Raw genomic sequence first — 56,070 nt, forward strand, 5'->3', positions numbered from 1 at the left:
GGCCATCTTGGTGGCCAGGCTCAACTCGGCGTAATGCTTGTAGCCCAGCAACTCGGCCAGCTCTTGGCGCAGGTCGAGAATCTCGCTCATCACCGGGCCGTTGTCGAACTGGCCGGCATTCGGGCCTTGGTCCGAGGCGCGGGTGCAGTAGGCGGCGTAGAGCTCTTCACGCAGGGCGCGATCGGTGGCGTAGGTCATCACCGCGTAGTAGCTGGGGAATTCCAGGGTGATCAGCCAGCCGTCCAGGCCTTTGGCCTGGGCCGCGGCGGCCATCTGCGCCTTGGCCGAGTCGGTCAGGCCGTCGAGCTGCGCCTCGTCGCTGACATGCTTGGTCCAGGCCTGGGTAGCGTCGAGCAACTGGTTGGAGAAACGGCTGCCCAATTCGCTCAGGCGGCTTTGCACTTCGGCGTAGCGCTGTTGCTTCTCGGCCGGCAGGTCGATACCGGACAGGCGGAAGTCTCGCAGGGCATGGTCGATGATGGTTTTCTGGGCAGCGTCGAAGCCAGCGGCTTCCGGGCTATTGGCCAGGGCCTGGTAGGCTTCGAACAGCTCGCGGTTCTGCCCCAGCTCGGTGGAGTAGGCGCTCAAGGCCGGCAGGCACGACTCGTACGCTTCGCGCAGCTCCTTGCTGTTGCACACCGCATTGAGGTGGCTGACCGGGCTCCAGGCAGCGCCCAGGCGGTCGTTGAGTTCATCCATGGCCAGCACCAGGCCGGCCCAGGTCGGGTTCTTGCCTTGCTGTTCGAGGATCTTTGCAATGGCTTTGCGGTTGTCGGCCAGGATCTGCTCGATCGCCGGCAGCACATGTTCGGCACGGATCGCCGAGAAGGGCGGCAGATCGTAGGACTGCAGAAGCGGGTTGTTCGCACTCACGGTTTAGATACCTTGGCAGGAGGAAACACGGGACCATCTTAATTACAATCGACGCCGACCGCAGCAGGCAGCCCGCCTATCGGCATTCAAGAGGGGCGCTATCATGGCCATTCGAAGCTTTCAGCAACACACTCCCAAGCTTGGACCACGGGTTTTCGTCGACCGTTCGGCAGTGGTGCTGGGTGACGTCGAGATCGGCGAGGACAGCTCGGTCTGGCCGCTGACCGTGGTGCGCGGCGACATGCACCGTATTCGCATCGGGGCACGCACCAGTGTGCAGGATGGTAGCGTGCTGCATATCACCCACGCCGGGCCGTTCAATCCAGAGGGATTCCCGTTGCTGATCGGCGATGACGTGACCATCGGTCACAAAGTCATGTTGCACGGCTGTACACTGGGCAGCCGCATTCTGGTGGGCATGGGCAGCACCATCATGGATGGCGCGGTGGTCGAGGACGACGTGATCATCGGCGCCGGCAGCCTGGTACCGCCTGGCAAGCGCCTGGAAAGCGGCTACCTGTACGTAGGCAGCCCGGTGAAGCAGGCACGCCCGCTGACCGACAAGGAGCGTGCGTTTTTCCCCTACAGCGCCGCCAACTACGTCAAGCTCAAGGACCAGCACCTGGCCGAAGGCTACGACCGATAGCCCACCACGCACCGGTAGGAGCAGGCCTATCCCGCGATGAGGCAGGGCCCGATATCACCGTCGCCCTTGATCGCGGGGCAAGTCCGCTCCCACAAGGGATCAACGCTAGCCGCTGCCACACAGTGAAACGGCTCATAGATACCGAGAACACCATGCACCAGCAGAACATCCTCTTCGACCTCGACGGCACCCTGACCGACCCGCGCCTGGGCATCACCCGCTCGATCCAGTACGCCCTGGCCAAGCTGGGTATCGACGAGCCGGACCTGGCCCGCCTCGAGCACTTCATCGGCCCACCCTTGCTGCAGGCCTTCATGCAGTTCTACAACTTCGACGAGGCCAAGGCCTGGGATGCGGTGAACTTCTACCGCGAGCGCTTCAGCGTCACCGGCCTGTACGAGAATCTGGTATTCGACGGCGTACCGGAGCTGCTCGAGGCCCTGAACGGCCAAGGCCGTACGCTGTACATCGCCACCTCCAAACCCTGGGAGTTCGCGCGCGAGATCGCTCGGCACTTCGCCTTCGATCACCACTTCAAGGTGATCTATGGCAGCGAACTGGATGGCACCCGTACCAACAAGGTCGAGCTGATTCGCCATTTGCTGGACGAGGAAGGCCTGGACCCGGCGCAGACCCTGATGATCGGTGATCGCAAGCATGACCTGATCGGCGCGCACAGCAACGGTTTGCAGGCAGTGGCGGTGGGGTATGGCTTTGGCAGTCACGAAGAGCTGTCGGCCGAAGCGCCAGCGTTCCATTTCCAGACGCTGGCGCAGATGCATCAGGCATTCGCCAGCCGGTGATTGCGTGGGGCTGCGCTGTCGCACAAAGAACAAGCGGCTAGCGCAACCTCCCTCTGTGGGAGCGGCGGTGCGGCGGTCCGACTTGTCCCGCGATCAAGGGCGAAGCCCTTGCCAGGCGACGGTGATATCGGGCCCGGCCCAATCGCGGGACAAGCCCGCTCCCACAAAGACCTGCAAAATCAAATAGTTATGCGTTGTTCTGTGGGAGCGGGCTTGCCCCGCGATTTGGGCCGCAAAGCGGTCCCCTTCACCCCCGCCCGGCCAACCTCGCCAACTCAGCCTTGCGCGCCGAAGCCGGCAACCGTCCCAACGCCTCGACCCGCCCGTAGAACGCGCCCCAATCGCCATTCACGTCCTCGAACAACGCCGCAAACCCAGGCACCCATTGGTCATACAACCCGAACGGCAGCAGCTTGGCGTTGTTCATAGGCCCATACACCCACGCATCGTAACGCCCATCACCCTTCCAAGGCCCGTCACGCAACTGCCGATACGCGCGCCGCAAGCGCTCGAATTCCGCCTGCTTGGCGGCGCGCTTGCCAGCCTCGTTCAACGGCCCGACATAAATCGCCTGCAGGCGCGAACGGCTGTCCAGTACCAGCCGAACGAACTGCTCGCGCTGGCGCGCCGCGTCATCCCGAATCGCTGGAAGCCCGCGCGCCACACGCCATTGCCGCGATCCTTCCTGTTCCACGAAGGTGGCGAACGACTCATTGAACTCGGTGTCGTCCTTCACATAGACACGCTGGTGCGCCAGCTCGTGGAAAATCACCGCGGCCAAGCGTTCATCGCCCCAGGCAACCATCGAGGAAAGGATCGGGTCGTCGAACCAGCCCAGGGTCGAATAGGCCTCCACGCCCCCGACATACACGTCCATCCCTTCCTGGCGCATCAACGCCGCTGCGCCACGGGCAGCGCCTTGCTGGTAATAGCCGCGGTAGGCCACGCAACCGGCAATCGGAAAGCAATGGGTGACCGGCTGCAATGAGAGTTCAGGGGTGGCAAAGACATTCCACACCACGTACGGCCGCCCCAGGTCGGCATAAACCCGATAGCTGCGGTTGTCCGGCAGCTTCAACCGCTCGCTGGCGAATTGCCGGGCCTGCTCGGCATGGGCCAGGCGCTGGCGCAACGATGCGCTGGTGGAAGGGTCGCCCAGCACCTGCGCAACGGGCTGACGCGCCCGCAACAGCTGCCATTGCCCCTCGGCCAGTTGCCCGTAGTAGCCGACGCTGGAACAACCGCTCAGCAGGAAGACCGCCAATACGGGAACCAAACGCCTGAAAACGCGGTCGAGAGGCCCATGGCTTGAGCGCTGTAAAAGAAAAAGTCGAAACATCAGGGCTGTCTATCTCGCTCACGGCCAGTGCGGTCCAAGACTATCTCGCCTAGGGGGAGTTTCGCCATGCGTTCACTGATTGCCGTCGGCACGCTCGTGCTGTTGTCCGGTTGCTCCACGCTGCCCGACCCGGACCCCAACCAGGCCTGGGTCGATCTGGCGCCCTTCGACAACACCTCGCTGCATGCCGTGCAGGTAGACGAACGCGACTGGGCCGACAAGCGCTATTTCGAAGTCCAGCCCGGCAACCACGAGCTCACCGTGCGCTACCAGTTCGCCGTGGCGCCGAGCAATATCGGCCCGGTGGACGAACCGCTGTGGCGTGACTGCCAGCTCAACCTGACGTTCAAGGATTTCAGTGCCGGCCAGCGCTACCAGTTGCAGGCCGGCAGCATCGGTTTCCGCCCATGGGTCAAGCTCTACGACCAGCAGCAGAAGCTGGTGGGGCAGGGGATGCCAGCGGGTTGCCAACGCACCTGAAACACCACAGTTTCACGACAGCACGGGCCTGTCGGCGCTATGCTTATAGCCTGTAAACCGCGAGCGGGAGTTTCGCCATGCGCCAGCCCATGATGCTGATTGCCCTCAGTGCACTGGGGGCTTGCGCCAGCCCCTTGCCGCCCGTCGATCCCAAGCAGGCCTGGGTCGACCTCTACACCATCACGCCTGGCAGGACCATCATGGCCGATCGCCTGGATGGCCAGCGGCTGGAGGATGGCCGCTACTTCCAGGTCACGCCGGGCCGCCACGAGTTGGTGGTGCGCTTCGACTATGAAGTGTATTCGGGCGGCTTCAGCACCGACCCCACCGAACGCACCTGCTACCTCACCGTGCGCTACGACGGCTTCAAGGCCGGCGAACGTTACCGCCTGGAAGCACGCGCGCCAGTGATGCAGCCACAGGTGCTGTTGTTCGATGCCAGTCGCAAGGTGGTAGTGGACGAACCGAGCAAGGTGTTCTGCGTTCCGTAACCCTAGCCTCGCGGCACAATGCCGCGCCTACAGGCTGCGCCGTACCTGTAGGAGCGGCCTCGTGCCGCGATGGACTGCGCAACAGCCTTATGCCTGGAGGCTAGCGGTCGTTCTTCTGATAGATGATCTTCTTGGTACCACCATCACAGCTGCCGACGATCATGTTCTGATCGCGGACCTCGCTGTTGGGCACGATTTCCAGGGTATAGGACGTCACGCCCGCGGCCTGGATCTTCGCTTCGATCTCGGCCTTGAGTTCCTCGCAGGGCTTGGGCGCAGCCGATACAGCCGTGGACAGCAGGGAAACCAGCACGGCGGTTGCAACGCGAATCATGGGACGGCTCCTGAAAAGGCAGTCGGGCTGCCAACGCTGATTAGACTACAGGAAACCGCCCCCGTTGCGCCGCCTGCCCTAGCCGAGCAGGGTGGCGTCCAGGGTGATCGTCGCGTTCAGCACCTTGGAGACCGGGCAACCGGCCTTGGCCTTGTTGGCGATTTCCTGGAACTGCGTATCGCTCGCCCCAGGCACCTTGGCCTTGAGGGTCAGGTGCACGGCCGTGATGGCGAAGCCGTCCGGCTGCTTGTCCAGGCTGACTTCGGCAATGGTGTCGATGCGCTCGGGGGTCAGGCCCGCCTCGCCAAGCATCATCGACAGCGCCATGGAAAAACAGCCGGCATGGGCCGCGCCGATCAGCTCTTCCGGGTTGGTGCCTGGCGAGCCTTCGAAACGGGTGTTGAAGCCGTACGGGTTCTGCTTGAGGGCACCGCTTTCCGTGGAGATCGATCCCTTGCCATCCTTCAACCCGCCTTGCCAGATCGCCGATGCTGTCTTTTTCATGTTGCCTCCTGTCTCAGGGTGGGTACCTATGGGTTCTGAGGTTCAGGCTTACAGCAAGTTCAGCTGAATCTGACGCCTAGCATTGAAACCCCGGAAAGTGCCCATACAGAGAACCCAAGGCCCCCGGGCCAACCTTTCTGCGGAGGCACCCATGACGCACCTGCGTGACCTGAAGATATCCACCCTCGACCTGGTACCGGTACGCGCCGATGGCGGCCCTGCCCAGGCCCTGCGCAACTCCCTGGACCTGGCCCAACACGCCGAGCGGTTCGGCTACAACCGTTTCTGGGTGGCCGAACACCACAACATGGACGGCATCGCCAGCTCGGCCACGGCCGTGCTGATCGGTTACCTGGCAGGTGGCACCTCGCGCATCCGCATCGGCTCCGGCGGCGTGATGTTGCCCAACCATGCGCCCCTGGTGATCGCCGAGCAGTTCGGCACACTGGCGAGCCTTTACCCCGGGCGCATCGACCTGGGCCTGGGCCGTGCACCGGGCTCTGACCAGATGACGGCCCGCGCCTTGCGTCGCGAGCGCTCCGGCAGTGCCGACGACTTCCCGGACGACGTCGAAGAGCTGTCCCGCTACTTAGGGCCGCGCACGCCGGACCAGAAGGTCATCGCCGTGCCGGGCCACGACACCGATGTGCCGCTCTGGCTGCTCGGCTCCAGCCTGTTCAGCGCCCAATTGGCGGGCATGCGCGGGTTGCCCTATGCCTTCGCCTCGCATTTCGCCCCGCGCTACATGCATGAAGCGATCCGCATCTACCGCGATCACTTCAAGCCTTCCACGGTACTGGACAAGCCCTACGTGATGCTCGGCGTGCCCATGGTCGTGGCCGAAACCGACGAAAAGGCCGAATACCTGGCGACGTCCGTCTACCAGCGCATCCTGGCGCTGATTCGTGGCCAGAGCCTGATGCAGCGCCCCCCGGTGCCAAGCATGGACGGCCTGTGGCTACCCCACGAACGCGATGCGGTGGGCAGCTTCCTGGGCTTGGCGATGATCGGCAGCCCGCAGAAGGTGCGGGCCAAGGTCGAAGTGCTGCTGGAGCAGACCGGGGCCGATGAACTGATCTTTACCTGCGACTTGTACGAGCATGCGGACCGGGTGCGGTCGTATGAGCTGTTGGCGCAGGCCTTGAAGGCCGAGTGAGGCCAGGCGAGGGCTGCGCCCTCGTTTCGCGGCGCAAGGCCGCTCCTACAGAAAGGCGCAAGGTCGACCTGTGGGAACGGCGTTGCGGCTTGCCCGCGAACGGGTGGTGGGCACCCGCGATTACTCGCGGCGGTAGACGATCTCCTTGGTCCCGCCCTCGCAGCTGCCGATCACCTTGCCGCCTCCGGCCCCCTTGTCGACGATTTCCAGCACATAGCCGGTAACGCCTTTGGCCTGGAGCTTGGCATCGATCTCGGCCTTGAGCTCTTCGCACGGCTTGCCCGCCGCCAGCGCGCTGCCCGCCAGCGCCATCAGGCCCATCGCCCACAGCAGTTTCTTCATCGATCGCTTTCCTTGTTCAGATCAAAAAAGTACAGGGCGCCAATCCAGGACTGGCACCCACAAACCTTTACTCCATCTCGCCGGGCCAGGCCAGCCCGACCTTGTTTCAACTGTTGGCGATACGGAAACCGACCTTCAGCGTGACCTGGAAGTGCGCTGCCTTGTTGTCGCGGATATGCCCACGGGTATCGACCACCTCGAACCATTCCAGGTGCTTGATGCTCTTGCCGGCTTCGGCCAGGGCATTGTTGATCGCGTCCTCGATGCTGGTGGGCGAGGACCCGACCAGCTCGATCTTCTTGTAGGTGTGGTGATCGGACATGAGCGCTCTCCTTGGTTGGCGTGTGAGATTGAGCCTAGCAGTGCAGGCCCGGTTTACCTGCGAACCATCGCCCGGGGGCAAAGTTCGATCGCACTTTCGCTTCGCTGCACAGTCGCACCCCTTACAGCCCAACCACCGCGAAGGAGAGTCATCATGGCCTACAACTCGCTGCGTAAAGCGTCGCTGGAAAGCATGGAAGCGGAGATCGAAAGCCTGCTCAAAACCCTCGAACACCTCAAGCACGATGCCTCGGAAGAGTCGCAGAAATCCATGAAGGCGATCCGCAGCAACGCCGAGAATGCGCTCAAGCATTCGCGCACGCTGCTCGGCGATGCCTACGAGGAAGTGAAGACCCGCACCCGCCAGACCGGCATCGCCACCCGCGACTATGCCCAGGAACACCCCTGGACCACCGCCGGCGTGGCCATCGGCGCCCTCGGCCTGCTGGCCGCCTGGTTGATGTGCAAACGCAACTAAGCCGTTTGCAGTTCCAGTTCGTTGCGCAGCCACTGCGCCAACTGCTCGGCGCGCCCGTCCGCGGCGCGCCGGGGCACCCATAAGGCCAACGCCGCGCGGGTCGGTGAGAAGCCCCAGGGCGCGCTCAGGCGCCCGGCGCGCAGGTCGTCCGCCACCAGCGGCTGCGGTGCGATGGCCACGCCCAGGCCAGCCACCGCCGCCTCCAGCAAGTAATACAGATGTTCGAACGCCTGGCCGAAGGTCAACGCCGACGGCTCCAGCCCCTGCTGCGCGGCCCACGTGGGCCAGGCTTGCGGGCGCGAGGTGGTATGCAGCAAGGCCTCGTCGAGCAGGGCCTTGGCCGGCGCCTCACGCAGCCGCTCGAACCCAGGAAAGTGCGGGCTCAACACCGGGCCGATGCGCTCCTCGACCAGCACATGCACCTGCATGTCCGCAGGCCACGGCGGCTCGGCGTACACCAGCAATGCATCCAGCCCCGGACGACGCGGGTCCAGGTCGCCTTCGCCAGCCGACAGGTGCAAGCGCAGCGCCGGCAAATCCGCCTTCAATCGCCCTAGCCGAGGGATGAACCAGCGCGCCAGCAGGCTGCCAGAGCAGCCCAGGACGAACGGTGCCTCGCTGACGTCGCGGCTGAGCTCGGCGCAGACGCTGCGCAGGCGGTCGAACGCATCGGTGCTGGCCTCGCGCAGGCGTACGCCGGCATCTGTGAGTTTGATGCCGCGTCCATCCTTGATGAACAAGGCCACGCCAAGGTGCTCCTCGAGCACCTTCAACTGCCGGCTGACGGCCCCATGGGTAACGTGCAACTGTTCGGCCGCCTGGCTGACGCTGTTGAGCCGGGCGGTAGCCTCGAAGGCGCGCAAAGCGTTGAGGGGAGGGAGGTCGTGGGCCATATGACTTGTGAGATTTTCTGACAGGTTGTCGCAATCTTATCGGTTTTCAGCCGGACGCGCGCTGGTTAGAGTAGGCCCATCGATCGGCGTAAGCCTATCGCGGGGCAAGCCCGCTCCCATAGGTGCTTTGGTGGGAGCGGGCTTGCCCCGCGAAGCAGGCGGCACGGTCCCTCTATCGAATATGCCTATGGAGCGCCCCATGACCCAGACCCAATACCGCGCCGGTCCCGATGCCAACGGCCTGTTCGGCTCGTTCGGCGGCCGCTACGTGGCCGAAACCCTGATGCCGCTGGTCCTGGACCTGGCCCGTGAATACGAGGCGGCCAAGGCCGACCCGAAGTTCCTCGAAGAGCTGGCCTACTTCCAGCGCGATTACATCGGCCGCCCCAACCCACTGTACTTCGCCGAGCGACTGACCGAACACTGCGGCGGCGCCAAGATCTTCTTCAAGCGTGAAGAGCTCAACCACACCGGCGCGCACAAGGTGAACAACTGCATCGGCCAGGTCCTGCTGGCCAAGCGCATGGGCAAGAAGCGCCTGATCGCCGAGACCGGCGCCGGCATGCACGGCGTGGCCACCGCCACCGTCGCGGCGCGCTTCGGCTTGCCTTGCGTGATCTACATGGGCGCCACCGACATCGAGCGCCAGCAGGCCAACGTGTTCCGCATGAAGCTGCTGGGCGCCGAGATCGTCCCGGTCACCGCCGGCACCGGCACCCTCAAGGACGCCATGAACGAGGCCCTGCGCGACTGGGTCACCAATGTCGAAGACACCTTCTACCTGATTGGCACCGTGGCCGGCCCGCACCCGTATCCAGCGATGGTCCGCGACTTCCAGTCGATCATCGGCAAGGAAACCCGCGCCCAGCTGCAGGAAAAGGAAGGCCGCCTGCCCGATAGCCTGATCGCCTGCGTCGGCGGTGGCTCCAATGCCATGGGCCTGTTCCACGACTTCCTCGATGACCAGAGCGTCAAGATCATCGGCGTCGAGGCCGGTGGCCACGGCGTGCATACCGACAAGCACGCGGCCAGCCTCAACGGTGGCGTACCGGGCGTACTGCACGGCAACCGCACCTATCTGCTGCAAGACGAGGACGGCCAGATCACCGACGCCCACTCGATCTCCGCGGGCCTGGACTACCCGGGCATCGGGCCGGAGCACGCCTACCTGCACGAGGTGAAGCGCGTCGAATACGTCAGCATCACCGACGATGAAGCCCTCGAAGCCTTCCACACCAGCTGCCGCCTGGAAGGCATCATCCCGGCCTTGGAGAGCTCCCATGCCCTGGCCGAGGCGATCAAGCGCGCGCCGAACCTGCCCAAGGACCACTTGATGGTCGTGTGCCTGTCCGGCCGTGGCGACAAGGACATGCAAACCGTGATGAACCATATGGCCGCCCAGGAGAAACAGGCATGAGCCGTCTTGAACAACGCTTCGCCGAGCTGAAGGCCGAAGGCCGCTCGGCACTGGTCACCTTCATCACCGCGGGCGACCCGGGCTATGACGCCTCGCTGCAGATTCTCAAGGGCCTGCCGGCAGCCGGTGCCGATGTCATCGAGCTGGGCATGCCGTTCACCGACCCGATGGCAGACGGCGTGGCCATCCAGCTGGCGACCCTGCGCGCCCTGGATGCTGGCCAGACTCTGGCGAAAACCCTGCAGATGGTTCGCGAATTCCGTGTGGATAACCAGACCACGCCGATCGTGCTGATGGGCTACTACAACCCGATCCACCGCTTCGGCGTGGAGCAGTTTGTGGCACAGGCCAAGGCAGCGGGCGTCGATGGCCTGATCATCGTCGACCTGCCACCGGAGCATGATGGCGAGCTGGCCACCCCGGCGCAGGCTGCCGGCATCGATTTCATCCGCCTGACCACCCCGACTACCGACGACGCCCGCCTGCCGCGCGTACTCGAGCGCAGCTCCGGCTTCGTCTACTACGTCTCGGTGGCCGGTGTGACCGGCGCAGGTTCCGCCACCACCGAGCACGTGCAACAGGCCATCGCCCGCCTGCGCCGCCACACCGACCTGCCGATCAGTGTGGGCTTCGGCATTCGCACGCCGGAGCAGGCAGCCGCTATCGCCAAGCTTTCCGATGGCGTGGTGGTGGGCTCGGCGCTGGTCGACAAGATCGCCCAGGCCAAGGATGCCGAGCAGGCCGTGAGCGATGTGCTGAGCCTGTGCTCGGCACTGGCCGAAGGTGTACGTTCGGCGCGCAGCTGATTGCGAGGGCTACACCCTCGATCGCGGCACAAGGCCGCTCCTACAGGCGATCACCGCTCCCTGTAGGAGCGCCCTTGCGCCGCGAAAGGGCCGCAAAGCGGCCCCACTATCCCCCAAAGATCGACAGGTCCAAAGGCCGCACGGCCCCCATCCAGATCGCATGGTCCCGGTGATCCGCCAGCTCATCCCCTGTCAGCGGATGCAGGAATACCACCAACCCCTTGCGGTACAACGCCAGCCACGGCAACAGCACCCCCACCACCTCCGGCCCGAAGGCCAACTGACAGCTCCAGTCCGGGTGCGGCCCGACCGGCTTCTGATGCATGCGCCCCATGGTCACGGGAAACAACCGTACCGCTTCCTCGCACAGCTGCCGGGCCTGCGCCATGGTCGAGGCGTCGTAGTACACATGGGCGTGGTAACCCTTGATCCTTTGCACGATTACTCCTGGAAAAGGTCAAACGATCACTTGCCAGCAAAGGGAGTGATCCGGTGAAAAATGCCGAAACCCCAGTGTTCAAACTGGTCCTGTTCGGGATCGAAGGCAGCCTGGGCAGTGCCTTGGCCGTCGAGCTGCTGTCGCGCCAGCACGAAGTCACGGCCGTGGTCGACGACCTCAACCGCCACGCTCCACGCCCGGGCCTGCATTTCAAGATAGGTGGGCTGGGCAACACCTACCAGGCCGAACAGAGCACCGCCGGTGGTTCGGCGGTGATCGCCTTGCTGTCGGCGTTGGCCCCTGGCGACTTGCCGGCGCAACGGAAAATGGCCGAAGCCCTGGTGGCCGGCCTGCAGCGCACGACTATACGCCGGCTGATGCTGGTGGGCGATTTCAACGTATTGGATGAGCCGGCCCGGCACAGCGACGAAGAGCGCGAATGCATGGACCAGATCGTCGACCTGCTGCAACGCAGTGCGCTGCGCTGGACGCTGGTGAATGCGCCAGATGAAGTGCCGGGGCTGGGAATCGAGCATTTTCGCAACCTCGACGGAACCCTGGAGCCCGGGCTGGCCGGGCCTTTGCAACGATTGGCACGGGTTGCGGCGGGGATGGTGGATGCGTTGGAGCTGAACCTGCATCAGGGTGAACACCTTAACTTCGTACCCTAGCTTTTCCGGGCCCCTACGCGCCCCATCGCGGCCCGCGCAGCGCTCTTGCGGGCTGCGCTGTCGCGCAAAGAACAAGCGGCTAGCGCAGCGTCCCCCTGTGGGAGCGGGCTTGTCCCGCGATGGGCTGCAAAGCAGCCCCAGTCATGCGCCCCGCTCAGCCTCCAGCCAATCCACGAACCGCTGGATCAACGCCCCGCGCCGCTTGCGCGGCGGCAATACCACGTAATACCCACGCTCTGAGCGCAAGCTGCCCTCCAACGGCCGGCACAACAACCCTTGGTCCACCAATCCATCCACCAGGTGCCGCCAGCCGATCGCCACCCCTTGCCCAGCGATCGCCGCCTGGATCAGCAAGGTGTAGTTGTCGAACCGCAACTGCCCAGGCGGTGGCGGGCTGGTCACGCCCAGGCCACGGAACACCCCCGCCCAATCGAACCAGCGGCTGGCCTGCTCGCCACGCAGATGGAGCAGGGGTAATCGTTGCAAAGCCGCGGCTGACGTGGGTTTGCCATGAATCAGCTTGGGGCTGCAGACCGGAAAAACCTCCTCGTCGAACAGCCATCTGCTCTCGCCCTGATGGAAACGCCCATCGCCAAACAGCACCGCCACGTCGATATCCGGCCGCAACATGGCCTGGCTGCGCTCGCCCGTCACCAAGCTCACGTCCACTTGCGGGTAGGCCTGGTGAAACCGAGGCAAGCGCGGCATCAGCCAGAAGGCGGCGAAGGCAAAGTCGGTGGCCACCTGCAGCACCTCGCGCTGGGCACGCCCGCTGGCCTGCCCGATACCCTCGTCCATGGCTTGCAAGCCTTGATGGACCTGCTCGAACAGCAGCTGGCCCACCTCGGTCAACTCGATGCCCCGGTAGATCCGGTCGAACAACCGGGTACCCAGTTGCGCCTCCAGGCGCTTGACCTGCTGGCTCACCGCCGGCTGGGTGGTGCCCAGCTCCAGCGCAGCCGCGGTGAAGCTGCGCTGGCGCGCGGCGGCCTCGAAGACGCGCAGCGTGTCCAGGGACAGGTCGGCAAGGTGTTCAAACATAAGCGTGGCTAATCCGAATCATTGCCCGCCATGGGCTTTACCCATGTTATCCACAGTCGCATCCTGATTCGCAAGCGGTTCCCATAACCTTCAACGATGGAAGGCAACCATGAAGCGACCCAACATCCTGTTCATCATGGCCGACCAGATGGCCGCGCCCTTGCTGCCGATCTACAACCCGTCACCGATCAGGATGCCGAACCTGAGCCGCCTGGCCGAGCAGGCCGTGGTGTTCGATGCTGCCTATTGCAACAGCCCGCTGTGCGCGCCGTCGCGCTTCACCTTGGTCAGCGGCCAGTTGCCCAGCCGCATCGGTGCCTACGACAACGCGGCGGACTTCCCGGCCGACGTGCCGACCTACGCCCATTACCTGCGCCGCCTGGGCTATCGCACTGCGCTGTCGGGCAAGATGCACTTCTGCGGCCCGGACCAACTGCATGGCTACGAAGAACGCCTGACCAGCGATATCTACCCAGCCGACTATGGCTGGGCGGTGAACTGGGATGAGCCGGACGTACGCCCAAGCTGGTACCACAACATGTCCTCGGTGCTGCAGGCCGGCCCGTGCGTACGCACCAACCAGCTGGACTTCGACGAGGAGGTGGTGTTCAAGGCCCGCCAGTACCTGTACGACCATGTGCGTGAAGGCGATGGACGGCCGTTCTGCCTGACCGTGTCCATGTCCCACCCCCATGACCCCTACACCATTCCCAAGCCGTACTGGGATCTCTACGAGGGCGTGGATATTCCTCTGCCGGGCGACGTCCTGGCCCAGAATGAACAGGACCCTCACTCGCAACGCCTGCTCAAGGTCTACGACCTGTGGGACAAGCCACTGCCCGTGCACAAAGTGCGCGATGCCCGCCGCGCCTACTTCGGCGCCTGCAGCTATATCGACGACAACATTGGCAAGCTGCTGCAGACCCTCGAGGAGTGCGACCTGGCCGACGACACCCTGATCGTCTTCTCCGGCGACCATGGCGACATGCTTGGCGAGCGCGGGCTCTGGTACAAGATGCACTGGTTCGAGATGTCGGCGCGGGTGCCGCTGCTGGTCCATGCGCCCAAGCGCTTCGCTCCGGCACGGGTGAGCGCGGCCGTGTCCACCTGCGACCTGCTGCCCACCCTGGTGGAGCTGGCCGGCGGCGAAGTGGAAAAACACCTGCACCTCGATGGCCGTTCGCTGCTCGGTCACCTGCAAGGGCAGGGCGGGCACGACGAAGTGATCGGCGAATACATGGCCGAAGGCACGGTCGGCCCGCTGATGATGGTCCGCCGTGGCATGTACAAGTTTGTGTACAGCGAAGACGACCCCTGTTTACTCTATGACCTGAGCCGCGACCCGCACGAGCGGGAGAACCTCACCAGCAGCCCTGACCACCAGGCGCTGCTGCAGGCATTTGTCGATGAAGCCCGCCAACGCTGGGACATTCCCGCCCTGCGCGAGCGAGTGCTGGCCAGCCAGCGGCGCCGCCGCCTGGTGGCAGAGGCACTGGCCATCGGCAAACTGAAAAGCTGGGACCATCAACCCCTGGTCGATGCCAGCCAACAGTACATGCGCAACCACATCGATCTCGACGACCTCGAGCGCAAGGCACGTTATCCACAGCCCGCACCCCTGGATTGAGTAGAGAGGCCGCCATGAAGAAGTTCTCCACAACCGTGATCGCCCTGGCCCTTGGCCTGGCCGCAGCCACGGCCCACGCCGACAGCGATGCCCAATGCACCACCGTGAAGATGGCCGACCCTGGCTGGAGCGACATCGCCTCCACCAACGCCATCGCCCGCCTGCTCCTGGAAAGCCTCGGCTACCGGGTGAAGATCGACAACCTGGCCGTGCCGATCATCTACGGCGGCCTGAAGGACGGCCGGGTGGATGCCTTCCTCGGCAATTGGATGCCCGCCCAGCAAGGCTTCCATGACAAGTTCATCGCCAGTGGCGATGTGCAACGGCTGTCTCGCAACCTGCAAGGCACCGAGTTCACCTTGGCGGTGCCTGACTACGTCTGGAATGCCGGGGTGAAGGATTTCGCCGACCTGCAAAAACATGCCGACCAGTTCGACCAGAAGCTCTATGGCATCGGCTCCGGTGCCCCAGCCAACCTGTCGCTCAAGGACATCATCGACAAGAACGAATTCGGCCTGGGTGACTGGAAGCTGGTGGAGTCCAGCGAGCAGGCCATGCTCACCCAGGTGCAGCGGGCCACGCAGAAACAGCAGTTCATCACCTTCCTCGGCTGGACCCCGCACCCGATGAACGTGAAGCTGAAGATGCATTACCTGACCGGCGGGGAGAAATGGTTCGGCAGCAAGGGCGACGTGTACACGCTGGTGCGCAATGGTTATCCACAGGCCTGCCCGAATGCCGCCAAGCTGCTGGGCAACCTGAGCTTCAGCCTGGACATGGAAAATAGCATCATGGCCGAGGTGGTGGACAAGAAAATCAGCTTCGACGAGGCGGCCAAGGCATGGGTGAAGGCGCACCCAGATGTACTGGAAGGATGGTTGGCTGGGGTGACCACCAAGGCGGGTGGTAATGCCCTGGAGACTATAAAAGCTAAACTCTGATTCTTTGTAATACATATGACCCCCTGTGGGAGCGGGTTTACCCGCGAACATCGGCAAAGCCGGTGCCATACACCGCGGCAATCGCCTCGCGGGTAAACTTGTCTACACAGGGGCTGGTGAAAATCTTCAGGAATTGTATTCCCCATGCCCCGCCTGACCCTCCTGCTGCCCTTCCTCTCCTGGCTCCCCCGCCAAACGGGCCGCAGTGTTCGCCAAGACCTGCTGGTAGGCCTGAGCGGCGCCATCCTTGCCCTGCCGCAGTCCATCGCCTACGCCCTGATTGCCGGCCTGCCTGCCGAGTACGGCCTGTACGCCGCCATCGTGCCGGTGCTGGTCGCATGCCTGTGGGGCTCGTCCTGGCACCTGATCTGCGGCCCTACCGCTGCCATTTCCATCGTTCTCTACACCAGCGTCAGCTCACTGGCGGTGGCTGGTAGCAATGACTACATCACCTTGGTGTTGTTGCTGACCTTACTCGCCGGGGTGTTCCAGTGGCTGCTGGGGATGCTGCGCTTCGGCGCACTGGTCAATTTCGTTTCCCATTCCGTGGTGCTCGGCTTCACCCTCGGCGCCGCCGTGGTGATCGCCCTGGGCCAGTTGCCCAACCTGCTGGGCATGGACCTGCCCAGCCAGGCAACGGCCCTACGCACTCTGGAAGGCCTGCTCGGCCACGCCGGCGAAGTCGACCTGCCGTCACTGGCGCTGGGGCTGGCCACCTTGCTGGTTGGCGTGGCGCTCAAGCTCTGGCGGCCACGCTGGCCGAGCCTGCTGATAAGCCTGGTGCTGGTCAGCCTGGTCGCCTGGCTGCTGCCGGGTGCGTTCGGTCATGTGCAACGGGTGCCAGCGTTCACTGGTCAACTCCCGCCGCTGAGCCCCTTGCCGCTGCTGGACCTGGAGCTGATCCTGCGCCTACTGCCCAGTGCCGTGGCAGTGGGCATGCTCGGCCTGGTCACCAGCTTGTCGATCGCGCGCTCGCTGTCGGCACGTTCCGAACAATTGATCGATGCCGACCAGGAAATCCGCGCCCAGGGCCTGTCTAACATAGTCGGTGCGCTCTTCTCCGGCTCCCTGTCCGCAGGTTCTTTCACCCGCTCGGGCCTGAGCTACGATGCCGGCGCCCGCTCGCCATTGGCGGGTGTGTTTTCAGCGTTGTGGGTGGCCTTGTTCGCCGTGGCGGGTGCCGGGTTGATCGCGCACCTGCCGATCCCGGCCATGGCCGGCAGCATCTTGCTGATCTGCTGGGGGCTGGTGGATCACCGCGCCATCCGCTCGCTGTTCCGGGTCAGCCGCTCGGAGTTCCTGGTCATGGCCCTGACCGCCGCCGCCACGCTGTTGCTGGAATTGCAGACGGCGATCTATGCCGGGGTGCTGGCATCACTGTTCTTCTACCTCAAGCGCACGTCTCGACCACGGGTGCAGCAGAGCCGGGAAGGGGAGACAGATGTACTGAAGGTCGGCGGCTCGATCTTCTTCGGCGCCGCGCACTACCTGCAAGTGCGCTTGCAACGCTGCCAGGGGCCGAACGTGGTGGTCGATGCGCGGCAGATCAACTTCATCGACTATTCCGGGGTGGACATGCTGCACCGCGAGGCCCGGCGATTGAAGCGCAATGGCGGAAGTTTGACCTTGCATCGGGCCCGGCCGCAGGTGATCGAGGAATTGCAAAAACTGGAAGGCGCAGCCTTGTGCCCGATCCGGTTTGAAGAGTGAACCAATCACAGGACAAGCCCGCTCCCACAAGGGCCATCGCTATCCTTGTGGGAGCGGGCTTGTCCCGCGATTGGGCCGCAAAGCGGCCCCGACATAACGTCAATCAGCGCAAATCAGGAATGTTCGTAAAGCTCAGGCATTGACATCCTGGATACCCAGTGTGACGAAGTCGATATAGGTATGATCCTTGACCGTAATTGCCATACGCGTCAGACGCTGGCCCACTGGCGCTTTGAAGTCGATCCAGCGACGGCGGCCAGTTCCGGTGCCCAGCGTTCGGGTTTCCAGGCAAACATCGCCATTGTAGAAACCAATCGTGGCCTCGAAATGAAGTTCAGTCAGTGCGAAGCGGATGGAAGAAACGGTGCCATTCAGTTCAATATGTGTTTCTTGCAGATCCGCACTTTGGCTCTTGGCCAGGATCAGCGCCTGCCCTTCGGCCATCCCAGGTACTTGCACATTAGCCCGTTCAACGCCGATCTTTGCACCCTTTATACTGGAAATATGACGAACGGTGAAGTAATCCAGATCCAGTTCTTCACCAGCCGAAATATGGGTAGTTGGGGTGTTTTCGAAGTCGACGGTTACTTCATGGGTGAGAGTTGCATTCATATCAGAGGTCTCCTCAGTTAGATGAGGCCCTAGTCAATCATGATGCAAAGCCATGAACTACTCGCACAAATATTAGGCAACCAAGAGATTATAGAAAAACTTTGAAGACAATTGTATTCCACTCAGCATTTTTATACCCGAAACTTCATCGAAGGCTGCAGGGCAGCCCCCGCAAAGTTAGCCGCGCGCCAGCTGCCGGCGCAACTCATCCAATACCGGTCCGGTCTCCGGCCGCACACCACGCCAGATGAAGAACGCCTCGGCCGCCTGTTCAGCCAGCATGCCCAGGCCATCCAGCACCTTGGCCGCGCCCAGCTTGCTCGCCCATTGGCAGAACGGTGTCGGCTCCTTGCCGTACATCATGTCGTAGCACACGGTGCGCCCGGCCTCGACCAGGCTTTCGGCAATCGGCGGCAACTCGCCGGCCAGGCTCGCCGACGTGGCATTGATGATCACATCCACCGGCTCCTGCAACCAGGCGAAGCCACTGGCGACCACCGGCCCCAGTTCATCGAACTCACGCGCCAGCTGCTCGGCCTTCTCCACAGTACGGTTGGCGATCACCAACGATTGCGGCTTGTGCGCCAGGATCGGCTCCAGAACACCTCGTACAGCGCCACCGGCGCCAAGAATGAGAATACGCTTGCCGAGCAGCTCGACCCCGGCATTGACCGTCAGGTCGCGCACCAGGCCGGCGCCGTCGGTGTTGTCACCTTGCAAGGTGCCGTCGGCGAGCTTGGTCAGGGTGTTGACCGCGCCGGCACGCCGGGCCCGTGGCGTCAGGCTGTCGCACAGGCGATAGGCCTCTTCCTTGAACGGCACCGTCACGTTGGCGCCGCTGCCCTGCTTGAAGAACCCACGGGCGCAGTCGCTGAAATCATCCAGCGGCGCCAGCAGTGTGCTGTACTCCAGAGCCTGGCCGGTCTGATCGGCGAACAGGCGGTGGATCAACGGCGACTTGCTGTGGCCGATGGGGTTGCCGAATACGACATACTGGTCCATTGGGGACTCCTCGGGTTGGCAGGGCTTACTGGCCGAGCCAGTCACGGTCTTGCAGGAAGTACTCGGTCAGGCGCGCTTCCTCGCTGCCCGGCTCGGGTTTCCAATCGTAGCCCCAGCGCACCTGCGGTGGCAGCGACATCAGGATCGACTCGGTGCGGCCACCCGATTGCAGGCCGAACAGGGTGCCACGGTCGTAGACCAGGTTGAACTCCACATAGCGCCCACGGCGGAACTCCTGGAATTCACGCTGCTGGGCGGTGTAGGGCGTGTCCTTGCGGCGCTGGACGATCGGCAGGTAGGCGTCGATGTAGGCATCGCCGATGGCGCGGACGAAGGCGAAGCAGGTGTCGAAGTCCCACTCGTTCAGGTCGTCGAAGAACAACCCGCCAATGCCACGGGGTTCGCCACGGTGCTTGAGGTGGAAATAGCGATCGCACCAGGCCTTGTAGCGTGGGTAGACGTCGGCACCGAACGGCGCACAGGCCTGCTCGGCGATACGGTGCCAATGGATGCAGTCTTCCTCATTGCCGTAGTACGGGGTCAGGTCGAAGCCACCGCCGAACCACCACACCGGTTCCTCGCCTTCCTTCTCGGCGATGAAGAAGCGCACATTGGCGTGGGAGGTCGGCACGTGGGGGTTATGCGGGTGGATCACCAGCGACACGCCCAGGGCTTCGAACCCGCGGCCCGCCAGCTCCGGGCGGTGGGCACTGGCCGACGGCGGCAGGCCGGCGCCGAACACGTGGGAGAAGTTGACGCCGCCTTTCTCGATCACCTTGCCCTCGCCGATCACCCGCGTGCGGCCACCGCCACCGGCTTCGCGCACCCAGGCGTCCTCGACGAAGCGGGCGCCGCCGTCTTCGGTCTGGAGGGCGGAGCAGATGCGGTCTTGCAGGTCGAGCAGGTAGGCTTTCACGGCCTCGGTGCGGCTGGTCATCGGGTCACCTGGAAGGAGCGGAGGAAAATTCGCCGGCTAGCATACCACCGGCAGCCGCCACGCCGCAGTTGACGGCGATCAAGCAAAGGCGTCCGATAGAAGGCCTTTTCCGATCCCGATGATAACGGAGTGCGAGATGGCCAAGCGTATCCAGTTCAGCCAGCACGGCGGCCCGGAAGTCCTGCAACTGGTCGAGTTCGACCCAGCCCCACCCGGCCCAGGGCAGGTACGCGTGCGCAACCACGCGATCGGCCTGAACTTCATCGACACCTACTATCGCAGCGGGCTGTATCCGCCACCCTCGCTACCTTCTGGCCTGGGTACCGAAGGCGCCGGCGTGGTCGAGGCGGTCGGTGAAGGCGTCGGCCGGCTCAAGGTCGGCGACCGCGTCGCCTATGCCGGCGGCCCGCTGGGCGCCTACAGCGACGTGCACACCCTGCCCGAGGCCAACTTGGTCAAGCTGCCAGAGGCGCTCAGCTTCGAACAGGCCGCTGCGGTGATGCTCAAGGGCCTGACCACTCAGTACCTGCTCAAGCAGACCTACGCCGTGCAGCCCGGTGATTTCATCTTGTTCCACGCGGCCGCCGGTGGCGTAGGGTCGCTGGCCTGCCAATGGGCCAAGGCCCTCGGCGCCAGGCTGATCGGTACCGTGAGCTCGGCCGAAAAGGCCGAGCGAGCCAAGGCACTGGGCGCCTGGGCGACCATCGACTACAGCCACGAAGACGTGGCCAAGCGGGTGCTGGAGCTGACCGACGGCCAGAAGTGCGCGGTGGTGTATGACGGCGTGGGTGCCAACACCTGGCTGACCTCTCTGGACTGCCTGCGCCCGCGTGGGTTGATGGTGAGCTTCGGCAATGCCTCGGGTGCGGTGACCGGGGTGAACCTGGGCATCCTTTCGCAGAAGGGTTCGTTGTACGTCACCCGGCCTACGCTGGGGACGTATGCCAACAATGCCGAGAACACCCAGGCCATGGCCGACGATCTGTTCGGGATGATTGCCAGCGGCAAGGTGGTTGTGGATATCCAGCAGCGGTATCCGCTGGGCGAAGCGGCCAAGGCCCAGACCGAGCTGACGGCGCGGCATACAGTGGGCTCTACGGTTCTACTGCCCTGAACCCCGGGCCGCTGCGCGGCCCTTCGCGGTACAAGGCCGTTCCTACAGGTCATGTGCGCGCCCCTGTAGGAGCGGCCTTGTGCCGCGAAACGAGGGCAAAGCCCTCGCCAGACTCACCTCGTTACCCCGGCCGAACCACTTCGCCGGTAACCAGGTTACGAATCACGCTCGGGTTCTTCCGCCCGCCCAAAGCCCCGCCGAGCACCAGGTCCAGCTCGCCATGGAAATATTGCTCCACCCGCAACCGGCTCTTGGCCGCTGGGCGCCCGCCGGGGTTGGCGGACGTGGAGATCAGCGGCCCGACCAACGCACACAGCTCGCGAACCAAGGGGTGATCACTGACGCGCAAGGCCACGGTGTCGTGCTGGCCCGTCACCCACTCCGGCAACAGGTCCTGGTGCGGCACCAACCAGGTGTTCGGCCCAGGCCAGGTGCTGCCCATGCGGTCGATCCAGTCTTCGGGGAAGTCCTCGAACAGGAAGTCGAACTGGCGGATATTGTCGGCAATCAGGATCAATCCTTTATCCACAGGCCGCGACTTGAGCGCCAGCAGGCGATACACCGCGTCCTCGTTCCAAGGGTCGCAGCCCAGGCCCCAGACCGCTTCCGTCGGGTAGGCAATGACCGCACCCGCCCGAATTTCACGCGCGGCTTGTTGCACACGCCAACTGCTCACCATTTCGTCTCTCCGCATTAACGCCTGATGCGCAGTGTACTTAGCTGCACCTGGCAAACCAACGCCCGGCTTCGTTGCTGACCCGTCCTTCGAGTTCCAGTTCCGTGAGGCTGGCCAGCACCTGGGCCAATGGCTGGCCGCTGCTGCTGGCCAGGCCCTCGCTGGTCTGCGGTGCGGCATGGAGCAAGGCGAGCAGGGGATGGGCCGGTTTTTCCACAGGCGCCGGTGGCAGGTTCTGCCAGCCGCGCAGGCTTTCAAGAATCTGCTCGACGCTTTCGACGAGCAAAGCGCCGTCGCGGATCAGTTGGTGGCAACCCTTGGCGCCAGGGTGGTGGATCGACCCCGGCACCGCATACACCTCGCGGCCTTGCTCGGCCGCCAGTCGAGCAGTGATCAACGAACCGCTGGCCAGACTGGCCTCCACCACCAGCACGCCCAACGACATACCACTGATGATCCGGTTGCGCCGGGGGAAGTTCGCAGGCTGGGGCGCGGCGTCCAAGGGGAATTCGGATACCAGCGCGCTGCCACCTTCGATCATGGCCTTCGCCAATTCGCGGTGGCGCTGTGGATAAAGTTTCTGCAAGCCCGTCCCGAGCACGCCAATGGTGTGCCCGCCAGCCTCCAACGCCGCCCGATGAGCGGCACCGTCGATCCCCAGCGCGAGCCCGCTGGTGATGGTGAAACCGGCCTGGGCAAGGCAACGGGAGAAGGCCCTGGCCGTGTCCAGCGCCGGCGGTGAAGCACGTCGACTGCCCACCACGGCGAGCTGAGGACGCTCCAGCAAGGCAGGGTTTCCCGCCACGAAAAGCAGCGGCGGGGCATCGTCCGTTTCGCCAAGCAAGGCGGGGTAGCCAGGTGCGTCCCACATCAGCAAATGCTGGCCCGACCGCTCTAGCCAGGCGATTGCAGCGCTTGCGCCATCGCGCACCTCAGGGCTGCGCCGGGCCTCGGCACACGTGGCGGGCAGCCCCAGCGCGCGCCAGGCACTGGCCGGTGCGCTCAAGGCTGAGCAGGCGTTGCCGAAGGCTTCGATCAAGGTCAGGAAGCGGCGGGGGCCGATGTCGGGAAGCCGATGCAAGCGCAAACGCGCCTCCAGTTCGGCAGGGGAGCAAGGGGCTTGGAACAGGTCGCGCATGGCGGATCATCCTTGATCGACGAGGGGTCATCCCAGGCGCACAACCTGTGGATAACTTTGTGAATAATACTTTGACAAGCTGTCCATGAAATGGCGCTCTAGCCGTCCTTTCACACCCTAGCCGAGCTTTGCCAGGTGCCGAATCCCCCGATTCCCTTTATTATGTGTGCTCAGTTTTCAACCGAACGCACAGTGACTGCCTGACCTTATGGCCATCTTGAACATTCTCGAATTCCCGGACCCGCGCCTGCGCACCCTCGCCAAACCGGTGACAGAGTTCGACGACGCCCTGCGCCAGTTGATCGACGACATGTTTGAAACCATGTACGAAGCCCCTGGCATCGGCCTGGCCGCTACCCAGGTCAACGTACACAAGCAGGTCGTGGTCATGGACCTGAGCGAAGACCGCAGCGAGCCACGCGTCTTCATCAACCCCACGGTCGAGGAGCTGACCCACGACATGGGCCAGTACCAGGAAGGCTGCCTGTCGGTACCGGGCTTCTACGAAAATGTCGACCGCCCGCTGCGTGTGCGCGTCAAGGCCCAGGACCGCGACGGCAAGCCGTTCGAACTGGAATGCGAAGGCCTGCTGGCCGTATGCGTGCAGCACGAATTCGACCACCTCAACGGCAAGCTGTTCGTCGACTACCTGTCCCAGCTCAAACGCGATCGGATCAAGAAGAAGCTGGAAAAGCAGCACCGCCAGCAAGCCTGATCCCTACCTTCCAGAAGGCTTGCCCCGGCAAGCCTTTTTCTTTTTCAAGCGAGAACTCCATGCGTATCGTCTTCGCAGGCACCCCAGAGTTTGCCGCCGAACACCTCAAAGCCCTGCTCGACAGCCCCTATGAGATCGTGGCCGTCTACACCCAGCCCGACCGCCCTGCAGGCCGTGGCCAGAAGCTCATGCCGAGCCCGGTAAAACAGCTGGCAGTGGCCCACGACATCCCGGTGTTTCAGCCGCCGACCCTGCGCAATGCCGAGGCCCAGGCGGAACTTGCCGCACTCGCGCCGGACCTGATGGTCGTGGTGGCCTACGGCCTGATCCTGCCCCAGGCGGTGCTGGATATCCCGCGTCTGGGCTGCATCAACAGCCACGCTTCCCTGCTGCCGCGCTGGCGCGGTGCGGCGCCTATCCAGCGCGCCGTCGAAGCGGGCGACGCCCAGAGCGGCGTGACCGTGATGCGCATGGAAGCGGGGCTGGACACCGGCCCCATGCTGCTCAAGGTGGTCACGCCGATCAGCGCCGAAGACACCGGCGGCACCCTGCACGACCGCCTCGCCCAGCTGGGCCCAGGCGCAGTGGTGCAGGCCATCGCCGGCCTTGCCGACGGCAGCCTGCAAGGCGACGTGCAGGACGACGCCCTGGCCACCTATGCGCACAAGCTCAACAAGGATGAAGCCCGCATCGACTGGAGCCGCCCGGCCATCGAGCTGGAACGCCTGGTCCGCGCCTTCAACCCGTGGCCGGTGTGCCACAGCACCCTCGACGGCGAAAGCGTGAAGGTCCTGGCCGCCCATTTATCCACAGGCAAGGGCGCGCCCGGCGAAATCCTCTCCGCCAGCAAGGACGGCCTGGTCGTGGCCTGCGGTGAAGGCGCCCTGAGCCTGACCCGTCTGCAACTACCCGGCGGCAAGGCCCTGGCCTTCAGCGACCTGTTCAACAGCCGCCGCGAGAAATTCGCAAACCACAAGGTACTCGGCCAATGAACCCACGCCTGGCCGCCGCCCGCGCCCTTGCCGCCGTGCTCAGCGGCAAGGCCTCGCTGAACAGCTCGTTGCCGGCGCAACTGGACAAGGTCGAGGAACGCGACCGAGGCCTGGTCCAGGACCTGGCCTTTGGTACCGCCCGCTGGCAACCACGCCTGGACCTGCTGGCCGCCCAGCTGCTGCAAAAGCCTTTCAAGGCCGCCGATGCAGACGTGCAGGCATTGCTGCTGGTCGGTCTGTACCAGCTGTTCTACTCCCGTATTCCGGCCCACGCCGCCATTGGCGAAACCGTTGGTTGCGCCGACAAACTGAAGAAGCCTTGGGCCAAGGGCCTGCTCAATGCCGTGCTGCGCCGTGCACAGCGAGAAGGCGAGCAGATCCTCGCAGGCCTCGAGCGTGATCCGGTGGTGCGTACTGCCCATCCACGCTGGCTGCAGAAGTCGCTCAAGGCCTTCTGGCCGGATCACTGGGAGGCGATCACGGCCGCCAACAATGCCCACCCGCCGATGATCCTGCGGGTCAACCGCCGCCATCACAGCCGCGACGCCTATCTGCGCCTGCTGGCCGAGGCCGGCATCAACGCCAGCGCCTGCTCCTACAGCCGCGATGGCATCGTACTGGCCGAAGCCTGCGACGTGCGCGGGCTGCCAGGCTTTGCCGAAGGCTGGGTCAGCGTCCAGGACGAGGCCGCGCAGTTGGCTGCCGACCTGATGGAGCTGGCGCCCGGCCAGCGTGTGCTCGATGCCTGCTGCGCGCCCGGCGGCAAGACCTGCCACCTGCTCGAAGCCGAAGCGAAGCTGGGCGAAGTGGTGGCCATCGACCTCGAGGCCAAGCGTCTGGCGCGGGTTCGCGAGAACCTCGACCGCCTGCAGCTGGACGCCAAGCTGATCGCTTGCGATGCCCGCGATACCGCCAGCTGGTGGGACGGCAAACCGTTCCAGCGCATCCTGCTCGATGCGCCGTGCTCGGCCACCGGGGTGATCCGCCGTCACCCGGATATCAAGCTGACCCGCCAGGCCGAGGACATCCCGGCCCTGGCCACACTGCAAGGCGAACTGCTCGATGCCTTGTGGCCGACGCTGGAAGTCGGCGGCATGCTGGTGTACGCCACCTGCTCGAGTCTGCCGACGGAAAACACCGAAGTGATCGACGCCTTCCTCGCCCGCACACCCGGTGCCCGCGAGCTGGACCTGGCGCTCGAGGCCGGCCTGCGCCAGCCCCATGGTCGCCAGTTGTTGGCCCAGGAAGGCGGCCACGACGGTTTCTACTATGCCAAGCTGATCAAGATCGCCGCCTCGCGCGGATAAAAACAGGTTAGGAGTGAGCGGATGAAGATCATCATCCTCGGGGCAGGGCAGGTAGGCGGCACGCTGGCAGAACACCTGGCCAGCGAAGCCAACGACATCACCGTGGTCGACACCGATGGCGACCGCCTGCGCGACTTGGGCGACCGCCTGGACATCCGCACCGTGCAGGGCCGTGGCTCGCTGCCCACGGTGTTGCGCCAGGCCGGTGCCGACGATGCCGACATGCTGGTGGCAGTGACCAACAGCGACGAAACCAACATGGTCGCCTGCCAGGTGGCCTATTCGCTGTTCCACACCCCGACCAAGATCGCCCGGGTGCGTGAGTCAGCCTACCTCACCCGCGAGGAGCTGTTCGACAACGACCATATCCCGGTGGACGTGCTGATCAGCCCCGAGCAGGTGGTGACCAACTACATCAAGCGCCTGATCGAGCACCCAGGCTCGCTGCAGGTGATCGACTTCGCCGAAGGCAAGGCACAGTTGGTAGCGGTCAAGGCCTACTACGGCGGCCCGCTGGTGGGTCAGCAGTTGCGCCAGATCCGCGCCCACATGCCCAACGTCGATACCCGCGTGGCGGCGATCTTCCGCCGCGACCGCCCGATCACGCCCCGTGGCGACACGGTGATCGAGGCCGACGACGAAGTCTTCTTCATTGCCGCGCGCAAGGACATCCGTGCGGTCATGGGTGAATTGCGGCGCATCGACGAAACCAACAAGCGCGTGGTCATCGCCGGCGGCGGGCAGATCGGCGAACGCCTGGCCGAGGCCATCGAGAGCCGCTACCAGGTCAAGATCATCGAGATGAACCCGGCGCGCTGCCGCCAGCTCTCCGATACCCTGGAAAGCACCGTGGTGCTGCAGGGCAGCGCCTCGGACAAGGACCTGATGCTCGAGGAGAACATCGCCGACGCCGATATCTTCCTGGCCCTGACCAACGACGACGAGGCCAACATCATGTCCTCGCTGCTGGCCAAGCGCCTGGGTGCGCGCAAGGTGATGACCATCATCAACAACCCGGCCTACGTGGACCTGGTCCAGGGCGGCGACATCGACATCGCCATCAGCCCGCAGCTGGCGACCATCGGCACGCTGCTGGCCCACGTGCGCCGTGGCGACATCGTCAGCGTGCACTCCCTGCGCCGTGGCGCGGCCGAAGCCATCGAGGCGGTGGCCCACGGCGATGCCAAGTCGAGCAAGGTGATCGGCAAGGCCATCGAGGATATCGCCCTGCCACCGGGCACCACCATCGGCGCGATCATCCGCGATGAGCAAGTGCTGATCGCCCACGACGACACGGTGATCGAAGCGGGCGACCATGTGATCCTGTTCGTTGTGGATAAAAAACATATCCGTGACGTGGAAAAGCTGTTCCACGTGGGCTTGAGCTTCTTCTAAGGAGAAGGCGGCATGCGCGAATCACTGGAAAAGATGCTGGCCAAGGGTGTGGATAACCCGTTGCTGAGGTTTGGGCTGGGCAAGGCCTGGCTGGACGAAGGCAATGGCGCTGAAGCAGCTGTGCATCTAGCACGCTGCGTGGAGCAGGACCCGAAGTATTCTGCGGCGTGGAAGCTACTGGCAAGGCCTACCAGCTGCAGGGCGACCAAGTGGCGGCGCGCAAGGCTTGGGAGGAGGGGATCTTGGCGGCCCAGACCCATGGGGATAAGCAGGCCGAGAAAGAGATGACCGTTTTTCTCAAGAAACTGAACAAGGTCTGAGATCGCCGGAGCTGCTTTGCAGCCCATCGCAGGCAAGCCAGCTCCCACAGGTACTGCACAAGACTCAAGGTCGATGCGGTCGGTGTAGGAGCTGGCTTGCCGGCGAAAGGGGCACAGAGTGCCCCCAAGTTCTCAATACCAGCGCGGCTCGCCAGCCGGGCGCTTCTTGAAGCGTTTCATGCTCCACATGTACTGGCTCGGGTACTCGCGCACATAGCGCTCGACCACCTTGCTCATGGCCGCTGCCGATACGTTCACGTCCGTGCTGTACATCTCTTCTGGCGCAGCTTCCAGGAACACCTTGAACCCCGACCCATCCGGCAGGCGCAGGGCATGCAGGAACACGCCGACCGCCTTGCCGCCGGCGAGCATGTTCGGCACGAACTTGCTGGTCAGCGCCTGGGTACCTAGGAACGGCACGAACACGCCCGCCGACTCGGCCGGCTCCGGGTCTGCCGGAATCCCCACCTGGCCGCCACGACGCACTTCCTTGATCACGCTGAGGATGCCTTCCTTGGTCGAAGGCGCCACCCGGTTGCCCATCTGCACCCGCTGCTCGCGCAACAAGTCATCCACCGCCTTGAGCTTCGGCGGGCGGTAGAAGATGATCGGCTTGCACTGGCTGCAATAGAAGTGGTTCAGCACTTCCCAGTTACCCAGGTGGCTGGTGATCCCCACCACGCCCTTGCCCGAAGCCAGGGCCTGCTCCAGTACTTCCAGGCCATGCACTTCCTTGACCAGATCCAGCGACCGCTGCGGCGGCCAGATCCAGGCGCAGGCGCTTTCGACGAACGACTTGCCGATGTCCATCAGCGCACGGCCCACCAGCTTTTCACGCTCGGCAGCGTCCATCTCCGGGAAGCACTTGGCCAGGTTGATGCGCACGACGTTGCGCGAACCGTTGGGCACCTTCCACATGAGCCAGCCGATCCCCGCGCCGACGCGCTGCACAGCACCCCAGGGCAGCTTGGCGAACAGTCGCAGCACCCCGACCATCAGGGCGCCTTTGAATTTTTCCACAGGCCGATTCCTTATTTCTGCAAGGCGGGCATTGTAACGCTTCAGCGCACCAGCGCGGCGTAGCGATCGCAGTCGGTGGTGTGGTCCATGACCATGCCGGTGGCCTGCATGAAGGCGTAGCAGATGGTCGGGCCCACGAACGTGAAGCCGGCTTTGTGCAGGGCTTTGCTCATGGCCTTGGCTTCGTCGGTGACCGCCGGTACGTCGCTGCGGCTGGTGAAGTGGTTGATCTTCGGCTCGCCGCCCACGAACGACCACAGCCACTGGCTGGGGTTATCCACAGCCAGCCAGGCCTGGGCATTGCGCCGGGCGGCCTTGAGCTTGAGGCGGTTGCGGATGATGCCGGCGTCGAGCATCAGCTCCTCGATCCGTTCGTCGCTCATCCGCGCCAGTTGCACCGGGTCGAAGCCGTGCAATACCTGGCGATAACGCTCGCGCTTCTTCAATACGGTGATCCATGAGAGCCCGGCCTGGAACCCTTCGAGCAAAAGCATCTCGAAGAGCAACGCCGGGTCGCGCTGCGGTGTTCCCCACTCCTGGTCGTGATAGGCCTGGTACAACGGATCGTCGGTACACCAGAAGCAGCGTGGCATAAGGCTCCATTCCATGAGTAGAGGGCGAGGCGAATCAGGTTATACTCCCGCTCTTTACATCCGCATCCCCAGATACAGGTGAATTTCGTGAGCCAGCCTACGCCAGCCGTGCGTACCTTCCAAGACCTGATCCTCGCCCTGCAGCAGTACTGGGCCGAGCAAGGTTGTGTGGTGCTTCAGCCCTACGATATGGAAGTAGGCGCCGGCACTTTCCACACCGCCACTTTCCTGCGTGCCGTCGGCCCGGAAACCTGGAACGCCGCCTATGTGCAGCCCAGCCGTCGTCCAACCGACGGGCGGTATGGCGAAAACCCCAACCGCCTGCAGCACTACTACCAGTTCCAGGTGGTGCTCAAGCCGAACCCGGCCAACTTCCAGGAGCTGTACCTCGGCTCGCTGAAGGCGATCGGCCTGGACCCGCTGGTCCATGACATCCGCTTCGTCGAAGACAACTGGGAGTCGCCGACCCTCGGCGCCTGGGGCCTGGGTTGGGAAATCTGGCTCAACGGCATGGAAGTGACCCAGTTCACCTACTTCCAGCAGGTCGGCGGCATCGAGTGCTTCCCGGTCACCGGCGAGATCACCTATGGCCTCGAGCGCCTGGCCATGTACATCCAGGGCGTGGACTCGGTCTATGACCTGGTCTGGGCCGACGGCCCGTTCGGCAAGGTCACCTATGGCGACGTGTTCCACCAGAACGAAGTGGAGCAGTCGACCTACAACTTCGAACACGCCAACGTCGAGAAGCTGTTCGAACTGTTCGACTTCTACGAAAGCGAAGCCAACCGCCTGATCAAGCTGGAGCTGCCGCTGCCGACCTACGAAATGGTCCTGAAGGCATCGCACACCTTCAACCTGCTCGACGCCCGCCGTGCCATCTCGGTGACCGAGCGCCAGCGCTACATCCTGCGCGTGCGCACCCTGGCCCGGGACGTGGCGCAAAGCTACCTGCAAGCCCGCGCACGCCTGGGCTTCCCGATGGCTACCCCTGAACTGCGTGACGAAGTGTTGGCTAAGCTGGAGGCTGCACAATGAGTGCTCAAGATTTCCTGGTTGAACTGGGCACCGAAGAGCTGCCACCCAAGGCCCTCGCCAGCCTCGGCGACGCCTTCCTGGCCGGCATCGAGAAAGGCCTGCAGGCCGCCGGCCTGAACTACACCGGCAAACAGGTGTACGCCGCACCGCGCCGCCTGGCCGTGCTGATCCGTCAGCTGGATGTGCAGCAGCCTGACCGCAGCATCAACATCGACGGCCCACCCCGCCAGGCGGCCTTCGACGCCGAAGGCAACCCGACCCAGGCCGCCCTTGGCTTTGCCAAGAAGTGCGGCGTGGAGCTGGCCGAAATCGACCAGAGCGGCGCCAAGCTGCGCTTCTCCCAGCATATTCCGGGCAAGGCTACCGCGAGCCTGCTGCCGACCATCGTCGAAGACTCGCTCAACGACCTTCCGATCCCCAAACGCATGCACTGGGGCGCCAGCCGTGAAGAGTTCGTGCGCCCGACTCAGTGGCTGGTAATGCTGCTCGGCGACCAGGTCGTCGACTGCACCATCCTGGCCCAGCAGGCCGGTCGCGAATCCCGTGGCCACCGCTTCCACCACCCGGAAAACGTCGCTCTAACCACCCCGGCCAACTACGTCGAAGACCTGCGCAAGGCCTACGTCCTGGCCGACTTCGCCGAACGCCGCGAGCTGATCGCCAAGCGCACCGCGGAGCTGGCCATGCAACAAGAAGGCTCGGCCATCGTGCCGCCTGCGCTGCTGGATGAAGTGACGGCTCTGGTCGAATGGCCGGTGCCGCTGGTGTGCTCGTTCGAGGAGCGTTTCCTGGAAGTGCCACAGGAAGCCCTGATCACCACCATGCAGGACAACCAGAAGTACTTCTGCCTGCTGGACAGCGAAGGCAAGCTGCTGCCGCGCTTCATTACCGTGGCCAACGTCGAGAGCCGCGACCCGAAGCAGATCGTGCAGGGCAACGAGAAGGTCGTGCGTCCGCGCCTGACCGATGCCGAGTTCTTCTTCAAGCAAGACAAGAAACAACCGCTGGAAACCTTCAACGAGCGCCTGAAGAACGTCGTGTTCCAGGCCCAGTTGGGCACCGTCTACGACAAGGCCGAGCGGGTTTCCAAGCTGGCCGCGTTCATCGCCCCGCTGATCGGCGGCGACGCCCAGCGCACCGGCCGTGCCGGCCTGCTGTCCAAGTGCGACCTGGCCACCGAGATGGTCGGCGAGTTCCCTGAAATGCAGGGTGTGGCCGGTTACTACTACGCACTCAACGATGGCGAACCGGAAGACGTCGCCCTGGCGCTGAACGAGCAGTACATGCCGCGCGGTGCCGGCGCTGAGCTGCCGCAGACCCTGACCGGTGCTGCCGTGGCCATCGCCGACAAGCTCGACACCCTGGTCGGCATCTTCGGCATCGGCATGCTGCCCACCGGTAGCAAGGACCCGTACGCCCTGCGTCGCGCCGCCCTGGGCGTGCTGCGCATCCTGATCGAGAAGCAGCTGGACCTGGACTTGACCACTGCGGTCGAGTTCGCGGTCAAGCAATACGGCACCAAGGTCAAGGCCGCGGGCTTGTCCGAGCAGGTACTGGAATTCGTCTTCGACCGCCTGCGCGCGCGCTACGAGGACGAAGGCATCGACGTCGCCACCTACCTGTCGGTACGTGCCCTGAAGCCGGGTTCGGCCTTGGATTTCGATCAGCGCGTACAAGCCGTGCAGGCCTTCCGCAAGCTGCCGGAAGCCGAGGCCCTGGCTGCGGTGAACAAGCGCGTGTCGAACCTGCTGAGCAAGGCCGAAGGCGCCATCGCCGAGCAGGTCGAGCCGAAGTACTTCGACAACGCCAACGAGTTCTCCCTGTACTCGGCCATCCAGCAGGCCGACCAGGCTGTGCAGCCGATGGCCGCCGCGCGCCAGTACAGCGAATCGCTGGCCCGCCTGGCCGCCCTGCGTGATCCGGTCGACGCCTTCTTCGAGGCGGTGATGGTCAACGCCGAGGATGCCAAGGTACGCGCCAACCGTTATGCCCTGCTCAGCCGCCTGCGCGGCCTGTTCCTGGGCGTGGCCGACATCTCGCTGCTGGGGTAAGCCTTGAAACTGCTGATTCTTGATCGGGACGGCGTGATCAACTACGACTCGGACGCCTATATCAAGTCGCTGGAGGAGTGGGTGCCCATTCCCGGCTCGATCGAGGCCATCGCGCAGTTGAGCAAGGCGGGCTGGACGGTGGCCGTGGCCACCAACCAGTCCGGCATTGCCCGCGGCTACTACCCGCTGGCCACCCTCGAGGCCATGCATGCGCGCCTACGCGCGCTGGTGGCCGAGCAGGGCGGCGAGGTGGGTTACATCGTGCATTGCCCGCATGGGCCGGACGAGGGCTGCGATTGCCGCAAGCCCAAGCCTGGCATGCTGCGGGCGATCGCTGAGCATTACCAGGTGGGCCTGGCCGGCGTGTGGTTTGTCGGCGATAGTAAAGGTGACCTGGAGGCCGCCCTGGCCGTCGATGCACAACCTGTGCTGGTGAAGACCGGCAAAGGTGAGCGAACGCTGGAAAAAGGCGTTCCTCAAGGCACTTTGATTTTCGACGATCTGGCAGCCATCGCCAGAGCACTAATTTAAGCAGTGCGCCCACTGCGGCGCACTTTTCCTTAGGCGGGCACGCCCCGCAACGGTACATGCCACTATGTCGATCCTGCAGGCGATCAGAATCTTTCTTTTTTACCTGCTGTTGGGCACCAGTTCGCTGCTGTGGTGCTCGCTGAGCTTCTTCGTCGCGCCGTTCCTGCCGTTCCACAAGCGCTACCGGTTCATCAACGTTTACTGGTGCCGCTGCGCCGTGTTCCTGGCGCGGGTGATCCTGGGTATTCGCTACAAGGTCACCGGGGCCGAGAACGTGCCCACGCAGCCCTGCGTGATCCTGTCGAACCACCAGAGCACCTGGGAGACGTTCTTCCTGTCCGCCTACTTCTCGCCACTGAGCCAGGTGCTCAAGCGCGAGCTGCTGTACGTGCCGTTCTTCGGCTGGGCCATGGCCATGCTGCGACCCATCGCCATCGATCGGAAGAACCCCAAGGAAGCCCTGCGCCAGGTCGCCAGCAAAGGCGACGAGCTGCTCAAGCAAGGTGTGTGGGTGTTGATCTTCCCGGAAGGCACCCGTGTGCCCCATGGCCAGGTCGGCAAATTCTCCCGCGGCGGCACCGCACTGGCGGTGAATGCAGGCCTGCCGGTGCTGCCGATTGCCCATAACGCCGGCAAGTTCTGGCCCCGGGAAGGTTGGGGCAAGCGCCCAGGTACCATCGAAGTGGTGATCGGCGAGCCGATGTACCCGGTCGGTACCGGCCCACGTGCCATCGCCGAGCTCAACGACCGCGCCCAGGCCTGGAACGAAGCGGCCCAGCGGGCCATGGGTTCGCTGCCACCGGTGGCGGAAAATCCTGCGCAGCAAAGCGCCTGACGATCTGTGGATAACTTGTGAGCAAGTTTTGGATCAATGCCTTGAAATGCTAGATAAGTTATTGATTTGGTTAGTTATTTCTTTGTATGACCTTTTTCTGAAAATCGTGCATAAGTTTTTTCGAGGCATAAAAAAACCGGCTTTTACGCCGGTTTTTTTATGCCTCCCGCTCCACAGGTAGCAGTGCCACATTCAGACCTTGTCGATATCCACATCCTTGGTTTCTTTCAGGCAGAAGATCCCCACCACCAGGCTCACCCCGGTGATCAACACCGGGTACCACAGCCCGTAGAAGATATCCCCGGTATACACCACCAGCGCGAACGACACGGTGGGCAGGAAGCCGCCGAACCAGCCATTGCCGATGTGATAGGGCAGCGACATGGAGGTGTAGCGGATGCGGGTCGGGAACAGTTCGACCATCACCGCCGCCAGCGGCCCATAGGTCATTGTGGCGATAAGGATCATGGCGACGATCAGCACCACCACCATCACCTGGTTGACACTCGCCGGGTCCGCCTTGGCCGGGTAGCCTGCCTCTTCGATGGCCATGCGCATGGCGGCTTCGTCGAAGCCATCGATGTGCTGCTCACCGATGCTCACCACCACCGGGTCACCTGCTGGGGCATCCACCGAGCTGTAGGGCAGGCCCTGCTTGACCAGGAACGTCTTGACCTTGTCGCAGGGGCTGTCGAAGCGTGCCTTGCCGACAGGGTCGAACTGGAACGTACAACCTTGCGGGTCGGCCGTCACGACGATAGGCGCCTGCTGGCTGGCCGCGGCGATCTGCGGGTTGGCGTAATGGCTCAGGGCCTTGAACATCGGGAAGTACAGCACGGTGGCCAGGAGCAGGCCGATCATCAGGATCGGCTTGCGCCCCACCCGGTCGGACAACCAGCCGAAGAATACGAAGAACGGCGCGCCGATCACCACGCTGATGATCAACAGCGTATTGGCCTGGGCCGGGTCCATCTTGAGCATCTGGGTCAGGAAGAACAGCACGTAGAACTGCGCGGTGTAGAAGGTCACGGCCTGCCCGGCATTGATGCTGAACAAGGCGGTGAGCACCACCTTGAGGTTGGGCCAGGAGGTGAAGGATTCACGAATCGGCGACTTGCTGACCTTGCCCTGGGCCTTCATCTTCACGAAGGCCGGCGACTCCTCCATGCTCATGCGGATCCAGGTGGAAATCGCCAGCAGGAAGATCGATAGCAGGAACGGCAAGCGCCAGCCCCAGGCTTCGAACTGGTCACCACTGATATAGCGGCTGCCCAGCACGACCACCAGCGAAAGCAGCAACCCAAGGGTGGCCGTGGATTGGATGAAACCGGTATGGAACCCGCGCTTGCCGGGCGGGGCGTGCTCGGCCACGTAGGTCGCCGCGCCGCCGTATTCGCCCCCCAGCGCCAGGCCCTGGAGCATACGCAGCAGCACCAGGATGATCGGCGCTGCGATACCGATGCTGGCGTAGGTCGGCAGCAAGCCAACGGCAAAGGTGGACAAGCCCATCAGCACGATGGTCACCAGGAAGGTGTACTTGCGCCCGATCATGTCACCCAGGCGACCGAACACCAGCGCACCAAACGGCCGCACCAGGAAGCCTGCAGCGAAGGCCATCAAGGCGAAGATGAACGCCGTGGTGTCGTTGACCCCAGCGAAGAACTGCTTGCTGATCACCGCTGCCAGGGCGCCATAGAGAAAAAAGTCATACCACTCGAACACCGTCCCGAGGGATGACGCGAAAATGATCTTGCGCTCCTCGCGTCGGCTGACCGTGCTGGCTGCCGTGCCTTGCTCTTGGATGTAATCCGACATCGTTGCTGTCCTCGGCCCGCAGGCCACAGTGATTATTGTTGTTTTCCACTGTCGACGGCTTCTGACCACAAGCCGCCGGTGTTGCACGCACCCGGGTCAGGGCGTCGGTATCGCGTTCAGGTCGCTGAGATTGGTCTGTGTAGGGCTCCCGTTGCGGATCAGTTGCGCCGCCTTCTCGGCGATCATCAGTGTGGGTGAACAGGTATTGCCCGAGACGATCTGCGGCATGATCGAGGCGTCGGCGATGCGCAAGCCTGGTACGCCATGCACCCGCAGTTGGCTGTCCACCACATCCAGCGGGCCGCTGCCCATGCGGCAGGTACCGACCGGATGGAAGATAGTGGTGCCGATTTTGCCGGCGGCCTCGTGCAGCTGCTGCTCGGTCTGCAGGGCAGGGCCTGGCAGGTATTCACGAGGGTCGAACGCCGCCAGGGCAGGGGCCTGGAAGATGCGCCGGGTAAGGCGGATGGCATCGGCGGCCACGCGCAGGTCCTCCGGGTCGCTCAGGTAGTTCGGGTCGATCAGGGGCGCGGCGTGCAGGTCGGCCGAACGGATATCGATACGTCCACGGCTGACGGGACGCAGGTTGCACACCGACGCGGTGAACGCCGGGAAACGATGCAACGGCTCGCCGAAACGCTCCAGCGACAAGGGCTGGATGTGATACTGCAGGTTGGCAGTGGCCTGCTCGGGTCCGGAACGAACGAACGCGCCCAGCTGGCTCGGTGCCATGGCCAGTGGGCCACTGCGGTCGTAGAGATAGCGCAGGCCCATTTCCATCTTGCCCCATAAGCTGTTGGCCATTTGGTTGAGCGTACGGGTGTTGCGCACCTGGTAGATCAGGCGCAGTTGCAGGTGGTCCTGCAGGTTGCCACCCACGCCGGGCAGCTCATGACGCACACCGATTCCAAGGCCCTCGAGCAGCTTGCGCGGGCCGATGCCGGAACGCTGGAGGATGCCAGGCGAACCCACGGAGCCTGCGCAGAGAATGATCTCCCGCTGCGCCTTGAATGCATGCCAGGCGCCTTGCCATCGTGCCTTGACGGCCGTGGCGCGGGTGTTGTCGAGAATCACCTGGTCGACCTCTACCCCGGTGAGCACGGTAAGGTTGGGGCGCGTCTGCACAGGCCGCAGGAAGGCCTTGGAGGCATTCCAACGCACGCCGCTGCGCTGGTTGACCTGAAAATATCCACAGCCTGCGTTGTCGCCGGTGTTGAAGTCGGCCACCTTGGCGATGCCGCTTTGCTCGGCGGCGTCGCGGAAGGCATCGAGGATCGGCCAGCTGTAGCGTTGCTGCTCGACCCGCCATTCCCCATCGCCACCATGGCTGTCGCTGGCGCCAGCGAAATGGTGCTCGCTGGCCTTGAACAGGGGCAGCACGTCCTTCCATGCCCAACCGTCGTTGCCCTGTTCGGCCCAGCGGTCGTAGTCGGCGGCCTGGCCGCGCATGTAGATCATGCCGTTGATCGAAGAGCAGCCGCCCAGCACCTTGCCTCGTGGGTAGCCCAGGCTACGACCACCCAGGCCTGGCTGCGCCTCGGTGTTGAAGCACCAGTCGGTACGTGGGTTGCCGATGCAGCGCAGGTAACCGACGGGAATGTGAATCCAGGGATAGTTGTCACGGCCCCCTGCTTCGAGCAGCAGGACGCGGCAGGAAGGGTCGGCGGACAAGCGGTTGGCCAGCAGGCAACCGGCGGGGCCGGCACCGACGACCACATAGTCGAAGACAGAATCGGCTGATGGCATGTGAAACCTCGCGCCTGATTTTTATTCTTGTCGAGGACCATCTTATTGATTAATTTCGCTGACGAAACACGAGATTTCGCGCAGCCGCTGTGCGTTTTAGCACAGCGCCCACCGCAGCCGTAATGCCGATCTCTGTGGGAACGGGCTTGTCCCGCGATTGCGTAACAGCTGACAACGCTGGCGGCCAGGCCGATGCAATCGCGGGGCAAGCCCACTCTCACAGGGTGCAGTGAAGCCCCCAAATTCACAGGGAAACAGCATGTTCGACTGGAATGATCTGCGATTTTTCCTCGAGTTGCAGCGCAGCGGCCGGCTGCTGACCGCCGCCAAGCGCCTCAACACCACCCACAGCACCGTCGCCCGGCATATCGAGAGCATCGAACAGAGCCTGGGTACTGCGTTGTTCGTCCAACATGCTCAGGGCTACGAACTCACACCTTCCGGCCAGGCACTGCTCAAGCATGCCGAGGCCATGGAAAACGTGGCCCTGCTCGCCCAGGAAGAAATCACCCAGGCCGCCGCACCTTTGGGCAAGATCCGCCTCGGCGTCACCGAAGGCATCGGCATCATGTTCTTCACCCCGCGCATGAATGCGCTCTTCGAACGTTATCCGGGGCTCGAGGTGGAATTGGTCGCGGTGCCGCGTTTCGTGAGCATTCTCAACCGCGAGGCGGAAATCAGCATCCACCTGGAACGCCCCAGCGCCGACCTGTTGATCACGCGCAAGCTCACCGACTACCGCCTGGCCCTGTATGCCAGCCAGGCGTACCTGGACCGGGCACCGCCCCTGCGTAACCGTGAAGACTTGGCCCGGCACAACTGGATCGGCTACGTCGATGATTTACTGTTCAGCCAGGAATTGCTGTTTCTCAACAGCTTCTGCCGCGCGCCCAACGTGGTGTTCCGCAGCACCAGCGTGATCGCCCAGCAACAGGCCGCCAGCGCCGGGTTGGGCATTGCCGTGCTGCCCAACTACATGGCGCGGCACGACCCCTCGCTGGTTCGGGTATTGCCTAGCGAAACCATCCAGCGCAGCTACTGGATCTGCACACGCCGCGAACTGCACAAGTCGGTACGCCTGCGAGTGGTCTGGGACTACCTGCTGGCGCTGTGTAACGCAGAGCAGGCCGAGCTGCTAGCCGACTAGCGCCTTGCCCGCCAGCAACAGCGCCGCGCCGATGCCGGTCACAGCGAACAATTGCTGCAGGCGTGGCCCGGCCAGCTTGCTTGCCAGAGGCCGCGCCAGCAACAGACCAAGCACGGCACCCACAGCGAACGGCGCACCTACCGTCCAATGCATGACGCCGGCCAGGCTGGCGCTGGCCACGCTGCCCACGGACACCAAGGCGATCACCGCCAGTGAAGTGGCGACGATGCTCTTCATGTCCAGGTTGGTGTAGCGGTTCAAGGCCGGGATGATGACGAAACCACCACCCACACCCAGCAAGCCGGACAACAGGCCCGCCAGCACGCCGGTGAACGCCAGCGCGCGGGCGCAGGGGAGGGTCCAGCGCAGCCGCCCCTGCAGCGGGTTGAGCACGCAGGGCATGATCTGCCGATCGCCACAGGCCGGTTCGCCGCGCAGCTCACGCCTCGCCTTGCGCCAGATGCGCAAGCAGGCATAGACCAGCACTCCAGCGAACACCAGCGCCAGCGGGGTGTTCGGCAAGCGATGCGCGAGCATCAGGCCGAACGGCGCCGCAATCACACCGATGGCCGCGATGAACATGGCTGCGCGGTAGCGCACCAGGCCCTGGCGCAACCCCAGCAACGCTCCAACCGCCGCCGCCAAGCCCACGGCAAGCAAGCCGATGGGAGCCGCCTCGACCATCGACAGCCCCAGGCCGAACACCAGCAAAGGCACCGCGAGAATCCCGCCACCGGCACCGGTCAGGGCCAGCACAGCGCCAATGGCCGCCCCCAGCACAGCACCAACGAGTTGCTGTTCGATCACTGCCCGGCCTCGATTACCAAGGGTTGTGGCCGCGCCAACCATTCACGGCCCTTGAGCATCCCTCGCCAGTACAGCGGCGGCAGTATCCGTGCCTTGAGCAACCAGGCCAGGCGCGTGGGCTGGCGCCCGTCGAGCAGCCAGCGAGGGAAGCTCGGCGCCACCTTGCCGCCGTAGGTGAATTCGGCGAGCACGATCTTGCCCCGTTCGACCGTCAACGGGCAGGAGCCGTAGCCATCGTATTGAGCCAGAGTGGCCAAGCGTTCCAAAGCCACCAGCACATTGTTGGCGACTACCGGAGCCTGCTTGCGCGCAGCCGCGGCGGTCTTGGCATTGCTGGTGTTGATGACGTCCCCAAGGGCATGGATATTGGCGAATCGACGATGGCGCAGGGTCGCTGGGTCCACATCCACCCAACCGGCGGCATCGGCGAGCGGACTTTGCCGAATGAAGTCCGGCGCGACCTGTGGCGGCACCACATGGAGCATGTCGAAGGCTTCGACCCGGGTCTCGCTGCTGCCGTCTGGCAGTGTGCGCACGAAGGTAGCGCGCCTGTTCGGCCCGTCCACCGCCACCAAGCGATGGGAGTAGTTGAGATCGACGCCATACTTGTCGATATAGGCCATGAGTGCGGGCACATATTCGGCAACGCCGAACAACACTCCACCAGCGTTGAAGAAGCAGGGTTTGATCGCGCCCAGGTGCCCCTGGCGCCACCAGTGGTCACATGACAGGTACAACGCCTTCTGTGGCGCACCGGCACACTTGATTGGCATCGGTGGCTGGGTGAACAGCGCACGACCCTGTTTGAGCGTTTGCACCAACTGCCAGGTATAGGGCGCCAGATCGTAGCGGTAATTGGACGTCACGCCATGGCGGCCCAAGGTTTCTTCGAGCCCTTCGATGGCGCTCCAATCCAGCTTGAGGCCTGGGCAAACCACCAGTTGCTCATAGCTGATGGCACGACCATCCGCCAAGGTGACCAACTGCGCCTGAGGGTCAAAGCCTTCGACCCGCGCCTTTATCCAACGCACGCCACGGGGAATGATCGAGGCCATGGTGCGGGCCGTGTTCGGTGCCTTGAACACACCAGCGCCGACCATGGTCCAGCCAGGCTGGTAATAATGGATGTCCGCTGGGTCGACCAGGGCGATGTCCAGGGAAGGGTCACGGGCGATAAGGCTCGAGGCGGTGGCGATACCGGCAGCACCGGCGCCGACGATCACCACTTTATGGTGGTCGGCACGGGACGTATCGGCAGGGGACAGCAGGGCAGGCATGGCAGTGTTCCTTGAATCGCGTTATGGGTGCAGCGCGGGCTTACAGCGTGTTCAGCGGGATTTTCAGATAGCTCACGCCATTCGCTTCAGGCTCGGGGAATTGCCCGCTGCGCATGTTGATCTGCACCGAAGGCAGGATCAGCACAGGCATGTCGAGGGTGGCGTCGCGGGCTTCACGCATGGAGACGAAACTGTCCTCGCTGACACCTTCATGGATATGGATATTGCCGGCACGCTGCTCGGCGACAGTGGTCACGTAGCACAGCTCGCGACCGCCTGGCAGGTAGTCATGGCACATGAACAGGCGGGTCTGGTCAGGGAAGGCCAACAGGCGACGGATCGACCGATACAGGGTGCGCGCACTGGCACCGGGGAAATCGCAACGGGCAGTGCCGTAGTCGGGCGTGAACAACGTATCGCCGACGAACACGGCAATCTCGCCTGCATCCTCGACCATGTAGCTCATGCAGGCCGGGGTATGCCCAGGCGTGTGCAGGGCTCGGGCATTCAGGTTGCCGATGCGAAAGCCTTCCTCATCCTCGAACAGCACATCGAACTGGCTGCCGTCACGAGCGAAACCGGGCTCGGCATTGAACAGCGTGCCGAAAGTCTTCTGCACCTGGGTAATCTGCGCGCCGATGGCGATGGTGCCTCCGAGCCGGCCCTTGAGATAAGCCGCGGCAGACAGGTGATCGGCGTGAACGTGAGTTTCGAGAATCCATTGCACCTTGGCCTCGAGCGACTCGACCAACGCGATCAGGCGGTCAGCCGACTCGGTGCTGGTGCGGCCGGACTTGGGGTCATAGTCCAGCACGCTGTCGATCAGCGCGCACTGGCGCGTCTCGCCATCCATGACCAAGTAGCTGAGGGTCGAGGTCGCCTTGTCGAACAAGGCTTCCACATGAAGGTTGTTGCCGATGATCATTTCACTCTCCAGTTATCCACCCGGCCTTCTTGAAAGGCTTAGGCGGTGCAGAGAGCTTTATCAAGATACATGCCACCATTGCGCCCCCTGTAGGAGCGGGCTTTTCCGGCGATGAAGGCAGCGTGGCTTGTCTTTTCCCCGGCAGAAATGGCAGTCGACTGACAGCCAATGGCAGTGTTTGGCAGTCCTTGCTACGCTCGCCAAGTCCTTTATTTGGTGCCGTCATGCAAGCTGCTTCCCAACCCGCGATTCTCGCGCTGGTGTCCTACCTCGAACACGATGTGCTGCCCAGCATCGTGCTGGACACCGACTACAACATCCTTGCCGCCAACGCCGCCTATCGTCGTCAGTTCGGCGACCAGGACCATGCGCCCATCGGCGAGAAATGCCATCGGGTCTCGCACCATTACGCCGTACCTTGCGACCAAGCCGGCGAGCATTGCCCGTTGCGCAAATCGCTGGACAGCAAAATGCCGGAGCGCGTGCTGCATATTCACCATACGCCTCGAGGCCCCGAGCATGTGGATGTGGAACTGCGCCCGATCCTCGATGACGAGGGCAGGGTGATGGCATTTGTCGAACGTCTGACCAGCGTTACCCTGGCCTCCGCCCAGCCGCAAGAACAGGGGCTGGTCGGTCGGGCTCCAGCGTTCAAGTCGGCCGTCGCCAGCCTGCAACGGGCAGCACCGGCACAGATCCCAGTGCTGCTGCAGGGGGAGTCCGGTACCGGCAAGGAGTTGTTCGCGCGTGCTTTGCACCTAGGTAGCCCTAGGGCTAATGGTCCGCTGGTGGTGGTGGACTGTACTGGGCTGACCGAATCGCTGTTCGAGAGCGAGCTGTTCGGCTATGAGAAGGGAGCGTTTACCGGTGCGACTCAGCGCAAGATCGGGCTAGCCGAAGCGGCCCATGGGGGCACGCTGTTTCTCGACGAAATCGGTGAAGTCCCCTTGGCCATGCAGGTGAAGCTTTTACGCCTGATCGAGTCGGGCAGTTTCCGCCCGGTGGGCAGCACGCGAACGGTCCATTCGGATTTCCGCCTGGTCTCGGCGACGCACAAACCCTTGAAGCAAATGGCCGCGGAGGGTTTATTCCGTGAAGACCTGTACTACCGCATCAGCGGCTTTCCGATTCGCCTGCCGGCTTTGCGTGAACGGGTGGAAGATTTGCCCCTGCTATGCGAAAGCCTGTTGCAACGAATGGCAGGCAAGCAGTCGCCGCAAATGACTGCCGAAGCACTGGACCGGCTTAGCCTGCATACTTTTCCGGGCAATATCCGTGAACTACGCAATATCCTGGAACGAGCCAGGCTGTTTGCCGACGACGGACTGATTCGACCGGAACACCTACAGGAGGATATTTATCCGGTGGCCGAGCCGATTGTTCCACGAGGACGCGCTCGAAAAGAGAAGGCCGACCTGATTCACGCATTGGAGACCTTCAAAGGGTCTCGAAGTGAGCTGGCCGAGCACCTGGGGATGAGTGAACGGACCTTGTACAGGCGGCTGAAAGCGTTGGGTTTCTAGAACGTTCCACGTGAAACATTGACGATGCTTTACCATCAGGCAAAAAAAAGCCAATCCATAAGGACTGGCTTTTTTCTGCTGCTCGCTAATTGTCGATGGGCATATAAATTGTCACAGCTCCCCTCGAGAAAATGGGGGTTCCACGTGGAACATGGGCGCCATAAATGTCGCGTATGTAACCGAATTCGTGTCGTATTGCGGCTTCCTGGCCCTATTAAATGTCGTTTCAAAACCGGCCTCTTCACGCTAGTAGAATACGAACAGACGACAGGAGCATGTTTCGCTACAAGCCACCATCTAGCCACAGGCCTCCAAGCATGCGGAAGCATACGCCCACACCAACGAGGGCGGATCAGGTACCCCATCCTAGAGCAGTTTCATAGTAGCTAGGGTATCCATCATCCGGTACCCCATCGTCCTGTAGCCCATTTTGCGCTTTTCCCACATCCGCATTAATGCGACGTTGCCCTCATCCACAAAATCGATGACTTGTACGTCAGTCTTGGCAGTGTGCGCTCGATGCAGCCGACCGGTGTACTGCTGGAGAATTCCTCGCCAGGAAATGGGCATAGCCAACACGAGAGTATCCAATGCAGGATGGTCAAACCCCTCACCAATCAATTTTCCGGTAGCAAGAAGCACACGAGGTGCGTCTTCAGATAAGGACTCAAGCTCTGAAAGCCGAGCTAACCGCTGCTTCTTAGGCATTCGCCCATGGAGGGTGTAGAGGTTTTCGACATGTCCCTTCAGTGCATGCTCTAGAACATCTACATGCTCGGTGCGCTGTGTCAGCACGAGTACTTTTCTACCTTGGTCATACGCGGAGCGAACGTCCGAAACAATCAGCGCGGTACGCCCCGTATCATCAGCAAGAGTTTTGAAGACGTCCTGTATCCCCGCACCTTCAGGTAATGGGATCGGACCTGAGAGCATTCGAGGAATGACTGACAAATCATGGGGAGCGCTTTCTGGTCGAGAGGCAGTATGCCGAATGGGACCGCACTGCATGAAAATGATTGGCTGCTGCCCATCTCGACGGATGGGTGTAGCGGTCAGCCCAAGCACATATCGCGCGGGGGCGCTCCTAAGCAATGCTTCAAAAGACACCGCCGAGAGGTGATGGCACTCATCGACAATGACCTGACCGTAATTTTTGATCAGATCGCTGATTTCACCTTTCCGCGAAAGTGACTGCATCACAGCAATGTCGATCTGCCCAGTTGTCTTGGGCTTCCCACCGCCAATCGTACCGACGACCTCTTTGCCTACGCCCAAGAATGTTTGTAACCGAGCTTGCCACTGTCGAAGCAGTTCTGTGCGGTGCACCAGCACTAGCGTGTTGACTCTACGCCTGGCGATGAGTGCGGCAGCAGTTACTGTTTTGCCAAACGCAGTAGGGGCGCAGAGTATCCCGGTGTCGTATGGCATCAAAGCGTGGATCGCCGCGTCTTGATCTGGCCGTAAAGTACCTAAGAAATCGACGTCGAGGCTAACGCCAGCAAAGCGTTCATCCTGTAGCTGTGGGGTAATTTTGTACTCATTTAACAGGTCCAGTACCGCATCCCAGCAACCCCGGGGAATCCCAATATGCTGAGGAAAATTTTGTGCACAGCCGATTACCCTGGGCTTGTTCCAGACTGATAGGCGCATGGCCTGTGCCTTGTAAAAGTCAGGATTTTGAAAAGCAGCGAGTCGGATTAGCTGGTTAGCCAAGGGTTGCGGCAACTGCGATTTTTCAAAGTAAATCAGGTTCGCCAGCGTGACGTTAAGGGTAGCTGGCAGAGGGCAGGTCAACGACCGGGACGTTCGCTCACGCTGTTTCCATGGCTCGGTATCGTTCTGCTCGTCGACAAAAGCAACCCCCAATGGATCGCGATTGCCCATAGCTTGATTGATAACGGGTTGGATATCCTCAGGGCTCATCCGTCGAACAGAGGCTAGGAACCGCCATTGGTCGGGATATGGCTCAAAGGAATCATCGACAAAAACACTGTGATTGTTAGCCCTGGCTCGCTTTTGCAGTGGCAACGCAATTAGGTTACCGAACCCACCCTTAGGCATGAAATCCTGATTCGGGAAGAGCCTGTCGTAGGAACTGAGTGACAGTTGTCGGGTGCGTTCACAAGCATGACTGATGATCGCGGCTCCCAGACGACGGGCCTCAATCGCAGGCACTTTATCTTGGAAGAAAATCCATGCGTGTGCTCCATTACCAGAGCGAGAGATTTCAAGTGCTACGGGGACATCGAGAGAGCGAGAAGCTTGCACAAAGGCCAATGCATCTTCTCGCCAATCAGCCTCATCGAAATCGACAGCTAGGAAGTGGCACGTATCATCCAAAAGCAACGGATACACGCCGACCACAATCGTCCCAGCTAAATGTCGATAAATAACCTCGTCACTCACCGACAGGAGCTGGCGCTGCCCACAATCACTGCATTTGATGCGTGGCTTCTCGCAGACTCCAGGTCGCCATTCGTTGGCGCAGGCCGGTGCATAGCCAGATTTGCCGCCCCTGCTTTCCCAGCGCAACGGATAGGTATCAATACGGCCTTTGAACAAACTGCGAAAAAGGGCGAGTTTGCTATTAGTATCAAGGTTGGTAAGCGACTGATCCACTACCGGCATACATACAGACTCAGCTGGAAGCTGCCACTCAATACCATGTGATTCAAGCAAAGCTATCAGTCGAGCATTTTCAGCCCGCAATTTCGCCACAAGCGTGGAATCAGTCACCGCTTCGGAACCCCAGCCGTTGAGAGATCAACCTTTGAACAGGCTATCAGCAGGGGCAAAGCGGATCAAACAGCTACGGTTTAGCAGAGTGCAGCCCAAGCCCGGACAAGCATCAATCAAGCTATAGATGCAAAGCTACGGATTTCCTCCCATCCTGCTTATGGAATCTCTGTAGGTCCAATGTCGGACATCACCCATTTAGCCCCTTACCGAACAGCTTCACAAAGGCAGTGTGCTTCGCTTGCCGCCATGTCTCAGTCAGATCACCATTTAGCTCTAGCGCTTCGAAAATGCTTTTGACTTGCTCATTAGTGACGAGCTTTGCCGTAAGCATTTTCTTGAGCAGCTCATGGCCGTGCCAGACAGCAATACCGAAATCTTGAGCCAGCTTGTGCATACCTAGGTCATCCGTGACCACTATGGCGTTTCGGATTTGACCAAATGCAAGCACTCGACAGTCCGTCGAGGAAGGAGGTGAGCGGCCCGCCGTGGTATAGACTGCCGGATTCATTAAGACCCAACCCCGCAGCACGCTTTGCGCAGCCGCCAACTGGCCTCTCTCATCAGCGCTGAGGCGAACCTGCTTCGCAATTCGCTCAGCGGCGAGATCCGCACCGTCGAACCAAGGAAATTTGAACTTCAATGCACCACTGCGATGCACTTCTTCCTCAACGTCTTTCAGAATAGTCAAAACGTAGTTTTTCTGGCCAAACGCAACGCCCAACATCGGCCGCACCCGCTTCGCCAGCCGGAGATACGCATTAGTATCCAGCAAGACGAGCGTGAGCACCGCATTCAACGCGCCAGCTCGCCATAAATTGCAGTGGCATCACTGAGGGACACGTCCATGATTTGCTGAACATAGGACGGGCCCGTGCCGTGCTCACGAATCATGCGTTTGAGCGCAAGAAAAAACTCCGACTGAAATACATTCGACGCAGCCGCAAGATATTGCGCCGGCTTGGGCGGAATCGGTTCAAACAAGAGCGTGCTGACCAGTCGCGGTTCTGAGCTGTTTCGCACTTTATGGATTGTTGTTTCGATCACCCGCAATGACGGCAGCTGGTTTTCCGCTGCATAACCTTGGGTCTGCTGGAACACCGTGTTCAATGAAATTTGGTGATGCCGGGCATGTCGCTGAAGGACATGCACTTCCCCAGCAGCGCTGGACGCTTGAGCCGCCTCAGAATACGCGAGCTGCGCACAGGTCTCAGGAAACAGTAGTGCGCCAGCAAAAGCGTCCGCAAAATCTTCCCCTGCATCACTCCCTGCCAGGTCAGGGGTGTAGACATGCGCCAATTCGTGAGCCATCCAGAACTTAAAGTCTTCCAGCTTAGTGTCCAGATTGACGAACACGAAAGTGGCGTCTGACGCCGGCAATAGAATGTGCAGCGCATTCTTGTGTTGCTGCTTGTGTCCCCAGAGAACGGGCACGAGCACAGCTCCACACGCCTTGAATTCGGCAATCAGCGCTTCATACCCCAGCACACTGCGCTCACCCAAGCCCAATTTCTCGCGCACTTGGGACACATCGCTCTGCAAACGCGCATAGCTGATGGAAGGCGACGAAATCTGAGTGCGTAAGGTGGGCAGCTTAGGCAAAAAATCGACGAGAGGCTTGAGCAAACCGCCGATACCTATCGCTTTCAGAATGTGTTCATCGGTGGTTTTGGTGCCAGCCTTCTTGCGGAACGCCACTACCGGCTGATCCGGAGGTGGGGCAACCAACTGCGAAAACGGCAACTGCAGCGTCGTGGCCAACTTCAGCAGTTTGTCCGGACGGGGAAAGTCCTTGCCTTTAAACCAGTTAGTGACGGATTGCGCCGAAACTCCCATCTGGTCTGCCAAGTCTTTTTGAGTCCAGCCACGCTGAACAAGGGCCGCGCGAAGCGACTCGGTGTGTAGGGTATTTTGCATAGTCGTTAATGTAGGGGTTCGCTCGATCAAAATCAAGTTTGATCAAGTTTCTCGCGTGCCTGTAGCGAACCCCTGAGCACTGAGGATTGCCTGGAGGGCCCAATGAGCGGGAGGCGAAACCTGACGTCGACCTACGCGGGTTCAATACGCCCTCACGCCTGTATCAGGGTCGGGGACCGCTTGGCCGACGGTGGTTGCCGGCGTGCATTCCTGCGCTATATGAGATCCTGGTGATTGGTTGAGTAGGAGTAGAAGGGCATGAGAAAGGCGGTTGAGTAGGACACCTTGCAATCATTGGCTGAATCCTTCCTAAAGAAAACCCCAGCAGGCACATGACCTACTGGGGCTTCTTTCTTCTAGCCACTAATTTTGGCTATCAAGCTTAACTCTGGCCGAAAAGGCAAATAACTCTGCTCTCCATAGCTAACTCGCTAATCAGAAGTCCAAGTTGGACACCGACAGCGCATTGCTTTCGATGAAGTCACGACGCGGCTCGACCGCATCGCCCATCAAAGTGTTGAACAGCTGATCGGCAGCGATAGCATCCTCGATGGTCACCTTGAGCATGCGGCGCACGGTTGGGTCCATCGTGGTTTCCCACAGCTGGTCAGGGTTCATCTCGCCCAAACCTTTGTATCGCTGGATGGTGTGACGCTTGGTGGTTTCGTTCATCAGCCAGTCGAGGGCTTCCTTGAACTCAGTGACCGCCTTGCGACGCTCGCCACGCTGAACATAGGCGCCTTCGCCCAGCAGGGTCGCCAACTTGGCGCCCACCGCGACAACCGAGCGGTAGTCGTTGCTTCCGAAGAAATCGCGGTTGAAAGTGACATAGCTGGCCAGGCCGTGGGAGGTGATTTCCACTTCCGGCAGCCAGATGTTGCGCTCCTTGTCTTCGCGCAGGCTGGCTTGGTAGGTCAGGCCGGACTTCTGGCTGTTGTTCAGGCGCTCCTGGAACTTGCCCAGCCATGCCTGCATGCCGGCATGGTCTGCCAAGTGCTCGAGGGTGACTTCCGGCAGGTAGATGAAGTGCTCTGTCAACTCTTCCGGATACAGGCGCGACAGACGCTTGAGCGTCTTCATCACACCACGGAATTCGTTCACCAACGCTTCAAGCTGCACGCCGGAAACGGCTGGCGCCGACTCGTCCAGGTGCAGGCTGGCATCCTCCAGGGCCGACTGGGTCATGTATTCTTCCATGGCCTCGTCATCCTTGATGTACTGCTCCTGCTTGCCTTTCTTCACCTTGTACAGCGGCGGCTGGGCGATATAGATGTAGCCACGCTCGACCAGCTCCGGCAACTGACGGAAGAAGAAGGTCAGCAGCAGGGTACGGATGTGCGAACCGTCAACGTCAGCATCGGTCATGATGATGATGTTGTGATAACGCAGCTTGTCGATGTTGTACTCTTCGCGGCCGATGCCACAGCCCAGCGCGGTAATCAGCGTGCCCACTTCCTGGGACGAGATCATCTTGTCAAAACGTGCTTTCTCGACGTTGAGGATCTTGCCCTTGAGCGGCAGAATCGCCTGGGTACGACGGTTACGGCCTTGCTTGGCCGAACCACCGGCGGAGTCACCCTCCACCAGGTAGAGTTCGGAAAGGGCAGGGTCCTTTTCCTGGCAGTCAGCGAGCTTGCCTGGCAAGCCGGCGATGTCCAGCGCACCTTTACGGCGGGTCATCTCACGAGCCTTGCGCGCGGCTTCACGGGCACGGGCTGCATCGATCATCTTACCGACAACCGCCTTGGCCTCGTTGGGGTTCTCCAACAGGAAGTCGGCGAAGTACTTGTTCATCTCCTGTTCCACGGCGGTTTTCACCTCCGAGGAAACCAGCTTGTCCTTGGTCTGGGAACTGAATTTCGGGTCCGGCACCTTGACCGAAATGATCGCGGTCAGGCCTTCGCGGGCATCATCACCGGTGGTCGCGACCTTGTTCTTCTTGGCAAGGCCTTCTTGCTCAATGTAGTTGTTCAGGCTACGCGTCAGCGAAGAACGGAAGCCGACCAGGTGGGTACCACCATCGCGCTGCGGAATGTTGTTGGTGAAGCACAGCAGGTTTTCGTTGAAGCTATCGTTCCACTGCAGGGCAACTTCAACACCCACGCCGTCATCACGCTGAACATTGAAGTGGAACACCTGGGAGTTGACCGGGGTCTTGTTGGTGTTCAGGTACTCAACGAATGCGCGCAGGCCGCCTTCGTACTTGAAGAACTCTTCCTTGCCGGTGCGTTCGTCCTTGAGCAGGATGCCGACGCCCGAGTTCAGGAAGGACAGTTCGCGAATCCGCTTGGCCAGAATGTCCCAGCTGAAGTGGATGTTCTTGAAGGTTTCAGCCGAAGGCTTGAAGTGGATATGGGTGCCGGTGGTTTCGCTATCACCGACAACGGCCATAGGCGCCTGTGGAACACCATGGACGTAGGTCTGTTCCCAGATTTTGCCGCTGCGGCGTACGGTCAATACCAACTTCTCGGACAGGGCGTTTACCACGGATACGCCCACACCGTGCAAGCCACCGGAAACTTTATAGGAGTTGTCGTCGAACTTACCACCGGCGTGCAGGACGGTCATGATGACCTCGGCAGCCGATACACCTTCTTCCTTGTGGACATCAACAGGAATGCCGCGACCGTTGTCGCGAACACTGATGGATTCGTCAGGGTGAATGATGACAGTGATGTCGTCGCAATGACCGGCGAGGGCTTCGTCGATCGAGTTATCGACCACTTCGAATACCATGTGGTGCAGGCCGCTGCCATCATCGGTGTCGCCAATGTACATGCCGGGACGCTTGCGCACGGCATCCAGCCCTTTCAGCACCTTGATGCTGGAGGAGTCGTACGTTTGATTTTCGCTCATGCCTTCACTCCCGATGGTCGTGGGTCTGGGTGATACGGCCTTGTTCCACGTGGAACAAAGCAACTGGCGTTTCCGTCTGCCAGCCTTCCCTCAGTAATTCGTGATCTACACAGGTAATGAAAACCTGGCAGTGTAATTCTTCAAGCAAGCGGCATAGAGCACGGCGATGCTGCTCGTCCAACTCGGACGGCAAGTCATCCACGAGATAAATACAGTGTCCACGACGGGCCTGGCTGACGAGGTGGCCCTGGGCAATCCGCAAGGCACACACCACGAGCTTCTGCTGGCCCCGTGAGAGGATGTCGGCGGCATTGTTCGCGCTCAGTCGAAGGCGCAAGTCCGCACGCTGCGGGCCGGCCTGGGTATGGCCCATCTGCTGGTCCCGAAGTAGAGAGGAGGCGAGTACTTCGTTAAGTTCCCGGTCCTTGTCCCAGCCTCGGTAGTAGCTCAGGGTCAACCCGTCCAGCTCCACCAGTTCGCTCAGGGTTCGCTCGAAGACAGGCTTCAAGGCCTTGATGTAGTTGCGACGGTATTCATCTATCTCCGCGCTGGCCAGGCACAATTCCCGGTCCCAGGCGGCTTGCGAAGCAGCGTCAAGTGTACCATGACGCAACCATGAGTTCCGCTGCCGCAGCGCCTTCTGCAGGCGCTGCCAGGCAGCCATGAACCGAGGTTCCACGTGGAACACCCCCCAATCGAGGAATTGCCGCCGTATTTTCGGGGCACCTTCGAGCAGGCGAAAACTGTCCGGGTTGATCAGCTGAAGCGGCAACATCTCGGCTAACTGAGCCGTGCTGCGCGCATTCTGCCCATCAATGCGGATGGTGAACTCTCCCTGGCGATCCCTGGAAATACCCAGGCTGCTGGTACCACCTTCGACAAGCTGAACCTCGCCAAATACAGTGCAAGTTGGCTGCTCGTACTGGATGACCGGGTTCAGGCGTGTGCTACGGAAGGACCGAGCCAACCCCAACAGATGCACAGCCTCCAGCACACTGGTCTTGCCGCTGCCGTTGGCGCCGTAGAGGATGTTGATGCGGGGAGAGGGGGAGAGCGTCACCGGGTGCAGGTTGCGCACCGCGGTGACCATGATACGTCGAAGGGACATTTGGCCTGCTACAGATTACAGGCGCATCGGCATGACGACGTAGGAGGAATCATCGTTACCGGCTTCCTGGAGCAAGGCGCTGCTGTTGGAGTCGGACAAGATCAGGCGCACCTGTTCCGTGGTCATGACGCCCAGCACATCCAAGAGGTAGCTGACGTTAAACCCGATCTCCAGCGAGCTGCCGTTGTAGTCGACGCTGATTTCTTCTTCCGCTTCTTCCTGCTCCGGGTTGTTGGCCTGGATTTTCAATTGGCCAGAAGCCAACTGCAGGCGAATGCCGCGGTACTTTTCGTTGGACAGGATCGCGGTGCGGCTGAACGCTTCGCGAAGCGCCTGGCGGTCACCAATCACCAGCTTGTCGCCGCCCTTAGGCAGCACACGCTCGTAGTCCGGGAACTTGCCATCCACCAGCTTCGAAGTGAAGGTGAACTCGCCGGTAGTCGCGCGAATGTGGTGTTGGCCCAGAACGATACTGACCATGCCTTCCGGGTCGGTCAGCAGGCGCGCCAGTTCGAGGATACCTTTGCGCGGCACGATGACCTGGTGGCGTTCAGCCTGGCCGATTGCCGCGTGCATGGAGCACAGCGCCAGGCGGTGACCATCGGTGGCAACGGCGCGCAGGGTGTCGGTCGACACTTCCAGCAGCATGCCGTTGAGGTAGTAGCGCACGTCCTGTTGGGCCATGGCGAAGCTGGTGCGCTCGATCAGACGGCGCAGTTTGCTTTGCTCCAGGTTGCAGGTCAGCGAGCCTGGGCCTTCCTCGACGGTCGGGAAGTCATTGGCCGGCAGGGTCGACAGGGTGAAGCGGCTGCGACCGGCCTTGACCAACAGCTTCTGCTCGTCGACCTTGATATCGATCAGGACGTCGTTGGGAAGGCTCTTGCAGATGTCCATCAGCTTGCGCGCTGGGACAGTGATCTCGCCAGGCTCCGCCGGCTCTTCCAGTTGCACGCGGCCAACCAGTTCGACTTCCAGGTCGGTACCGGTCAACGACAGTTGCTGGCCTTGCACGACCAGCAGCACGTTGGACAGGACCGGCAAGGTCTGACGGCGCTCGACGACGCCTGCGACCAGTTGCAGGGGTTTCAACAGGGCTTCGCGTTGAATGGTGAAATGCATGGTCTAGTCCCTTGCCTTCAATTAGCTGCTCCGACGCCCATCAGGTCGTCAGCGTACGCAGCAGGTTCTTGTAGTCCTCGCGGATGTCCGCGTCGGATTCCTTCAATTCGTTGATCTTGCGGCAGGCGTGCAACACCGTGGTGTGGTCCCTGCCGCCGAACATATCGCCGATTTCCGGCAAGCTATGGTTGGTCAGCTCCTTGGACAACGCCATGGCGACCTGACGCGGGCGGGCCACAGACCGCGAACGCCGTTTGGACAACAAGTCGGCGATCTTGATCTTGTAGTACTCGGCCACGGTTCGTTGGATGTTATCCACACTGACCAGCTTGTCCTGAAGCGCCAGCAGGTCCTTGAGCGATTCGCGAATCAACTCGATGGTGATATCCCGACCCATGAAATGCGAGTGAGCGATTACCCGCTTCAGGGCGCCTTCGAGTTCACGCACATTGGAGCGGATGCGCTGAGCGATGAAGAACGCTGCATCGTGGGGCAGCTCAACCTTGGCCTGATCGGCCTTCTTCATGAGGATCGCCACACGGGTTTCGAGCTCTGGAGGCTCGACGGCAACCGTCAGGCCCCAGCCGAAACGCGACTTAAGGCGCTCTTCCAGCCCTTCGATTTCCTTCGGGTAGCGGTCACTGGTGAGGATCACCTGCTGACCACCTTCGAGCAGGGCGTTGAAGGTGTGGAAAAACTCCTCCTGGGAGCGCTCCTTGCGGGCAAAGAACTGGATATCGTCGATCAGCAACGCATCGACGGAGCGATAGAAACGCTTGAATTCATTGATTGCGTTGAGCTGCAGCGCCTTGACCATGTCTGCCACGAACCGCTCGGAATGCAGGTAGACGACCTTGGCATTGGGGTTCTTCTTGAGCAGGTGGTTACCCACAGCATGCATGAGGTGGGTTTTACCCAAGCCCACGCCCCCATAAAGGAAGAGCGGGTTGTAGCCATGCTTGGGGTTGTCGGCGACTTGCCAGGCCGCAGCCCGGGCCAACTGGTTTGACTTACCTTCGACAAAGGTCTCGAAAGTGAACGTGCGGTTCAGGTAACTGGTGTGCTTGAGGGCGCCTTCGACCTGAACGGTACGCTGCTCGGTTCGACCGGTGGTGGCCGGTGCCGAGGAGGATTCGCCCATGGCGTCGAAACTGTCACGCGAAGACGGCTCTTCGATCTCTAAGGCAGGGGCAAGCTCCAGCGCAGGCTCGACGGCCGGTTCGCTAGGGACCACGACCTGAGCTGGCTGCACCTGGGTCTGCTGGGCCATGGATGCGGCCACGGCAGCACTGACCGGCGCATTGGGCGCGGCACGCGGAGCGGAGCTGCGGCGGCTGCCTATTAATAAGGAAAGGGCAGGCGCGATGCCGCTGCCATGCTCGCCCAACAGCTCGAGCAGGCGGCCCAGGTATTTTTCATTGACCCAATCGAGAACGAAACGGTTGGGCGCATACACGCGCAACTCGTCGCCTTCGGCTTCGACCTGTAGCGGACGGATCCAGGTGTTGAATTGCTGGGCAGGCAGTTCATCGCGCAGAAGCTCCACGCACTGCTGCCAAAGTTCCACTGACACGGATATCCCCTGAGTTGAAAGCCGGATGAGGCAAAAAACCAAACCGCCATTGTACCGGGAGGCCAGTCACTTATCCACATGTGGTCGCCACTCAGGCCGGGGCAGATTCGCCAAAACACCCTCAAAGCGACACCAAGGATTGTGAATAAGCTCTGTGGATAACCGACCATGAGGGCTATGCACAACCCTGGCCTCTAGCCTGTTGATAACTCTGCTGTGGATAACGATGCTTTTGATCCACAGCTTTTCCGAGGACACAGCACAGCGAGAGCACGCATTACAGACAAGGTTATGAATCGCTACATCGCCTATAAACAAAGGCCTGTAGATGGTTATCCACAGAAGGTTATCCACCTAAGATCTATAAATTCTTCAAAAAAGCTTTTTATATGTCCTTCTATTTTTTTCATGTTGTCCTGCGTGAGGTGTCCGATCAAGCCGGCGACGCTCATCCAGGGTCACGCCTTCTATAAGCAAACGCTGGTTGGAAATTGACCTACGGGCTTGCTTTCTCTAGAATCGCCGATCTCTTAAAAAGGGGGCCATTCCGGCCCGTTGTCGACAAACCCAGGTAACACGCCATGAAACGTACTTTCCAACCAAGCACCATCAAGCGCGCGCGCACCCACGGCTTCCGTGCCCGTATGGCTACCAAGAACGGCCGCGCTGTTCTGTCGCGTCGTCGTGCCAAAGGCCGTAAGCGTCTGGCAATTTGATTTTTCGGCACAGGTGGTGAGTCAGGACTTCAGTCGGGACAAGCGGCTGCTTACACCCCGGCATTTCAAAGCGGTCTTCGACTCCCCAACCGGCAAGGTTCCAGGGAAAAACCTGCTTATCCTTGCTCGCGAGAACGGTCTCGATCATCCACGCCTCGGCCTGGTGATCGGCAAGAAGAGCGTCAAGCTCGCCGTTCAACGCAACCGCCTCAAGCGCTTGATGCGCGATTCGTTCCGTCTGAACCAGCAGATGCTCGCTGGGCTGGACATCGTGATCGTCGCGCGCAAGGGATTGGGCGAGATTGAAAACCCAGAATTGCACCAACACTTTGGCAAGCTCTGGAAGCGACTGGTACGCAGTCGGCCCTCTCCAGCGGTTACTGCCGATTCCGCAGGGGTAGACAGTCACGATGCGTAAACTGGCACTCGTACCGATCCAGTTTTACCGTTATGCCATTAGTCCACTGATGGCCAGTCACTGTCGTTTCTACCCCAGTTGCTCCTGTTACGCCTACGAAGCCATTGAAAACCATGGCCTCTTGCGTGGTGGGTGGCTGGCCGTTCGTCGCCTGGGGCGTTGTCATCCGTGGAACGACGGTGGTTTCGATCCCGTTCCACCTGCTCCTTCCTCCCGAACTTCTTCGATAGCCGAGTAATCATGGATATTAAACGCACGATCCTGATCGTCGCCCTGGCAATCGTGTCCTACGTCATGGTCCTGAAATGGAACCAGGACTACGGCCAGGCTGCCTTGCCGACTCAGAATACTGCTGCCAGCAATGTTGCCCCGGCGCTGCCGGACACCGTGCCGGCCGGCAACAATGGCGCCAGCGCAGATGTGCCGAGCGCCAATGCTGAATCCAGCCCAGCCGAACTGGCACCGGTCGCGGTCAGTAAGGACCTGGTCCGGATCAAGACCGATGTCCTGGACCTGGCTATCGACCCGGTGGGTGGCGATATCGTCCAGTTGACCCTGCCCAAGTACCCGCGTCGCCAGGATCATCCGGACATTCCGTTCCAGCTGTTCGACAACGGCAGCGAGCGCGTGTACCTGGCACAGAGCGGCCTGACCGGCGCCAATGGCCCGGACGCCCGAGCCAGCGGTCGCCCACTGTATGCTTCCGAACGCAAGAGCTACCAACTGGCCGACGGCCAGGATCAACTGGTGGTCGACCTTAAGTTCAGCGAGAACGGCGTCAATTACATCAAGCGCTTCAGCT

55 protein-coding genes and 1 pseudogene (2 of these 56 only partly in view) are annotated in these 56,070 nt (G+C 62.0%); 28 read left to right on the forward strand and 28 right to left on the reverse strand.

The genetic code is table 11. The features are described from left to right. Positions 1–873, reverse strand: partial view of an oligopeptidase A gene (prlC, locus tag IRZ56_RS12155; RefSeq protein WP_196145163.1) — the beginning only. The gene continues 1,179 nt to the left of window position 1, outside the view; only the first 873 of its 2,052 coding nucleotides appear in the window; it begins with the start codon at positions 871–873; its stop codon lies beyond the left edge, outside the window. 103 nt (positions 874–976) lie between these two features. Here prlC and IRZ56_RS12160 point away from each other — a divergent pair, with 103 nt between their 5' ends. Together IRZ56_RS12160 and IRZ56_RS12165 are read left to right on the forward strand one after the other, a co-directional pair. Further along, positions 977–1,519 (forward strand): gamma carbonic anhydrase family protein, encoded by a 543-nt coding sequence (locus tag IRZ56_RS12160; RefSeq protein ID WP_196145164.1) that lies wholly within the window; start codon positions 977–979, stop codon positions 1,517–1,519. 152 nt (positions 1,520–1,671) lie between these two features. Beyond that, positions 1,672–2,322, forward strand: coding sequence for an HAD family hydrolase (locus tag IRZ56_RS12165; protein ID WP_196145165.1), 651 nt, complete (start codon positions 1,672–1,674; stop codon positions 2,320–2,322). Between the two features lie 247 nt (positions 2,323–2,569). On the opposite strand, the gene IRZ56_RS12170 is transcribed toward IRZ56_RS12165, so the two are convergent. Continuing rightward, the gene (locus IRZ56_RS12170) at positions 2,570–3,661 is read right to left on the reverse strand and encodes an aminopeptidase (protein ID WP_196145166.1); all 1,092 of its coding nucleotides are present in this window, start codon (positions 3,659–3,661) and stop codon (positions 2,570–2,572) included. A 66-nt stretch (positions 3,662–3,727) separates the two neighbouring features. Here IRZ56_RS12170 and IRZ56_RS12175 point away from each other — a divergent pair, with 66 nt between their 5' ends. Together IRZ56_RS12175 and IRZ56_RS12180 are read left to right on the forward strand one after the other, a co-directional pair. After that, entirely contained in the window at positions 3,728–4,141 is a 414-nt protein-coding gene (locus IRZ56_RS12175) for a hypothetical protein (protein WP_196145167.1), read from the forward strand. A gap of 77 nt (positions 4,142–4,218) precedes the next feature. Next, positions 4,219–4,632: a hypothetical protein gene (locus tag IRZ56_RS12180; protein ID WP_196145168.1), complete on the forward strand. Its 414-nt coding sequence runs from the start codon at positions 4,219–4,221 to the stop codon at positions 4,630–4,632. Between the two features lie 100 nt (positions 4,633–4,732). On the opposite strand, the gene IRZ56_RS12185 is transcribed toward IRZ56_RS12180, so the two are convergent. Both IRZ56_RS12185 and IRZ56_RS12190 read right to left on the reverse strand, forming a co-directional pair. After that, a complete protein-coding gene (locus IRZ56_RS12185) occupies positions 4,733–4,966 on the reverse strand; it encodes a DUF1161 domain-containing protein (protein WP_196145169.1) in 234 nt (77 codons plus the stop codon). Between the two features lie 78 nt (positions 4,967–5,044). After that, on the reverse strand, positions 5,045–5,470 hold the full coding sequence (locus IRZ56_RS12190; protein WP_196145170.1) for an OsmC family protein: 426 nt from the start codon (positions 5,468–5,470) through the stop codon (positions 5,045–5,047). Positions 5,471–5,621: 151 nt separating this feature from the next. On the opposite strand from IRZ56_RS12190, the gene IRZ56_RS12195 reads away from it, so the two are divergent. Beyond that, positions 5,622–6,626, forward strand: coding sequence for an LLM class flavin-dependent oxidoreductase (locus IRZ56_RS12195; protein ID WP_196145171.1), 1,005 nt, complete (start codon positions 5,622–5,624; stop codon positions 6,624–6,626). Between the two features lie 120 nt (positions 6,627–6,746). Here the strand turns inward: IRZ56_RS12195 and IRZ56_RS12200 are convergent, their stop codons facing one another. Together IRZ56_RS12200 and IRZ56_RS12205 are read right to left on the reverse strand one after the other, a co-directional pair. Beyond that, on the reverse strand, positions 6,747–6,968 hold the full coding sequence (locus IRZ56_RS12200; RefSeq protein ID WP_196145172.1) for a DUF1161 domain-containing protein: 222 nt from the start codon (positions 6,966–6,968) through the stop codon (positions 6,747–6,749). 106 nt (positions 6,969–7,074) lie between these two features. After that, positions 7,075–7,290 (reverse strand): dodecin, encoded by a 216-nt coding sequence (locus tag IRZ56_RS12205; RefSeq protein WP_042121737.1) that lies wholly within the window; start codon positions 7,288–7,290, stop codon positions 7,075–7,077. Positions 7,291–7,443: 153 nt separating this feature from the next. Between IRZ56_RS12205 and IRZ56_RS12210 the strand changes: the two genes are divergently transcribed. Continuing rightward, positions 7,444–7,767 (forward strand): DUF883 family protein, encoded by a 324-nt coding sequence (locus IRZ56_RS12210; RefSeq protein WP_084855216.1) that lies wholly within the window; start codon positions 7,444–7,446, stop codon positions 7,765–7,767. On the opposite strand, the gene IRZ56_RS12215 is transcribed toward IRZ56_RS12210, so the two are convergent. Next, complete coding sequence (locus IRZ56_RS12215) at positions 7,764–8,660, reverse strand: LysR family transcriptional regulator (RefSeq protein ID WP_196145173.1); 897 nt, start codon at positions 8,658–8,660, stop codon at positions 7,764–7,766. The genes IRZ56_RS12210 and IRZ56_RS12215 overlap by 4 nt on opposite strands. A 199-nt stretch (positions 8,661–8,859) precedes the next feature. Here IRZ56_RS12215 and trpB point away from each other — a divergent pair, with 199 nt between their 5' ends. Together trpB and trpA are read left to right on the forward strand one after the other, a co-directional pair. Further along, positions 8,860–10,077, forward strand: coding sequence for a tryptophan synthase subunit beta (gene trpB / locus IRZ56_RS12220; RefSeq protein ID WP_196145174.1), 1,218 nt, complete (start codon positions 8,860–8,862; stop codon positions 10,075–10,077). Further along, complete coding sequence (trpA, locus tag IRZ56_RS12225) at positions 10,074–10,883, forward strand: tryptophan synthase subunit alpha (RefSeq protein ID WP_196145175.1); 810 nt, start codon at positions 10,074–10,076, stop codon at positions 10,881–10,883. The genes trpB and trpA overlap by 4 nt, the downstream gene beginning before the upstream one ends. A gap of 106 nt (positions 10,884–10,989) precedes the next feature. Here trpA and IRZ56_RS12230 read toward each other — a convergent pair whose 3' ends face one another. Further along, positions 10,990–11,322 (reverse strand): DOPA 4,5-dioxygenase family protein, encoded by a 333-nt coding sequence (locus IRZ56_RS12230; RefSeq protein ID WP_196145176.1) that lies wholly within the window; start codon positions 11,320–11,322, stop codon positions 10,990–10,992. Positions 11,323–11,375: 53 nt separating this feature from the next. On the opposite strand from IRZ56_RS12230, the gene IRZ56_RS12235 reads away from it, so the two are divergent. Further along, positions 11,376–11,993: an NAD(P)-dependent oxidoreductase gene (locus tag IRZ56_RS12235; protein WP_196145177.1), complete on the forward strand. Its 618-nt coding sequence runs from the start codon at positions 11,376–11,378 to the stop codon at positions 11,991–11,993. Positions 11,994–12,134: 141 nt separating this feature from the next. On the opposite strand, the gene IRZ56_RS12240 is transcribed toward IRZ56_RS12235, so the two are convergent. Next, complete coding sequence (locus IRZ56_RS12240) at positions 12,135–13,034, reverse strand: choline sulfate utilization transcriptional regulator (RefSeq protein ID WP_196145178.1); 900 nt, start codon at positions 13,032–13,034, stop codon at positions 12,135–12,137. Positions 13,035–13,143: 109 nt separating this feature from the next. On the opposite strand from IRZ56_RS12240, the gene betC reads away from it, so the two are divergent. The 3 genes from betC to IRZ56_RS12255 all read left to right on the forward strand — a co-directional run bounded on the left by betC (position 13,144) and on the right by IRZ56_RS12255 (position 17,312). Beyond that, on the forward strand, positions 13,144–14,661 hold the full coding sequence (gene betC / locus IRZ56_RS12245; RefSeq protein ID WP_196145179.1) for a choline-sulfatase: 1,518 nt from the start codon (positions 13,144–13,146) through the stop codon (positions 14,659–14,661). Positions 14,662–14,675: 14 nt separating this feature from the next. After that, complete coding sequence (choX, locus tag IRZ56_RS12250) at positions 14,676–15,602, forward strand: choline ABC transporter substrate-binding protein (RefSeq protein ID WP_196145180.1); 927 nt, start codon at positions 14,676–14,678, stop codon at positions 15,600–15,602. 144 nt (positions 15,603–15,746) lie between these two features. Continuing rightward, a complete protein-coding gene (locus tag IRZ56_RS12255) occupies positions 15,747–17,312 on the forward strand; it encodes a SulP family inorganic anion transporter (protein WP_196145181.1) in 1,566 nt (521 codons plus the stop codon). Positions 17,313–17,444: 132 nt separating this feature from the next. Here IRZ56_RS12255 and IRZ56_RS12260 read toward each other — a convergent pair whose 3' ends face one another. The 3 genes from IRZ56_RS12260 to hemF form a co-directional block, all read right to left on the reverse strand. Further along, positions 17,445–17,924: a hypothetical protein gene (locus tag IRZ56_RS12260; protein WP_196145182.1), complete on the reverse strand. Its 480-nt coding sequence runs from the start codon at positions 17,922–17,924 to the stop codon at positions 17,445–17,447. 177 nt (positions 17,925–18,101) lie between these two features. Then, positions 18,102–18,926, reverse strand: coding sequence for a shikimate dehydrogenase (aroE, locus tag IRZ56_RS12265; RefSeq protein WP_196145183.1), 825 nt, complete (start codon positions 18,924–18,926; stop codon positions 18,102–18,104). Between the two features lie 25 nt (positions 18,927–18,951). After that, on the reverse strand, positions 18,952–19,863 hold the full coding sequence (hemF, locus tag IRZ56_RS12270) for an oxygen-dependent coproporphyrinogen oxidase (protein WP_196145184.1): 912 nt from the start codon (positions 19,861–19,863) through the stop codon (positions 18,952–18,954). Positions 19,864–19,999: 136 nt separating this feature from the next. On the opposite strand from hemF, the gene IRZ56_RS12275 reads away from it, so the two are divergent. Next, on the forward strand, positions 20,000–20,977 hold the full coding sequence (locus tag IRZ56_RS12275) for an NADPH:quinone reductase (protein WP_196145185.1): 978 nt from the start codon (positions 20,000–20,002) through the stop codon (positions 20,975–20,977). A gap of 121 nt (positions 20,978–21,098) precedes the next feature. On the opposite strand, the gene IRZ56_RS12280 is transcribed toward IRZ56_RS12275, so the two are convergent. Together IRZ56_RS12280 and dprA are read right to left on the reverse strand one after the other, a co-directional pair. Next, complete coding sequence (locus tag IRZ56_RS12280) at positions 21,099–21,656, reverse strand: L-threonylcarbamoyladenylate synthase (RefSeq protein ID WP_196145186.1); 558 nt, start codon at positions 21,654–21,656, stop codon at positions 21,099–21,101. A gap of 37 nt (positions 21,657–21,693) precedes the next feature. Beyond that, positions 21,694–22,791 carry a DNA-processing protein DprA gene (gene dprA / locus IRZ56_RS12285; RefSeq protein ID WP_196145187.1) on the reverse strand — a complete coding sequence of 366 codons (1,098 nt, stop codon included), beginning with the start codon at positions 22,789–22,791 and terminating at the stop codon, positions 21,694–21,696. A 208-nt stretch (positions 22,792–22,999) separates the two neighbouring features. On the opposite strand from dprA, the gene def reads away from it, so the two are divergent. The 5 genes and pseudogenes from def (at position 23,000) to IRZ56_RS12310 (ending at position 27,520) form a co-directional block, all read left to right on the forward strand. Beyond that, positions 23,000–23,506, forward strand: coding sequence for a peptide deformylase (gene def, locus IRZ56_RS12290; protein WP_176511735.1), 507 nt, complete (start codon positions 23,000–23,002; stop codon positions 23,504–23,506). A 59-nt stretch (positions 23,507–23,565) separates the two neighbouring features. Next, entirely contained in the window at positions 23,566–24,498 is a 933-nt protein-coding gene (fmt, locus tag IRZ56_RS12295; protein ID WP_196145188.1) for a methionyl-tRNA formyltransferase, read from the forward strand. Next, entirely contained in the window at positions 24,495–25,805 is a 1,311-nt protein-coding gene (rsmB, locus tag IRZ56_RS12300; protein WP_196145189.1) for a 16S rRNA (cytosine(967)-C(5))-methyltransferase RsmB, read from the forward strand. Before fmt ends, rsmB begins: the two co-directional genes overlap by 4 nt. Positions 25,806–25,826: 21 nt before the next feature. Further along, positions 25,827–27,200: a Trk system potassium transporter TrkA gene (gene trkA, locus IRZ56_RS12305; protein ID WP_196145190.1), complete on the forward strand. Its 1,374-nt coding sequence runs from the start codon at positions 25,827–25,829 to the stop codon at positions 27,198–27,200. Between the two features lie 12 nt (positions 27,201–27,212). Beyond that, positions 27,213–27,520, forward strand: a pseudogene (locus tag IRZ56_RS12310) (hypothetical protein). Between the two features lie 132 nt (positions 27,521–27,652). On the opposite strand, the gene IRZ56_RS12315 reads toward IRZ56_RS12310, so the two are convergent. Beyond that, a complete protein-coding gene (locus IRZ56_RS12315; RefSeq protein ID WP_196145191.1) occupies positions 27,653–28,540 on the reverse strand; it encodes a lysophospholipid acyltransferase in 888 nt (295 codons plus the stop codon). A 41-nt stretch (positions 28,541–28,581) separates the two neighbouring features. After that, on the reverse strand, positions 28,582–29,133 hold the full coding sequence (locus IRZ56_RS12320; protein WP_196145192.1) for a DNA-3-methyladenine glycosylase I: 552 nt from the start codon (positions 29,131–29,133) through the stop codon (positions 28,582–28,584). 87 nt (positions 29,134–29,220) lie between these two features. Between IRZ56_RS12320 and glyQ the strand changes: the two genes are divergently transcribed. The 4 genes from glyQ (at position 29,221) to IRZ56_RS12340 (ending at position 33,585) form a co-directional block, all read left to right on the forward strand. Further along, positions 29,221–30,168 carry a glycine--tRNA ligase subunit alpha gene (gene glyQ, locus IRZ56_RS12325; protein ID WP_084855238.1) on the forward strand — a complete coding sequence of 316 codons (948 nt, stop codon included), beginning with the start codon at positions 29,221–29,223 and terminating at the stop codon, positions 30,166–30,168. Beyond that, complete coding sequence (gene glyS / locus IRZ56_RS12330) at positions 30,165–32,219, forward strand: glycine--tRNA ligase subunit beta (RefSeq protein WP_196145193.1); 2,055 nt, start codon at positions 30,165–30,167, stop codon at positions 32,217–32,219. The genes glyQ and glyS overlap by 4 nt, the downstream gene beginning before the upstream one ends. A 3-nt stretch (positions 32,220–32,222) precedes the next feature. Continuing rightward, positions 32,223–32,750 carry a D-glycero-beta-D-manno-heptose 1,7-bisphosphate 7-phosphatase gene (gene gmhB, locus IRZ56_RS12335; RefSeq protein WP_196145194.1) on the forward strand — a complete coding sequence of 176 codons (528 nt, stop codon included), beginning with the start codon at positions 32,223–32,225 and terminating at the stop codon, positions 32,748–32,750. A gap of 64 nt (positions 32,751–32,814) precedes the next feature. Beyond that, positions 32,815–33,585: a lysophospholipid acyltransferase family protein gene (locus tag IRZ56_RS12340; protein WP_196145195.1), complete on the forward strand. Its 771-nt coding sequence runs from the start codon at positions 32,815–32,817 to the stop codon at positions 33,583–33,585. Between the two features lie 192 nt (positions 33,586–33,777). Here the strand turns inward: IRZ56_RS12340 and IRZ56_RS12345 are convergent, their stop codons facing one another. Both IRZ56_RS12345 and IRZ56_RS12350 read right to left on the reverse strand, forming a co-directional pair. Continuing rightward, the gene (locus IRZ56_RS12345) at positions 33,778–35,400 is read right to left on the reverse strand and encodes an MFS transporter (RefSeq protein ID WP_196145196.1); all 1,623 of its coding nucleotides are present in this window, start codon (positions 35,398–35,400) and stop codon (positions 33,778–33,780) included. A 96-nt stretch (positions 35,401–35,496) separates the two neighbouring features. Continuing rightward, the gene (locus IRZ56_RS12350) at positions 35,497–37,146 is read right to left on the reverse strand and encodes a GMC family oxidoreductase (RefSeq protein WP_196145197.1); all 1,650 of its coding nucleotides are present in this window, start codon (positions 37,144–37,146) and stop codon (positions 35,497–35,499) included. 259 nt (positions 37,147–37,405) lie between these two features. Between IRZ56_RS12350 and IRZ56_RS12355 the strand changes: the two genes are divergently transcribed. Next, positions 37,406–38,293, forward strand: coding sequence for a LysR family transcriptional regulator (locus tag IRZ56_RS12355; protein ID WP_196145198.1), 888 nt, complete (start codon positions 37,406–37,408; stop codon positions 38,291–38,293). Here IRZ56_RS12355 and IRZ56_RS12360 read toward each other — a convergent pair. The 3 genes from IRZ56_RS12360 to IRZ56_RS12370 are packed head-to-tail and all read right to left on the reverse strand — an operon-like array spanning position 38,282 to position 41,302. Beyond that, a complete protein-coding gene (locus IRZ56_RS12360) occupies positions 38,282–39,100 on the reverse strand; it encodes a sulfite exporter TauE/SafE family protein (RefSeq protein ID WP_196145199.1) in 819 nt (272 codons plus the stop codon). The genes IRZ56_RS12355 and IRZ56_RS12360 overlap by 12 nt on opposite strands. Then, positions 39,097–40,377, reverse strand: a complete 1,281-nt coding sequence (locus tag IRZ56_RS12365; protein ID WP_196145200.1) for an NAD(P)/FAD-dependent oxidoreductase — start codon at positions 40,375–40,377, stop codon at positions 39,097–39,099. The genes IRZ56_RS12360 and IRZ56_RS12365 overlap by 4 nt, the downstream gene beginning before the upstream one ends. A 40-nt stretch (positions 40,378–40,417) precedes the next feature. Further along, positions 40,418–41,302, reverse strand: a complete 885-nt coding sequence (locus IRZ56_RS12370) for an MBL fold metallo-hydrolase (protein ID WP_196145201.1) — start codon at positions 41,300–41,302, stop codon at positions 40,418–40,420. Between the two features lie 224 nt (positions 41,303–41,526). Between IRZ56_RS12370 and IRZ56_RS12375 the strand changes: the two genes are divergently transcribed. Continuing rightward, on the forward strand, positions 41,527–42,825 hold the full coding sequence (locus tag IRZ56_RS12375) for a sigma-54 interaction domain-containing protein (RefSeq protein ID WP_196145202.1): 1,299 nt from the start codon (positions 41,527–41,529) through the stop codon (positions 42,823–42,825). Between the two features lie 366 nt (positions 42,826–43,191). Here the strand turns inward: IRZ56_RS12375 and IRZ56_RS12380 are convergent, their stop codons facing one another. The 7 genes from IRZ56_RS12380 to dnaA form a co-directional block, all read right to left on the reverse strand. Beyond that, entirely contained in the window at positions 43,192–45,561 is a 2,370-nt protein-coding gene (locus IRZ56_RS12380; RefSeq protein WP_196145203.1) for a TOTE conflict system archaeo-eukaryotic primase domain-containing protein, read from the reverse strand. A gap of 190 nt (positions 45,562–45,751) precedes the next feature. Further along, positions 45,752–46,351 (reverse strand): hypothetical protein, encoded by a 600-nt coding sequence (locus IRZ56_RS12385; protein WP_328311498.1) that lies wholly within the window; start codon positions 46,349–46,351, stop codon positions 45,752–45,754. 5 nt (positions 46,352–46,356) lie between these two features. Continuing rightward, positions 46,357–47,514, reverse strand: a complete 1,158-nt coding sequence (locus IRZ56_RS12390) for an ImmA/IrrE family metallo-endopeptidase (RefSeq protein WP_230390373.1) — start codon at positions 47,512–47,514, stop codon at positions 46,357–46,359. Between the two features lie 399 nt (positions 47,515–47,913). Beyond that, positions 47,914–50,334, reverse strand: a complete 2,421-nt coding sequence (gene gyrB / locus IRZ56_RS12395) for a DNA topoisomerase (ATP-hydrolyzing) subunit B (RefSeq protein WP_196145205.1) — start codon at positions 50,332–50,334, stop codon at positions 47,914–47,916. Positions 50,335–50,338: 4 nt separating this feature from the next. Continuing rightward, positions 50,339–51,442: a DNA replication/repair protein RecF gene (gene recF / locus IRZ56_RS12400; RefSeq protein ID WP_196145206.1), complete on the reverse strand. Its 1,104-nt coding sequence runs from the start codon at positions 51,440–51,442 to the stop codon at positions 50,339–50,341. A gap of 15 nt (positions 51,443–51,457) precedes the next feature. Beyond that, entirely contained in the window at positions 51,458–52,561 is a 1,104-nt protein-coding gene (gene dnaN / locus IRZ56_RS12405) for a DNA polymerase III subunit beta (protein ID WP_196145207.1), read from the reverse strand. Positions 52,562–52,601: 40 nt separating this feature from the next. After that, positions 52,602–54,134: a chromosomal replication initiator protein DnaA gene (gene dnaA, locus IRZ56_RS12410; protein ID WP_196145208.1), complete on the reverse strand. Its 1,533-nt coding sequence runs from the start codon at positions 54,132–54,134 to the stop codon at positions 52,602–52,604. Positions 54,135–54,715: 581 nt separating this feature from the next. On the opposite strand from dnaA, the gene rpmH reads away from it, so the two are divergent. The 4 genes in view from rpmH to yidC are tightly spaced (at most 13 nt apart) and all read left to right on the forward strand, a layout consistent with a single transcriptional unit that may run on beyond the window. Further along, complete coding sequence (rpmH, locus tag IRZ56_RS12415) at positions 54,716–54,850, forward strand: 50S ribosomal protein L34 (RefSeq protein WP_003253163.1); 135 nt, start codon at positions 54,716–54,718, stop codon at positions 54,848–54,850. A 13-nt stretch (positions 54,851–54,863) separates the two neighbouring features. Continuing rightward, positions 54,864–55,268 (forward strand): ribonuclease P protein component, encoded by a 405-nt coding sequence (gene rnpA / locus IRZ56_RS12420; RefSeq protein ID WP_196145213.1) that lies wholly within the window; start codon positions 54,864–54,866, stop codon positions 55,266–55,268. Continuing rightward, entirely contained in the window at positions 55,261–55,506 is a 246-nt protein-coding gene (gene yidD / locus IRZ56_RS12425) for a membrane protein insertion efficiency factor YidD (protein ID WP_011536514.1), read from the forward strand. Before rnpA ends, yidD begins: the two co-directional genes overlap by 8 nt. 2 nt (positions 55,507–55,508) lie before the next feature. Then, positions 55,509–56,070, forward strand: the 5' portion of a protein-coding gene (gene yidC, locus IRZ56_RS12430; protein WP_196145209.1) for a membrane protein insertase YidC. Its footprint extends 1,121 nt past the window's final position; only the first 562 of its 1,683 coding nucleotides appear in the window; the start codon lies at positions 55,509–55,511; its stop codon lies beyond the right edge, outside the window.

Source organism: Pseudomonas guariconensis, from assembly GCF_015680235.1.
Classification (GTDB): Bacteria; Pseudomonadota; Gammaproteobacteria; order Pseudomonadales; family Pseudomonadaceae; genus Aquipseudomonas; species Aquipseudomonas guariconensis_A.

What these genes read in the sequence shown, in the direction of transcription:
- recF (WP_196145206.1), bottom strand. Translation starts at nt 51,442, where the DNA reads ATGTCCCTTCGACGTATCATGGTCACCGCGGTGCGCAACCTGCACCCG.
- IRZ56_RS12350 (WP_196145197.1), bottom strand. Translation starts at nt 37,146, where the DNA reads ATGCCATCAGCCGATTCTGTCTTCGACTATGTGGTCGTCGGTGCCGGC.
- IRZ56_RS12370 (WP_196145201.1), bottom strand. Translation starts at nt 41,302, where the DNA reads ATGATCATCGGCAACAACCTTCATGTGGAAGCCTTGTTCGACAAGGCG.
- trkA (WP_196145190.1), top strand. Translation starts at nt 25,827, where the DNA reads ATGAAGATCATCATCCTCGGGGCAGGGCAGGTAGGCGGCACGCTGGCA.
- trpB (WP_196145174.1), top strand. Translation starts at nt 8,860, where the DNA reads ATGACCCAGACCCAATACCGCGCCGGTCCCGATGCCAACGGCCTGTTC.
- glyS (WP_196145193.1), top strand. Translation starts at nt 30,165, where the DNA reads ATGAGTGCTCAAGATTTCCTGGTTGAACTGGGCACCGAAGAGCTGCCA.
- gyrB (WP_196145205.1), bottom strand. Translation starts at nt 50,334, where the DNA reads ATGAGCGAAAATCAAACGTACGACTCCTCCAGCATCAAGGTGCTGAAA.
- dnaN (WP_196145207.1), bottom strand. Translation starts at nt 52,561, where the DNA reads ATGCATTTCACCATTCAACGCGAAGCCCTGTTGAAACCCCTGCAACTG.
- def (WP_176511735.1), top strand. Translation starts at nt 23,000, where the DNA reads ATGGCCATCTTGAACATTCTCGAATTCCCGGACCCGCGCCTGCGCACC.
- IRZ56_RS12340 (WP_196145195.1), top strand. Translation starts at nt 32,815, where the DNA reads ATGTCGATCCTGCAGGCGATCAGAATCTTTCTTTTTTACCTGCTGTTG.
- IRZ56_RS12260 (WP_196145182.1), bottom strand. Translation starts at nt 17,924, where the DNA reads ATGAATGCAACTCTCACCCATGAAGTAACCGTCGACTTCGAAAACACC.
- IRZ56_RS12170 (WP_196145166.1), bottom strand. Translation starts at nt 3,661, where the DNA reads ATGTTTCGACTTTTTCTTTTACAGCGCTCAAGCCATGGGCCTCTCGAC.
- IRZ56_RS12375 (WP_196145202.1), top strand. Translation starts at nt 41,527, where the DNA reads ATGCAAGCTGCTTCCCAACCCGCGATTCTCGCGCTGGTGTCCTACCTC.
- hemF (WP_196145184.1), bottom strand. Translation starts at nt 19,863, where the DNA reads ATGACCAGCCGCACCGAGGCCGTGAAAGCCTACCTGCTCGACCTGCAA.
- IRZ56_RS12215 (WP_196145173.1), bottom strand. Translation starts at nt 8,660, where the DNA reads ATGGCCCACGACCTCCCTCCCCTCAACGCTTTGCGCGCCTTCGAGGCT.
- rpmH (WP_003253163.1), top strand. Translation starts at nt 54,716, where the DNA reads ATGAAACGTACTTTCCAACCAAGCACCATCAAGCGCGCGCGCACCCAC.
- choX (WP_196145180.1), top strand. Translation starts at nt 14,676, where the DNA reads ATGAAGAAGTTCTCCACAACCGTGATCGCCCTGGCCCTTGGCCTGGCC.
- aroE (WP_196145183.1), bottom strand. Translation starts at nt 18,926, where the DNA reads ATGGACCAGTATGTCGTATTCGGCAACCCCATCGGCCACAGCAAGTCG.
- yidD (WP_011536514.1), top strand. Translation starts at nt 55,261, where the DNA reads ATGCGTAAACTGGCACTCGTACCGATCCAGTTTTACCGTTATGCCATT.
- IRZ56_RS12320 (WP_196145192.1), bottom strand. Translation starts at nt 29,133, where the DNA reads ATGCCACGCTGCTTCTGGTGTACCGACGATCCGTTGTACCAGGCCTAT.
- IRZ56_RS12365 (WP_196145200.1), bottom strand. Translation starts at nt 40,377, where the DNA reads ATGCCTGCCCTGCTGTCCCCTGCCGATACGTCCCGTGCCGACCACCAT.
- IRZ56_RS12185 (WP_196145169.1), bottom strand. Translation starts at nt 4,966, where the DNA reads ATGATTCGCGTTGCAACCGCCGTGCTGGTTTCCCTGCTGTCCACGGCT.
- betC (WP_196145179.1), top strand. Translation starts at nt 13,144, where the DNA reads ATGAAGCGACCCAACATCCTGTTCATCATGGCCGACCAGATGGCCGCG.
- IRZ56_RS12200 (WP_196145172.1), bottom strand. Translation starts at nt 6,968, where the DNA reads ATGAAGAAACTGCTGTGGGCGATGGGCCTGATGGCGCTGGCGGGCAGC.
- IRZ56_RS12175 (WP_196145167.1), top strand. Translation starts at nt 3,728, where the DNA reads ATGCGTTCACTGATTGCCGTCGGCACGCTCGTGCTGTTGTCCGGTTGC.
- IRZ56_RS12280 (WP_196145186.1), bottom strand. Translation starts at nt 21,656, where the DNA reads ATGGTGAGCAGTTGGCGTGTGCAACAAGCCGCGCGTGAAATTCGGGCG.
- IRZ56_RS12190 (WP_196145170.1), bottom strand. Translation starts at nt 5,470, where the DNA reads ATGAAAAAGACAGCATCGGCGATCTGGCAAGGCGGGTTGAAGGATGGC.
- rsmB (WP_196145189.1), top strand. Translation starts at nt 24,495, where the DNA reads ATGAACCCACGCCTGGCCGCCGCCCGCGCCCTTGCCGCCGTGCTCAGC.
- IRZ56_RS12195 (WP_196145171.1), top strand. Translation starts at nt 5,622, where the DNA reads ATGACGCACCTGCGTGACCTGAAGATATCCACCCTCGACCTGGTACCG.
- IRZ56_RS12355 (WP_196145198.1), top strand. Translation starts at nt 37,406, where the DNA reads ATGTTCGACTGGAATGATCTGCGATTTTTCCTCGAGTTGCAGCGCAGC.
- IRZ56_RS12160 (WP_196145164.1), top strand. Translation starts at nt 977, where the DNA reads ATGGCCATTCGAAGCTTTCAGCAACACACTCCCAAGCTTGGACCACGG.
- IRZ56_RS12240 (WP_196145178.1), bottom strand. Translation starts at nt 13,034, where the DNA reads ATGTTTGAACACCTTGCCGACCTGTCCCTGGACACGCTGCGCGTCTTC.
- IRZ56_RS12345 (WP_196145196.1), bottom strand. Translation starts at nt 35,400, where the DNA reads ATGTCGGATTACATCCAAGAGCAAGGCACGGCAGCCAGCACGGTCAGC.
- trpA (WP_196145175.1), top strand. Translation starts at nt 10,074, where the DNA reads ATGAGCCGTCTTGAACAACGCTTCGCCGAGCTGAAGGCCGAAGGCCGC.
- IRZ56_RS12205 (WP_042121737.1), bottom strand. Translation starts at nt 7,290, where the DNA reads ATGTCCGATCACCACACCTACAAGAAGATCGAGCTGGTCGGGTCCTCG.
- IRZ56_RS12210 (WP_084855216.1), top strand. Translation starts at nt 7,444, where the DNA reads ATGGCCTACAACTCGCTGCGTAAAGCGTCGCTGGAAAGCATGGAAGCG.
- dprA (WP_196145187.1), bottom strand. Translation starts at nt 22,791, where the DNA reads ATGCGCGACCTGTTCCAAGCCCCTTGCTCCCCTGCCGAACTGGAGGCG.
- IRZ56_RS12165 (WP_196145165.1), top strand. Translation starts at nt 1,672, where the DNA reads ATGCACCAGCAGAACATCCTCTTCGACCTCGACGGCACCCTGACCGAC.
- IRZ56_RS12275 (WP_196145185.1), top strand. Translation starts at nt 20,000, where the DNA reads ATGGCCAAGCGTATCCAGTTCAGCCAGCACGGCGGCCCGGAAGTCCTG.
- IRZ56_RS12255 (WP_196145181.1), top strand. Translation starts at nt 15,747, where the DNA reads ATGCCCCGCCTGACCCTCCTGCTGCCCTTCCTCTCCTGGCTCCCCCGC.
- fmt (WP_196145188.1), top strand. Translation starts at nt 23,566, where the DNA reads ATGCGTATCGTCTTCGCAGGCACCCCAGAGTTTGCCGCCGAACACCTC.
- IRZ56_RS12180 (WP_196145168.1), top strand. Translation starts at nt 4,219, where the DNA reads ATGCGCCAGCCCATGATGCTGATTGCCCTCAGTGCACTGGGGGCTTGC.